Genomic DNA, 41,198 nt, shown 5'->3' on the forward strand with positions numbered 1-41,198 from the left:
ACCGCTGTGGCTTCCCGCCGATGATCGCCATCATGAGCGGCAGCCCGTGGCGCGCTGCGCGCACGACCGAATCAGGGCTTCCACCCACGCCGATCCAGGTGGGGATGCCACCTTCGCTTAGCCGCGGGTGGAGCGTCTGTCCGGTGAGGGCAGGCCGCGTGGATCCGGACCACGTCGTCGGGCCTCCCCGGCGCAACTGCAGAAACAGCTCGAGTTTTTCCTCGAAGAGGTGCTCATATTCGGCGATCTCGTACCCGAACAACGGGAACGACTCGGTCGCGGAGGCGCGGCCGAGAACGAGCTGGGCTCGCCCATTCGATGCGGCGTCGAGCGTGGAGAACTCGTGAAAGAGCCGAACGGGGTCGTTGGTGCTCAGGACCGTGACCGCTGTACCCAGGCGGATTCGATCGGTCACGCCGGACATGGCCGCGAGGAGCACGGCAGATGCCGAATCGACCTGACCCTCCCGGTAGTGCTCGCCCACGCTGAAGATGTCCAGTCCGACATCTTCCGCCAGCTGAACTTCCTCGATGAGCAGACGGACGGTCTCCGCATCGCTCAGCATGCCATCGCCGTCGCTGGCCACATCGCCGAAGGAATTCAGCCCCAGCTCGAAGTGCCGTCCTGTCATGGGTCCACCGCTCTCTGTGATTGACGTGTCAATTATGGGACACTGTAGTTGACGTGTCAAACAAAGGAGGGGTCATGACGATTCCCGCGAGTGTTCCATCGGGTCGCAAGTCTCCGACGAAGGCGGAGCTCCAGGTCTGGAGGGCGTTCATCGAAACTTCGGAGCAGGTACGAAACGCTGTCGCTGCCAGGCTGCAGGAGGACTCGGGGTTGTCGACGGGCGACTACACGGTGCTCCTGGCGTTGTCGGAGCACCCGGAACAGCGGATCCGATCGTCCCAGCTCGCCACCGACATCGCATGGGAGCGCAGTCGGCTGTCGCATCATCTCGGACGGATGGAGCGGCGTGGCTTGATCCACCGCGATGCGGTCGCCGGGGACAGCCGAGGGGCGGAGGTGGTGCTCACCGCCGCGGGTGCTCAACTATTCCGGGCGGGGTCGCCGCCACACCTCCACGCGGTCCAAGACGTGTTTGTTCGCGCACTCTCCCCGTCACAGCTCGCTGCCGTCGACGACGCGATGCGGTCGTTGAGCGCCCACCTCGAAAGGTGACGCCATAACGGCCGCATCGCGACGACGATGAGACGGACGGATTCGGGCTAGGCGGAGGCGCCGCCGGATCGGACGGTCTCCAGAGCCTTCGACCACGACACGAGCTGGTCGAGCATGGTGTCGACCTGGGGCAACAGGTAGTCGTTCGGTTTGAAGACGGAGTAGTTCTCGAACTCGGTGGAGAGGGAGAGCGCGACCTGGCCGCGAACGGTCGCCATCTGCAGCTCCGCCGCGATGAGCCGCAGGTGCTCGACCGCCCGAGCTCCACCGACGCTGCCGTAGCTGACGAACGCGGCTGCCTTGTTGTTCCACTCGTTGTAGAGATAGTCCAGCGCGTTCTTCAGGACGCCGGAGGTGGAGTGGTTGTACTCAGGCGTCACGAAGACGAAGCCGTCGAACTCCGAGATCTTCGCAGACCAGGCCTTGGTGTGGTCGTTCTGGTACGCCTGGTAGGCAGCGGGGGTCGGCTCGTCGAGGTGAGGGAGCGGATAGTCGGCAAGGTCGACCAGCTCGAACGCAGCGTCGGAACGGCGCAAGGCGATCTCCGCGACCCACTTCGCGACGGCCTCACCATTACGGCCCGGGCGGGTGCTCCCGAGGATGATTGCGATCTTCGTCATGCTTGTTCTCCTTGAAGGGATGTGCGGGTGGCGCTCACCCGTCCTGCTAGACAATCACCCCGACCCGGCAAGTAGTCCCAATTGACGCCGCGCACTTTGAAGTACGTAACGCACTTTCACGTTCCTCTCGCGCTATTACACACGTCGAAAAAAGTGCCTCATTTCCTCCGGAATATTCGCATTGCATCGGCATCTTGCTTTCCCGTGAACGCAGTGCGACAGCGCGCAGCGTGACCGCCCCGACGCAACGGGGCGATGACAACGAAAGTAGACAGCATGACTCTCCGCACCCGTCCCGCCCTCGCCGGCCTGATCGGCCTGACCGCAATCCTGGGCCTCGCTGCTTGCACGAGCCCCACTGCACCATCCACTAGCACTACGTCGCCGCCGTCGGCCGCTTCGCCAGTCGAGACCATCAAGATGCCGGTGGGTTCGGTCCCCGAGGGCATCGCCGTCGACGAAGCCACCGGTACGGCCTACGTCACCTCGTTCTCCGACGGAACCGTGTACACGGTCGATCTCCTCGACGGCACCTACGACGAACTGAGCCCGGCCACCGGTGGCGCATCCGTCGGTATCCTCCGTACCGATGCGGACCAGCTGTTCGTCGCAGGCGGCACCGCTGGCACCATCCGCGTGCTCGACGCCAAGTCCGGCAAGGTACTCGCCGTGTACACCGTCCCGGATGTCGAGGCTGGCGCGCTGGTCAACGATTTCACCATCCTCCACGGCGTCCTGTACGCCACCGACTCCTCACGACCGGTGCTCTACCGGCTGCCGCTCGGCACGAACAGCGAGCTCCCGCCAGCCGATGCGATCGAGATGCTCCCGCTCAGTGGCATCACGTTTGGTCAGGGCTTCAACAACAACGGCATCACCACAACCCCTGACGGGGCGGAGCTCATCGTCGTGCAGACCAACACCGGAACGTTGTTCCGCGTCGACGAAACCACGGGCAGTGCAACGCCGATCGCTCTGGACGGCTTGGACAACGTCGAATGGGGAGACGGGCTTCTCCGTGAAGGCAACACTCTCTACGTCGTCCGGAACATGGTGAACACTCTCACCGTCCTCGACCTCGACGACGCTGGAACGAGCGCCAAGCTGGCGGAGAACATCACCACCGACGACTTCGACAGCCCCACCACGGTTGCACGATACGACGGTCGCTTCTACCTCCCGAACGCCCGCTTCACCCTCAAGGACAGCACGGACGCCGACTTCATCATCAGCTCCATTCCTGCCAAGGGCTGACACAGCCTCTCGTCCTCCTGGAGAGAGGTCTCTCGCGTGATTCTCGTGAGAGACCCCTCTGCGTCACACTGTCTGGCGGGCCTGGCCGACAATCTCGAATACGTGTCCAGCAATAGCTAGTAGTAGAGCTAGAGGAGATGTGAGAGACGACCCAGACGGGTTGATGCGGGCGGATGCTCAGGGACGCTGTGGCTTACGGGCATCGTTTGACCTCGAGAGGCGCGGCTCCGATAGCCAGACGACGGCAGGCCTTCCACCCGTTGCTGACGTCGAGCCCGACGGACGCGTTCGCCAGCGCCAAGGGGCTGCCGATTCCGGAACGGATGAGCGATGAGTTCGAAGATCCCGACGACGAGCGAGCGGTGGATTTTCTCCACACGTTCATCGACGGCCTTACTCTTCAGGCCAGCATGTTCCCCGATCGACTCGATCCACAGGACGTCTCGATTGGACTCGACCGGTTTCTCTCTGCCTTGCTCGCCGACCCAGCTGAGACCTGAGATCGTCGTCAGGTCGGGGACCTCGGACTCGCTGCCCGGGCGGCGCGAACCTCCTTGGCCCTTGAGCAGTCTTGGTGATGCGTTGACTAGTCGAGACCGCCATCGTTATCGGTGCACAGTTACGGCACCGAGGTGCGTTAGGGGCGGCATCCAGTGAGCATGATCGCGGTGTGGCGGTCCTCTGAGATCGCTACAGAGCAGGACGGCCCAAGTTCCAGGCAGATGCGAGAGGAACCTGGTCAGGGCGCTGAACCGGAGGGGAGCTGTTGACCGACAGCGATCCGGTTCCCGTCCGGGTCGCAGAACACGAACCCACGGAGCCCGTAATCGGCGTCGCGCAGGCCCTTGACGATCCTGACGTGCGCAGCATCCATGACCTTGTAGAGGCTCTCGGCATCACCGACGAGCACATGCGCGACGTTGTAGGTGGCCGGCTGGTGGTGTCTGACGAGGCTGAGGTGTAGCTCGGCCGCACCGTTTCGGAGGATGACGAAGCCCATGGGCAGCCCGTTGGTGAAAGTCACCTGGAGACCCAGAAATTCGCGGTAGAACGCTACTGAACGATCGACGTTTGTGACGGCGATCGTGGGAGCTATCCGTCCGATCTGCGCGGGGAGCGGCTTGGCGTTTGACATCGCGGTCTCCGACAAGAGCGACGACCCCGGCGCGCTGCGGAGCGCCGCTCAGGAGTTGCAGTCGGCGCTGAGCGGGCACCTTGGACAGCCCTCCGGCTCCCAGGCCGGCGACCTGCACTGGGAACTGGCGAACGGCGGCAGGATCTGGCTCAAGAAGGTGCTGCTCATCGTCGAAGGGCAGCGGTTCGCCGACGTGGAGCGGGGTGAGGAGCGGCTGGGCATCGACCCCGGCCGCACGCCGGGCGCTGGCGACGACACTGACTGATCCCGTCTGATCGACTGCGGCGTCATGACGACCCGTCCGCCGTCCTGATGAACACGCTCGCGATCGCGGTGAGGAGGATGAGCGCCGCGGCGATGACGAGGCTGAGTTGCAGCCCGGCGACGAAGCCCGTCGAGTCGGTGAGGAGCGCCCCGAAGACCGCGATGGCGACCGCACCGCCGAGTTGACGGAAGGTGTTGAAGACCGCACTCGCGGTGCCGGCACGCGATGCCGGACGCTCGCGAGGACCACGGAGGTCACCGGCGGCATCGCCACGGAACCTCCCGCGGCGGTGAAGCACGCGAAGACACCCACCCAGATCGGCGACCCCAAGTGCGCGGTGGCGACGGTGCCGACGAGCCCGACCACCATGAGGAGCAACCCCGCCACGATCGGGACGCGCACCCCGAACCGGTTGGCGATGGTGCCACTGACGATGTTGCCGACGACGGCGAAGAGGGCCGACGGGAGGAACACCAGGCCCGCGAGCAGCGGCGGCAGCTGGAGCTGCTGCTGGAGGAACAGACTCAGGACGAACACCGTCCCGAAGTTGCTCACCATGAACGCGAATCCGACGGCGAGGGCGATGCGCATACCGCTCGATCGGAACAGAGCCAACGGCATCATCGGGTGCGCGCTCCTGGCCTGGATAACGAGGAAGCCGACGATGCCGACCAGCGCGACGCCGAGGCTTGCGACCACGACGGGACTGCCGAACCCGTCCGCCCCGCCCTCGATGAGTCCGAACACCAGCGCCGTCGACGCGATGAGCCAGACGAACTGTCCGGCCCAGTCGAACGGCTCGGGCCGTGACGGGGATGATGCGACCGTCCGGAGCAGGAGGAGCATCATGATGCAGACGGGCAGGTTGATCGCGAACACCAGTCGCCAGTCGAGCGTCGTCAACGCGCCACCGAGGACCGGCCCGAGTGCGGTGGCGACCGCGCCGCCGACCGCCCAGACACCCAGGGCGCGAGCGCGCTCGCGACCTCCGGGGAACGCCTCACGGATGAGCGCCATGGACGCCGGCAGCATCAACGCCGCACCGGCACCCTGCAGGGCTCGAGCGGTGATGAGGACACCGATCGACGGGGCCACCGCACACGCGATCGACGTGACGAGGAAGACGGCGACGCCGACGCCGAACGCCGGCTTCGCGCCAAACCGCTCCGAGAGATTGCCGGCGAGGAGCAGGAGGGCCGCGAACAGCACGGTGTAGGCGTCGATCACCCATTGCAGCGATGCCGTCGTTCCACCGAGGTCTCGCGCGATGCTGGTGAGCGCGATGGTGACGATGAGGATGTCGAGGGTGATCAGGAAGAACCCGAGTGCAGCCAGCAGCAGCGTCAGGCGTTGTCGCGGCTTCCGGCCTTCACGGTCGGCGAGGCCATCGTCCGAGGTCGGTGATGACACGCGGTGTGCTGCCGCGTTCCCGTGGTCGATCTGCATCCCTCGATCACACACCACCGGCGGCGAAGCAGGGATACTCCGCCAGGGCACGTCTCAGGGCGGCGCGAGCACGGGAGACGCTCCGCGCCTGCCCGGACGGCCTCCACGAGGTCGAGGATGGGTGTCCTGCGGGAACACCCCAGCGCCGGAGGCCGCGTCATATCGTTGTCGGCATGGACAATCGAGACGAGGTGCGCGAGTTCCTGACGACCCGTCGGGACCGACTCACGCCAGAGCAGGTGGAGCTGCCTGGCGGAACGAACCGACGCGTACCGGGGCTGCGTCGCACCGAGGTCGCGATGCTCGCCGGAGTGAGCGTCGAGTACTACTCGCGTCTCGAGCGCGGGAACCTCTCGGGGGTGTCGGAGGCGGTGCTCGACGCGATCGGCTCCGCGCTGCGGTTGGACGACGCGGAGCGCTCCCACCTCGTGGACCTCGCTCGGGCGGCGAACGAATCGCCGATCCGGGCACGCCGACGGTCTGCGCCGGCCGGCGTGCGGCCCGGTATGCAACTCGCCCTCGACTCCATCACCGCAGGCCCGGCGTTCGTCCGGAACGGCCGCATGGACGTCCTTGCGGAGAACGCGCTCTTCCGCGCGCTGTACGCCGACCTCTACGCGCTCCCGGAGCGCCCGGTGAACCTGGCTCGGTTCGTGTTCCTGCACCGCGACCTCGCGGAGGCGTTCTACCCGAGCTGGTCGACCTCGGCCGACATCAACGTCGCGATCCTCCGCACCGAGGCAGGGCGCAACCCGCACGATCGGGCACTGCAGGACCTGGTGGGTGAGTTGTCCACGCGCAGCGAGGAGTTCCGCGTCCGTTGGGGCGCGCACAACGTCCGCCATCACACGTCCGGCGAGAAGGTGTTCCATCACCCGGTCGTCGGCGAGCTCCGCATGATCTACGAGGCGATGGAGCCGATGGACCAGCCCGGCCTGAACTTCTTGATCTACAGCGCCGAACCCGGCTCACCGAGCGAGGAGTCACTCAAACTCCTCGCCAGCTGGGCGGCCACCTCCGAACACCCCTCGCCCCACCACTGAAGCAAGGAGCACCGACCATGGAGTACACCCGCCTCGGAGCGACCGGCCTCCGCGTCAGCCGCCTCGCACTCGGTTGCATGACCTACGGCGATCCGAACCGCGGACTCCACCGTTGGACCCTGGACGAAGCGGCGTCCGCGCCGTTCTTCCGGCAGGCGGTCGAGCTGGGGATCACGTTCTGGGACACTGCGAACGTCTACCAACAGGGCAGCGGTGAGGAGTACGTCGGACGCGCGATCAAACGGTTCAGTCGCCGTGAGGACATCGTCCTCGCGACGAAGGTCTCGGGGAGGATGCATGACGGGCCCGGGGGATCGGGACTCTCCCGAACGGCCATCCTCGAACAGGTCGACGCCTCGTTGCGACGACTCGGGACCGACCACATCGACGTGTATTACGTCCACCGCTTCGACGAGGAGACCCCGGTCGAGGAGACGATGCAGGCGCTCGACGACATCGTCCGCGCGGGGAAGGTGCGCTACCTCGGCGCCTCCTCCATGTACGCCTGGCAGTTCGCGAAGCTGCAGACGGCCGCAGCGGTCAACGGGCTGACGCCCTTCGTCGCGATGGAGAACCAGTACAACCTGCTGAAACGCGAAGAGGAACGGGAGATGATCCCGATGTGCGCGGACACCGGAGTCGGCCTCACGCCCTACTCGCCGAACGGCAAAGGACGACTCGCCCGGCCGCGCGGCGCAGCCACGGACCGCTCGAACATCGACGAGGTGGCGAAGGCGTTCGACACGGACGCCGACGGCCCGATCATCGACGCCGTCGAGGAGATCGCGGTCGAGCGAGGGATCCCGATGGCGCAGGTCGCACTGGCCTGGGTCCTGCGGAACCCGACGGTCGCAGCTCCCATCATCGGTGCAACCAAACCGGCGCACCTCACGGATGCCGCCGCCGCGCTGGACGTGCAGCTGACGGATGACGAGGTCGCCAGGCTCGAATCCCCCTACGTGACGCAAGCGCCCTTCTGGTGGTGAGCGCCGTTCGGCCCGGGCGCCGGTGAGGGGGGGGATCAGCTGATCCCGTCTGGTCGACTGCGGCGGTGCCGCTCAGAGCGTCGTGATCCGCAGGGTGCTCGCGTACCCGTCGACAAGCGCAACCGACTGCTTCCAGTAGGCGTCCTCGATCGCGGCGTCGACCTTCGCCTCCACGCTGCCGTGTCCGTCAGGCAGCAGGAGCAGGACGGTGCCTCGGCGGGTGCTGGCAACGGCTTGGGCACCCGGACTCGACTGGACGACACTGTCGATCAGCCGACTCACGAGATCGTTCGCGTGCGCCACGCCGTAGGCGTCTTTGACCACGGTCAGATCGACGATCTCGATGGAGTGGACCACGGAACCCGGGTGGTCACGATGGAGTGCCCAGAGCCGACGGACCGTCGTGAAGCAACCGGGTCCTCCGCTCGCCCGCCGGCTGGAGAGCTCTTCGATTCGCAGGAACACCAGGACCAACGTGGTGACGACGACGAACACCAGGTTGATCACCGTCGTGATCTCGGTGTTGAAATACCGCTCGAACACACCGCCACGGGGACCCTGGAGACCGAAGACGACGGCCCGCGCACCGCTGTAGGACGCGTGAAGTGCGTGCACGATGGTCATCGCCCAGCTCACTCGGAACGACCCGAAGAGACCCCTCCGCGATTCGACAGCGGTCAGCACGGCGAAGAGGCTCAGGCTCAGCAGTTTCGGGACGACCCCCGCCCAGTTCGGACCTCGGGACTCGGGCAGGAACGTCAGGATCATGACGATCAGCACCACCGTGACGACCAGCCAGAACCGGATCCGTCGGCCGTTGAACGCCTGGCAGCCCAGCCAGACGAATCCGACAGCGCCGACCATGGCGCCGTTCCCCAACGCCACGACCAGGGACGGATGCCCCAGCCCCGTCGCGGCGAGGTAGGAAGCGGTGCACAGGACGGCGAGCATCGAGGCGGTGAGCCAGAGGTTGATGTACCGCCCGGAGAGCGACCGACGGCTGTCGACGACGAACAACAGTGCGCACGACCCGGCGACCAGCACGGATACGGCGAGCAGCACGAGGGTCTCGGAATTCATCGGTCCTCCGCATCGTCGCGCCTACCGTTTCGCCAGCACTCTAGTCCTCCCGCAGCCTTCGCCGTCGAGGCCGGAGGGGCATCGCTCGCACGCTCACGGCAAGACAGCCGCGGGAACGGTCGATGGCCGCCGGCCGTCCGTCGACGACCGATGTCTACACTCGTCGCATGGGCTTCTTCCGACGCAAATCCCAGCAGCCACCGATGTCACCCGCCGCGAGCGAGCCGGAGCCCGCCAAGGCTGACGACCTCGACGACCTCGATGAGCGTGGATGGGACGCCGTCACGCAGGCGGTGTCGCAGCACTACCCGGGTGCCCGCGAGTTCCATGTCGCCTACTCGCCCGGACTGCACTTCGGGTCCGCCCTGCAGGGGTGTTCGGCGTTGCCGGGCCCCGACCATTGGTTCTACGTCACCTACGGGCTCACCGAACTGTGGGGCAAGGATTCCGACGATCCGACGACGAGCGGCTTCGGGTACGAGCTCACGATGCGCGTGCGCCGGTCGCCATCGGACGAGACGCCGCCCCAGTGGCCGTACCGCGCGCTGATCGTCCTCGCGCAGTACGTGCGGAGTGGGCCGCAGGAGCTGTGGCTGGGGGACCGGATCCGGCTCGCCAACGGCGTGACCGATGATCCCGACGGCGCCCTCACGACCCTTGCGGTCACCGCCGACCCGGTGGTGGCTCCCGTCGAGACGCCGAACGGCCGGGTCGCCTTCTGGCAGGCGGTCGCGCTGACCGACACCGATGTCGAGGAGGCGAAGCGGTCGACGACGGACGAGGTGCTGCAGCGTCTGGCGCTCGGCGACCCGCTCTTGATCATCGATCAGGAGCGCCGCTGAGTCGTCGGGCCATCTGCCTCAGCCGCGGTCGCTCGCCAACAGGCCGAAGACGACCGTGTCGGTCCACTCGCCCTTGCTCCACCAGTTCTGCCGGAGGTGGGCCTCGTGCCGCATGCCGACCCGCTCCGCGAGTCGCGCCGACGCCGTGTTCCGGCCATCCAGCTGAGCGGCGACCCGGTGCATCCCGGGCGTGCTGAACGCGAGGTCGAGGACCGCACGGACGGCCTCGCTCGCGAACCCCTTGCCGCCGTGCGCCGGGTCGAGGACCCAGCCGATCTCGGCGACGCCCCGCTCGTGGTCGGTGTACCAGAGCAGGACCTCGCCCACCGGCGCACCTTCGTGCTCGACGATGAGTGCGAGCGCACGCGCCGGGCTGTCCAGGCCGGTGCGCTGAAGCCGCTCGGCACTCTTCGTCCGTGCGACCTCCTCCGTCCACGGCTCATCGAGGAGGTAGGTGGCGACGTCCGGTCGCGAATAGACCGAGAGCAACCAGGCCACGTCCGACGGTTCGTGCAGGCGGAGGATGAGTCGGTCGGTGGACAGCGGGAACGTCGTGGGAAGGGAGGTGCTCACGTCGATCAACGATACGAGATCACGACCCGGACCGCGCCGCGGACCTTCCGGACCGCGCGCGGGTGCGGCAACATGGATGGCGCCGACTCGCAGACCGCCTGAGGGGACCTCGTTCATGACCGCACCGCACCGCAGCCGACTCGCCCTCGTCTGGGGCTCCGCCCTCCTCGTCGCCGGCCTCCTCGCGGGATGCTCTGCACCGTCCAGCGAGGATCGCGACTCCGCGACGCCGTCGTCGACCCCCACCGTTACTGCGACCGCCGACGTTGCGGATGGGCCCGCCGACTACACGGCGTTCTGCGCGGCCAACCGGGCGGCGGCGACCGCGAAGTCGGGCACCGTCGGCGAGGACCTCGAGGCCGTGCAGGCGCAGGTCACGACCATCCGCGACCTCCTGCCCCTGGACGGTGTGAGCGCCGAGGTCGCAGCCGGTGCCGAAGTCTTCGCGACGTCCGCTGAGGAGACCGCCGCGATCCTCGCCGAGTTCCCGGCCGACAGCCTCGTCTCCGACGTCGGGCTCGACCCGAGGTTCACCGAGTCGCAGGCCGTGCAGAGCGCCGCGACCGACCCGAACTATCAGGCGTTCATCGCCTGGACCATCCAGACCTGCGGATTCGACACCGAGTGACCGCTCTGCCGGCCGTCACCGCGTCTGGGCGATGATCGCCTCGGCGACCGTCTGCGCGCCGTCGCCGGAGCTGACGGCGTAGAACGTCTCACCGACGGTGAGGTAGAGCGGCGACCGCGGACCGTCCATGCGGCGCGCGACGAGTGCCGACTCGCCGTCGACCGCGCCCTCGAGGGTGACCGGCTCGAGCGCCGCCGCCATGTCGGGCTGGGCTGCCAGCTCGTCGATGATCGTCGCGCCGTCGCGCACGACCAGGATGTCGGTGTACCCGAAGCCCTCTGCGAAGAGTTCGCAGCTGAACGCACCGACGCGGGCGCTCGCCGCATCCTCCAGGTCGCCGATCGGCTGGGCCCGTGGGTCGATGACGGTGTAGGTGGTGGTGGCCTCGCCGTACTGCAGTGCGGAGACGATCCCGGCCTCGTCCAGCCCGCCGTCGCAGGTCGCGTCGCCTTCGCGTGGCGCGAGCGCGGGCCAGGCGAGCTGAGCCTCGGAGGCGGGCTCCACCGTCGTGAAGGTGGTCTCCGCCGCCGTGGCGAGGTTGTCGAGGACCTCGCCCGACGGCGTGCCCTCGAACCGGCTGCCTGTGGAGGTCAGTCCGGAGGCGGTGATCGACAGCTCGACCCAGGCCGAGCCGACGGGCGCCGACACGCGCCATCCGGTTTCGCCCGACGAGGTGGTCGCCTCGACACCGGCGATCGTCCTCGTGTCCTCGGACGGTGTGTCGCCGGCGTAGGGCGGTGCCCAGTCGTCGGCAGCGCCCGGCAGGATCTCGATCGAGAGGTAGGCCCAGTCGCCCGCTCCGTCGCCGATCATCTGCTGTCCGGCACCCACCCGCCAGGAGCAGGCGAGGCCACCGGCCGCCGTCAGGACGGCCAGATCCACGGCGTCTGACGGTTGCACGGCCTCGACGACGTCCGCCGGTTCAGCGGCGAGGACGCCGGCGACCGTGTCGAGCGACGCGAGGTCGCTGCACGCGAGAAGATCGGCCGACGCCGGGGCGCTCGGTGCGTTGGAGGTCGGCGACGCGTTCGGTGTCGCGGACGACGCGCACGCCGACACTGACAGCACCACCATCACGGCGAGTCCCGCACTGATCCCGACCGACCGCATCCCCGCACCCCTGATCCCCATGCGCCGAGACTATCGGTGGCGCGCGTCGATCGCTTCCGAGGGAGGATGGAACCGGCGTCGTGCCGATGCCATCACCGAACCGAGGAGTTCCCCTGTGACCACGACCCGTCGCGCCCTGATCCTGATCGACGTCCAGCAGGAGTATTTCGCCGGTCCGCTCGCGATCCAGTACCCGCCGCGCGAGGAGTCGATCCTGCGGATCGCGACCGCCATCGACGCGGCGACGACGGCCGGGGTGCCCGTCGTGGTCGTCCAGCACTCATCCGGCAGCGGTGCACCGGTCTTCGACCCGGAAACGAGCGCCTTCGAGCTGCACCCCGAGGTCGTCCGCCGCGCGCAGCCGTCCTGGAAGGGCGTCGTGAAGCAGTACGGTTCGGTCTTCGCCGGGACGGACCTCGAAGCGTGGCTGCGCGAGCAGGGCGTGAACACCGTCACGCTCGTCGGGTACATGACGAACAACTGCGTCATCGCGTCCGCGGCGGGCGCCGAGGAACTCGGTATCGAGGTGGAAGTGCTCTCCGACGCGACCGGGGCCATCAACCTCGAGAACGCGGCCGGGTCCGTCGACGCGAAGACGGTGCACACGACGCTCATGGCGCTGCTCGACTCGAACTTCGGCGCGGTCGCGACGACGGGGGCGTGGATGCGGGCCCTCGCCGACCGGACACCGCTGCCGAAGGACGACCTGGTGTCCTCCGCCACGCGCACCGCCGAGCGCGACTAGCCTCCCGCCACCGATCAGTCGGTGACGGCGACGTCCCGGAGGTCGAGGTGCTCGCTGACGAAGTCGGTGGGGAAACCGGTGACGCCGTCGCGCACGACGGTGAGGGTGATCCCGGTGTAGAGCCAGTCTGCGGCGTGGTCCTTCGAGACCAGCGCTGCGGCTTCGCGGAGTCGTTCGTCGGCGACCTCGGGGTCGGTCGCAGCCCTGGCCTCGGCGACCAACGACTGCACCGTCGGGTTGTCGTAGCCGAAGTAATAGTCCGGGTCCGCCCAGTGCCGGATGTCGCGTGCCTCGACGTGGTTCACGAGACTGAGGTCGTAGTCGTGGTTCGTGTAGACGTCGTTCAACCACGTGGGGAACTCGACGCTGTCGACCGTGAGGGTGACGCCGATGGCCTTGAACTGCGACACCAGGACGTTGGTGGCGGCGGTGCCGTAGTGGTTCGGGACGGTGAGCGTGAGCGCGAGGTCCTCCTGGCCGGCCTGGGCGAGGAGCGCCTTCGCCGCCTCCGGGTCGTAGGTCACGACGTCGCTGAGGTCCTCGTAGCCGGGGTCGAGCTCCGGGATCGGTCCGTACTGCAGGGCCGCGGCGCCGCCGACCGCCTCGACGATCGCAGCGTGGTCGATGGCCGTGCGGAGCGCCTGCCGGACGAGGGGGTCGTCGAGCGGTGCGCGCTGGTTGTTGAAGGCGAGGGTGTACTTGTCGGTCGTCTTCCCCTCGACGATCGTCAGGCCGTCGGTACGAGCGACCTGGTCCCGCAGGTTCGCATCGAGACCGATCTGCACGTCGACCTCGCCGGCGAGGGTCGCGTTGACGGCCGAGGACGCATCGGGGATGTAGCTGAAGACGACCTCCTTCACCTTCGGAGCGTCACCCCAGTAGTCGTCGTTCCGTTCGACGGTGATGCTGTCGCCCTGCTTCCACGACGTGAGCGTGAACGGGCCGGTGCCGTTCGCCGTCGTCGACAGGTCGTTGTCGGCCCCGGCCTGGAGGACGAGCCCCGCACGACCCGTCAGCGCCCACAGCAGGTCGGAGTCGGGGGAGCTGAGCTGCAGGCGGACGGTGCGGTCGTCGACCGCCGTCACGCTCTGGAGCTGTTCCAGGTCGAGGTGGTCGACGAACGCCGCGTTCTGCTGCACCTGCGTGAGCGAGTCGACCACATCGGCGGCGGTCAGTGGAGCGCCGTCGTGGAAGGTCACGCCGTCGCGGAGGACGAAGGTGTAGGTGAGCCCGTCGGTGCTGACCTCGTGGCGCTCGGCGAGGGTGTCGACGATCTCGTTGTCCGGTGTGCGCGAGACCAGCCCCTGGTAGACGTTGTCGATGAGGACCTGCTCGAGTGCGACGCCGGAGGTCGTCCGGATGTTCAGGTCCGACGGCTCGAGGACGAGACCCACGCGGAGCGTCGCGTCGGTGTCCGCGGTGGGTGTCGTGGCTGGGCCCGCGCAGCCGGTGAGGACGAGCAGGGAACCGGTGGCCGCGATCACGGCGGTGAGCAGGTGACGACGCAGTCGGTGACGGGGCATGGAGAACATTCTCGCGGATCCCGGCACCGGCCCGGTCCGGCGCCGATCGGAACAGCCCGAGCCTGGTCAGTCCGAGGCGTCGTCCGACAGCGAGCCGCTGATGACGGCGAGCGTCGCCGACTGGGCGCGCTGCGCACGATCGCCCCGTCGGCCCACGAGCAGCCCGACCACGGATTCCGTCACGAGCATGATGGCGGCCCGGGAGGTGTGCACGAGTTCGTCCCTGAAGGTCGCGTCGATGGGAGCGACGACGAGCGCGACATCGGCGAGTTCGGCGACGGCCGAGCGCGGGAAGGAGGTGATCGCGAGGACGGTCGCGCCACTCGCTCGAGCTGCCGCGGCCACGTCGACGGAAGCGCGGTTCGCGCCCGAGCCCGACAGGACCAGACACGCCGCGCCCGGGCCGAGGTGGGTGGCGGCGATCTGCTGCCCGAGCGTGTCGGGCAGGTACTCCGCCGGCCGGCCGGCCGAGATGAGCCGCATCGCCAGATCGGAACCGAGCGGTGAGGAGAGGCCGTTCGCCGCGATGAGCAGCCTCGGCGCCTCGTCGAGCACGCCGACGAACCGTTCGAGCGTCTCCTCCGTCATCGCCGACGTCGTCTGGCCGAGGCGACCGGCGAAGTGGTCGACGGCCCCGCGGAGGGTGCCGAGCATCGTGTCGTCGCCATCGTCGCGGGCGGTCGGTGTCCCGAGCGCGACCTCGCGGGTGAGGGCGACACGCAGCTGCGGGTAGCCCTCGTACCCGAGCGACTGCGCGGTGCGGATGACGGTGGCGCGGCCGACACCGGCGAGGTCGGCGACCTCTTGGGCGGTGCGCTCGATGCTCGCCTCGATGTCCTCGGCCACCGTCTCGGCCACCCGGCGTTCGCTCGGCTGGAGCGACGGCGCGAGCATCGCGATCCTGGCCGTCGGCGGGGCGTCAGCGGACCCTGTCCACATTGCGGCTCCTCGTCGTGCGGGCGGGAAGGGCGGTACGGGTGGTGCGGGCGATGCCGGGGCCCCGGGTGATCCGGCGTCGGATGGCACCCGAGATCGCGTCCATCGTCATGGTCACGACGACCACCACGATCAGCAGCATCCCGACTGTATCCCACTGGCGATAGTTGGTGTAGTTCGCCAGCATGCTGCCGATCCCGCCCGCTCCGACGAGCCCGAGGACCGCCGAGGTGCGGATGTTGATCTCGAACCGGTAGAGCGCGAGCGACAGCAGTGCCGGGGCGGCGGCGGGCCAGAGCGCCCAGCGCGTCACCTCGGCGGTACCGCCACCGGCCGCGCGGACGGCCTCCGAGGCGCCCTCCTGCACGGACTCGATCGTCTCGTAGACCCACTTCCCCTGGGTGCCGATGCCGGCGATCCCGAGGGCCAGCGCACCCGTGAACGGGGTGAGCCCGGTGATCGTGAGCAGGATGAGGGCGATGATCACCTCCGGGACCGCGCGGATGACGGCGAAGACCCCGCGCAACGGCAGCCGCAGCCAGACCGGACCGACCGACCCTGCGGCGAGCATGCCGAGCGGGATCGAGACGAGGACGCAGAGGATGGCCCCGATCCAGGCCATCGAGATCGACCGCCACATCTCGGTGAGGGCCCGCGGCAGCTTCTCCCAGTTCGGGCTCTCGAACATGAGCCCGCCGAAGTGCACGAGCTGCGCCGGGACGGTGCCGAGGTCGCGCCAGTCGATCGGCAGGCCGGCGGTCGCGGCGATGACGACGATCCCGACGGCGACGGCCGCGATGGTCGGGACGAGTCGCGAGGGACGGCGGGGGAGCAAGCTGGTCGGATCGTTCGCGGTCATACGAGTCGCCTCCGCAGCAGGTTGGACGCGACCTCGATGAGCACGACGACGACGAGGATCTCGAGGACGATCACCGAGACGTCGTCGTAGGCGTAGAACGCCCGCCGTTCGTCGAGCAGCCGACCGATGCCGCCGGCGCCGACGATGCCGAGGATGGCGGAGATGCGGACGTTGAGCTCCAGGGTGTACAGCCACTGGTTCGCGAACAGCGGCCAGACCTGCGGGAGGACGGTGACGCGGTTGATCTGCGTCTGCGTCCCACCGGCGGCCTTGCCGGCCTCGATGTACGGGTGGTCGGCGGAGTCGATCGCCTCCGAGACGAGTTTGACGATGATGCCGAGGTCGAAGAGGAAGAGCGTCAGGAGGCCGGGCAGCGCACCGACGCCGACCATGGCGACGAGGATGGTCGCGTAGACGAGGTCGGGCACCGCTCGGACGACGTTGACGATCGCGCGCAGGATGCGACGCGACAGGCCGTTCGGGTTCGTCGGGGCAGCCGCCCACAGCGTCAGCGGGACGGACAGCAACGCAGCGGCCACCGCACCCACGAGCGCCATCTGGAGCGTCTCGAGCATCGGTTGCACCGTCCGCGGCAGGAAGGCGAAGTCGGGTTGGAAGAGCTGGAGGAGCAGACCGGATCCGTTGTCCCAGTGGGAGATGAGCGCGCCGAAGTCGAGCTGCACGCCGCCGATCGCCGGCAGGCAGGTGGCGATCGTGAAGGCGGCCACGGCCCCGATGATGAGCGCGGTCCGCAGCCGGGTGCTCGGCCTGGGCGGCAGCTGCCAGTCGGTCCCGGGCGGCAGCTTCACGTCGGTCCTGGTCGCCGTCATCGGTCCAGCCGATCGTCGGGCTGGATGGGGCGACCGTAGATCCGCTCGAAGTCCGCCTCGGTCGCGTCGGCTGCGGAGCCGTCGTAGACGAGTTCGCCGTCGCGGAGCCCGATCATGCGGGTCGTGTAGGTGCGAGCGAGGTCCATGAGGTGGATGTTCACGAGCACCGTGAGACCCATCTCGGTGTTCACCCGGCGCAGGTCGTTCATCACCGTGTGCGCGGTCGGCGGGTCGAGGCTCGCGACGGGCTCGTCAGCGAGCATGACGCTCGGCTGCTGCGTGAGGGCGCGGGCGATCGCGACCCGCTGCTTCTGCCCGCCGGAGAGCTGCGCCGCGCGGGTCCAGACCTTGTCGAGCATGCCGACCGACTGGAGCGAGCGCAGGGCGAGCTCCCGGTCGGTGGCGGTGGTCAGGCCGAGGACGTTCCGGTACGTCGGGGTGCTGGCGAACCTGCCCACGAGCACGTTGCGGTACACGCTCGTCCGGTCGGCCAGGTTGAAGCCCTGGAAGATCATGCCGACGTGCCCGCGCAGCCGACGGAGCTGCCTGCCGCGCAGACCGGTGACGATGTGCGGCCCGACGGCGACGGTCCCGCTCGTCGCCGGCACGAGGCCGTTGATCGTGCGGATGAGCGTCGACTTGCCGGAGCCGGAGAGGCCCACGACGGAGACCATCTCCCCGGGGGCGATGTCGAGTGAGACGTTGCGGAGCGCCTTCGTGCCGTTCGGGTAGGTGACCGAGACGTCGTCGAGACGGATGGACCACGACGCGGAGGCCGCGAGCTGGGCTCGGGCCTCCGCGCGATGCTGATCAGTGTTCATGCGCCGGATTCCTGGAGAGGGTCGATCGGTTGGAGCGGGTCAGTTCGAGAACTGGTCGAGGATCTCGCCGTAGCGGGTGATCTCGTCCGGTGCGGTCTTGTCGGTCCAGCCGGACAGGCCGACAAGGTCGAACATGACCTTTTTCGCCGCATCGGAGGAGTCCGCGTAGCCCGCCATGAGCTTGGTGAGCTGCTTCGTGAGGTCGGCCGGGAGCGACTTCGAGACCGCGACGCCGCCGTTGGGGATCATCTCGGTGTAGGCGAACGCGACGACCTTGTCGGCGACGTCGGGCGCCTCCTTGAGGACGGTCGTGCGCGCGTCCCAGTAGCCGAACGAGACCTCGGCGTCGCCGTTGTAGACGGAGAGGACCGCGTTGTTGTTGCCCTCGACCGGCACCTGGGTGATGTCGGCGTCCGTGTCGATGCCGGCGTCACGCATGGCGACCACGGGGTACTGGTAGCCGGCGGGCGAGGTCGCGGCCTGCAGGGCGACCTTGGTGCCCTTCGAGATCTTGTCGAGGGCCTTCAGCGCGGCCGGCCCGGAGCCGGTCGCAGCGTCGGCGCCGGGCTCGATGCCGTTGCAGTACGAGAGCGGGGTGTCGCTCGCCGCGTAGGTGACCATGACCGGAGCCTCGGCGCAGTACTTGTCGGGGTTGTTCGTGTAGGCGACCGACGCGTACGAGGTCGCGCCGAAGCGGACGTCGCGCAGGACGAGGTTCGCGTCGTAGCGCTCGGTCGCGTTGTAGAGCGAGCCGGCGTCGGTGATGATGACCTGCGCCTGGTCGCTGCCGAGGGCCTCGACGGTCGCGGCGTAGTCGGTCGCGACGACCCCGTTGACCTCGATGCCGAGGTTCTCCGACAGGTAGCTGGTGAGCGGGTCGAGTGCTTCGGCGAGGTCCTCGCCCTCCACCGACGGCACGAGCGAGATGGTGATGGAGTCGGGCCAGGACGCCGTGCCCGTGGCCGACGGCGACGAGGCGGCGGGGCTGCAGCCGGCGAGGGCGAGGGCGGCGACGGCCGCGACGCCGGTGAGGAGCAGGGTCTTGCGCATGTTCGGGATGCCTTTCGAGGGTGGAGGGTGATCAGGAGGCGGACGGAGCGGGAGTGGAAGTCTGGGAGGCGTCGGGGAAGCGCGATGCTGCTGCGGCCCAGGCGATGATCTGGTCGTACAGATCGGCGAGCGAGCGCCCACGCATCGTGGCGGTGGCCGTCGAGCGCTCGAAGGTCGCGCCGACGAGGGCGGTGTCGGCGCCCAGCTCGGCGGCGGGAGCGAGGTCGTTCTCGACGATGTCGCCGACGGCGAGGACGGGGCCGGCGGCGAGTGCGTCGCGGATGAGCGGGACGAGGCCTGCCGGCTTCCCGACGGTGAAGTGCACGGCGTCGAACGCCTCGGCGACGCCCCAGGTCTGGAGGAGCGCCGTGATGCCGTCACCGGGGGCGTTCGTGGCCAGGATGAGTCGGGCGTGGGTGCCCAGCGTCTCGAGGAACGCGGGCAGGCCCTCGGGGGAGTCGACCGCCGCTTCACTCGAGCCGAGCAGCGCGCGGGAGTCGTCGTAGGACGCGCCGATGACGTCGGCACCGACGCCGGCTTCGCGGGCGATCCGGGTCACGGCGTCGTACCCGTCGCGGGCATCGGTCTCGCCGGTCGCGAACGCGGCGAGGGCAGCCTCGGCGCGCATCGCGAACTCGGAATCGCCGGTGCGCTCGGCGATGGCGCGGGCGAAGGCCGTGATCGGCCCGTCACCGAGGGCGAGGGTGCCGTCGAAATCGAAGAGGATGGTGGGGGCCACAGGCGCTCCTTCTGAGCGTGTCGTTCACACGGCCGCTCCTGCGGACGCTCCGTCCATCATGGACGGCCAGTGTGGACGCAATCACCATGGCGGGTGAACGGCGGGTGAATTCACCGACGCACGAGCCGCCTATGCTGTGGTGCTGTGATGATGACGGAGCTCGCGCGACGAGCAGAGACCGAACCCTCGACTGTGCTCGAGGAGCACTCCTGGTTGGGTGCGGCGATCGACGAGGACACGGCGGCAGGCCGGTTCGCCTCGTGGGGTGCGTCGACCGTCATCGACGAGCACACGGGCGGGCCCGTGATCCCTCGTGTGCTGTTCGAGGCACTCCATGCGCGCGCCGGCCTCGCCGCGGCCTGGCCCGTCGGGAACGCCGGGCTCCTCCACGTCTACGGCTATCTGCTCTCGTCGGTCCCGACGCCGTACGGGTTGAAGCGTGACCGCTGGCTGGACGGGAGGCTCGCGCGCGCGTTCGGGCTCCCCGACGACGAGTTCGTCCCGTGGGCTCGTGCGTCGTCCCTGCTGTCGCGGGTGACGGCGGCCGCGCAGGACCTGCTCGCACGACCGGTACGGACGGCCGAGGGCCCGTCCGGTCGGATGCGTCTGGCGCTCGGCGACCCGACGGACACCGACGCCGTCGCGCTCGTGTACGGCATCGACGAGCGCCTGATCACGACCTTCCCGGTCGCCTCCGGAGCAGCGGTGCTGGAGGAGTGGGACGCCGACCCCGACCGTCCCCGGTGGAACGCGGCTGTCGAAGGCTGACGCGGATCAGGCGTCGGAGGATCCTCGGCGGGCGTCCCGGCGACGCCCTGATCGCACGCCGGATCGGCGGAGGCGCCCGGCGACGAGACCGGCCAGCTCCATGGCGAGGACGTAGCTCACGACGCGGACCGCGAGCAGCACGATGACGAGCACCGGCGAGACGAGGTCGGGCGAGATCACCGCGAAGGACAGCGCCCAGATCGCGACGCCGCCGGCCGCGGCCGCAATCCAGGTCGTCACGCGGGCGGGGTGACGGCGGCGGGCGAGCACCAGGTCGATCGCGGCTGCCGGAACGACGAGCGCGACGATGATCGCCGGGCCGAGGGCCGTGACGGGCAGTGCGAGGAGCCCGGTGACGGCTGCGGTGAGCACCGTCGCACCGGGGACGCCCGTCCAGCGCCTGGCGAGCATCGGCATCACCATCGTGACGGCGGCGATCGCGGCGTAGAGCACCGGGTTGAGCACCGCGGCGGTCGACGTCAGCGGGCTGACGAGGACGAGGATGACGGCACCGACGGCGCCGAAGGCCGCACAGCGCAGCAGGGTCGTGGTGGTCGCGGATCTCATGGCCTCAACAGGGTAGTGGTGGTGGAAGTACGACGGGCGGGCCGAGCCCGAAGGCTCGACCCGCCCGATCGGTCAGGTCCGGGTCAGCGCCCGGTGACGAGGCGGCGTCGGATGACGAGCCCGGTACCGAGCAACAGCAGGATCGCCGCTCCGACCGCCAGTGGTGCGACGGTCGTTCCGGTCGAGGCGAGCACCGGACCAGGCGTGCTCACGGTGGCCGTGGACGGGTCGGAGGTGAACGATTCGCCGCCCGGCGTCGTGCCGGTCCCGAATGCGGTGTTGCGGATCGAGCCCGCGTTCAGGTCAGCCTGGGTGACCGTGTACGTCGCGGTGCAGACGAGCTGGAGCCCGGGGGCGAGGAGCGCCGTGCCGGTCGGGCAGGTGATCGCGGAGAGCGTGCCCGTGCCGGTGAAGTCACCTTCCTGGACCGCGACGTCACGCAGCGTGACGTTGCCGGTGTTCGTCACCTGGAACGAGTAGGTGATGACCTGTCCTGCGGTCGTGGCCCGCTCGACGTCTGCCGTCTTGACCACCGAGAGACCGGGGACGGGCGGCGACGGGATCGTGACCTCGGACGGCGGCGAGACCGGCGGCACACCGTTCACGCTGTTCGGCGGCGTCGCCGTCGCGGTCGCCGAGTTCGTGATCAGCCCCGCGTCGACGTCGGCTTGCACGACCGTGTAGGTGGCCTCGCAGGTGATCGTCGCGCCCGGTGCCAACGCAGCGGCTTCGGGCGGGCAGACGACGTCGGACAGCTCGCCGGCGCCGGAGAACTCCCCTTCCACCACCGTCGGGTTCGTCAGCGTGACGTTCCCGGTGTTGGTGAGGAGGAAGGAGTAGGTGACGACCTGGCCGACGGCGAGGCCGTCCTGGGCCACCGTATCGGCCGACTTCACGACCGTGATGGCGGGTGTCGCCGGGAACGCGACGGTGGTCTCCGACGGCGGCGAGACCGGGGGAGTGCCACCGTTCGGCGGGGTGCCGGTCGCGGTCGCGCTGTTCGTGACCGATCCCGCGTCGACGTCGGCCTGGGTCACCGTGTAGGTGGCCTCGCAGGTGACGGTCGCAGCTGGGGCGAGCGAGCCTGCCGCGGGCGGGCAGACCACGTCGGAGAGCTCACCGGTGCCGGTGAAGTCGCCCTCGATGATCGAGACGTCGGCGAGGGTGACGTTGCCGGTGTTGGTGACCAGGAACGAGTAGGTGACGTCCTCGCCGGCGTTCGCGACCGTGGTCGGGGTCGCGGACTTCGCCACCGTGATGGCTGGCGCTGCCGGGAACTCGACGGTGGTCTCCGACGGCGGTGAGACCGGGGGAGTGCCGCCCGCCGGCGGGGTGCCGGTCGCGGTCGCCGAGTTGGTCACCGAGCCGGCGTCGACGTCGGCCTGCGTGACCGTGTAGCTCGCTTCGCAGGTGACGGTCGCCGCCGGGGCGAGCGAGCCCGCTGCGGCCGGGCACACCACGTCGGAGAGCTCGCCGGTGCCGGAGAACTCGCCCTCGATGATCGAGACGTCGGTCAGGGTGACGTTGCCGGTGTTGGTGACGAGGAACGAGTAGGTGACGTCCTCGCCGGCGCCCGCGACCGTCGTCGGCGTCGCCGACTTCACGACGGTGAGCGCCGGGGCCTGGGCCACGCCCGGAATGGTGACCTCGGACGGCGGTGAGACCGGCGGCTGGCCCTGGGGCGGTGTCCCGGTCGCGGTGGCCGAGTTGGAGACGCTACCGGCATCGATGTCGGCCTGCGTCATCGTGTAGGTGGCCTCACAGGTGACGGTCGCCGTAGGCGCGAGCGAGGCGGCTCCCGCCGGGCAGACGACATCGGAGAGGTCACCGGTCCCGGTGAACGCGCCCTCGTCGACCTGGACGTCGGTGAGCGGGACGTTGCCGGTGTTGGTGACGAGGAAGGAGTAGGTGATCTCGTCGCCGACGGCGTACTCCGCAGCAGCGGGGGACGCGGACTTCACGACGGTGATCGCGGGGGCCTGCGGCACGAACTCGACCGTGGCGTCGGCCGGCGGGTTGAGGCCCACGCTCGTGATGTTGTCGGGACCGTTCGTGAAGGTCCCGGCGACGGGCGAGGTGACCTCGACGGTGACGGCGCAGGAGGTCATCCCCTGGCTGAGGTTCCCGGTGACGTCGATCGACGAGCCGCCCTCGGGCGCGGTGACGACACCCGACGGGCAGGTGGTCGAGGCGTCGCCGTCGGCGATCGTCAGGCCGGCGGGCAGCGCGTCCGTGAAGGACCAGCCGTTCTTCGCCGCGAGCTCATCGGTGTTCGTGATCGTGAGGGTCAGCGTGGACGTCTCACCGGCGACGACGCTCGCCGGGCTGAACGACTTGTCCAATTGCGGGGAGACGTCGAGCACCTGGATGTTGTCGAAGGCGTGGTCGTTGCCGGCCGTGCCGCCGCCGGTCAGGTTGCGGGCGACGATGCCGACGGTCGCCCCGGGGAGCAGGACCGCTCCCGGCGAGACGTAGGTGCCGACGCGGACGTTCTCGGCCCCTGCCGCACCGGTGGCCGGTGCCGTGACGGACCGGGAGCCGGCTGCGGTACAACCGTTGATGGCCCCGACGGAGTGCGCACCGCCCTGGTCGTCGGTGAGGAAGAACTCGAGGACGGGCTGCTGCGACGCGTTGCAGGAAACCGCCGCGAGATCCACCGAGGTCGTGAGGTACCGGCCGGCGCTCGTGAGCGCGATCGGATCGACGGTCGCGAACTCGACCGCGTTCGGCGGGTTCATCGTGAGGTTCTGCTGCGAGGTCCAGGCGCTCACGGAGTGGTTGGCCGTGTCGCCGGCGCCGAGGGCCCAGGCGAGCTGCCGCGTGCGCCCTTCACCGGACGCCGACGCCGCGAGGCACTGCGGCTCCGCGGACGAGGCGAAGCTCGTGATGTTGCCGTTGCACTGGGTGTGGTCGCGCCAGGAGGCGTCCGCGGTGTACCGCGTGCCGTCGGCTCCGACGTAGTCCTCGATGTACGTCGGCGACGTCACGCCGTTCTCGAAGTCCTCGGTGTAGACGACCGAGCCCGTCTGCGGCGTTCCCGGCGTCCCCGGCAGCGCCTGCGCGCTCGAGCCGACCCCGACGAGCGACAGCGCCGACAGGACGGTCACCCCGATGATCCCCATGGTCGCGCGACCGGCGGACGGTGCCCCCCACCGGTTCCGCCACCGTGCGCGGTGACCCCTTCGACCCGTGTGCTGCTGCATGTGTGTTGCCTCCCCGTGAAGCGGCGGTGCGCCCGCCGAAAACCTGGCCCCAGCTGTGGGGCCGAGGATCAGTAGAGCGGCAACCCCGACGCGGTCCGGGCGGATCGGCCAAAGACCACCCCGCATCCTGCCCCGGGTGTTCCCCGACAGGTGACGGTCACTTAGGGTTGACCCGTGCACATCGGTCGGAATAGGTACTTTCCCTCCCTCGGGGCGGGGTTCCTCCACCCCACGGACGTCGCCCCGGCCACCCGTCTCCTCACCACGGCCATCCAGGAGGAGGACTGGGACACGGTCGTCTCGGTGATCGAGTACGAGTGGGGGATCCTCATGGCGCTCGACCTCGCGACGCTCGACCGCGCGCTGCAGGCACTCCCGGCGCGCGTGCTCTCGAACCACCCCATCGTCTTCGCCGTCCGCGAGATCCGGCTCAACATCCGCGGGGAGACCGACGCACTCGACCAGTCGGTGGGGCAGTTCCAGCTCCCGACCCATCCCGACGACATCCGTGACCGCGCCCGCTCCGAGCTTGCGCGCATCAGCCTGAGCGCATCGACGGCGTTCATGATCGCCTACCGCGTGCACGGCCGGCACCAGCGCGCGTTGCACTACGCGCGGATCACCGAGGAGCTCGCTCGCCGGGCCCGCGTGCACCGCCCGACCGAGTTCGCGCCCCGCGTCCCCACCGCCCTGCTGCAGGTGGGGATCACGACACTGCTCGTGGGAGACCTCCATGAGGCGAGCCTCGTCCTCCGCGAGGCGTACGAGCTCCGGCACGAGTCCTGGGACGGCCGGAACGACGGGGACGCCTCCGGCAAGCTCGCCCTGCTCTACGCCGTGCGCGGCGAGATCGTGGAGGCGGACCGCTGGCTCGAGCGCCACGACGACGGGGGCGGCGCGCACGGGTGGATGGTGCCGCTGGTCCAACTGTCGGGTGCCATCGCCCGGGCCTTGATCGCCATCGCCCGCGTCGACCGGGCAGCGGCTGAGGCGGCGCTCGCGACGCTGGAGCTCCAGGTCAACCGCGAGCGGTCCTGGGCCCCGTTCATCACCTACGCGCAAGCGCAGCACGCACTCCTCTGGGGCGATCGACGGGCGGCGCTGCAGCTCATCGAACGCACCCGCGTGTTCGCCGGTCGCAGCCTGCGTCATGCCGGGTCGGAGCGACTCCTCGACGCCGTGGAAGCGTCACTCCTCCTCGCCCTCGACCGGCCGACGGAGGCCAGCGTCCTCCTCGACGGCCGTGACCGCAATGCCCACACCGCGGCGGTCGCCTCGCGGCTCGCGCTCCTGAGCGACCGCAAACCCCTCGCCCGGGAGCTCGCCACCGCCGGGCTCGCCGAGGAGCACATCGACGCCGGTGCGCAGACGGAGCTGCTCATCACCTCCGCGCTCGCCGACGACTCGGACGAGGACGGTCGGCGGCATCTCCTGCAGGCGATCGCGACGACGGCGCGGACGGGGATGCTCACACCGTTCGTGGTCGCGCCGCGCAGGCCGCTTCGACAGCTCCTCGGCACGATGTCGCCCAGCGAGACCCATGCGCGGATCGAGCGGACGCTCGCCTCGAGTCCCGAGCCGACGCCGGAGACCGTGCAGCTCGTGGAGCTCACCGCCACCGAGCGCCGGATCCTCCAGCTCTCCGCGGAGGGCCGGACCCGACAGGACATCGCGCAGGCGCTGTACGTGTCCGCGAACACGGTGAAGTTCCACTTCCGGAACGTCTACCGCAAGCTCGGCGTCGACTCCCGCGAGGACGCGCTCGCCACCGCGCGACGGTTGGGGTTGCTCCCGACCGAGCGGTGAACGTGCCGGGTCGCCACGTCGCCGGAGTCTTCATCGGATAGGACATCGCCTCGCGGTTCGCAAGCCCCCATCCGCTCGCGGCACTCCCTCCGAAGCTGGTCTGAGTGGCCGCGACCTGCGGCCCGGGAGAGGAACGCCATGTCGGAGATCACCGCACACCACGGCCTGCTGAAGGAGACGAAGCTGCACGTCGACGACACCGGCGGCACCGGACGCCCGGTCGTCCTCATCCACGGGTGGCCGCTGTCGGGCGAGTCGTGGAAGGAACAGGTCCCGGCCTTCGAGGCCGCCGGCTACCGTGTCATCACCTACGATCGCCGCGGCTTCGGTCGCAGCGACAAGCCGCTGACCGGTTACGGCTACGACCGGCTCACCGACGACCTGCAGGCCGTCATCGAAGCCCTCGACCTGCGCGACGTGACGCTCGTCGGGTTCTCGATGGGTGGCGGCGAGGTCGCCCGGTACTTCACCCGCCACGGTTCGGAGCGCATCCACAGTGCGGTGTTCGCCTCCGCAGTGCCGCCCTACCTGCTGCAGACCCCCGGCAACCCGGACGGTCCGCTCCCCGTCTCCGAGGCCGCGAAGATGACCGCAGGTCTCACGGCGGACCAGGACGCGTTCTACGACCAGTTCACGACCGACTTCTTCTCGGTCGACGGCGAGCTGAAGGTCACGGAGGAGCAGCGTCAGGAAGCCCTCGCGCTCGCGCACCAGGCGTTCAAGCCCGCCGCGCTCGAGGCGATGGCGTCGTTCGCGAACACCGACTTCCGCGACGACTTGCCGAACGTCACGGTCCCGACGCTCGTCATCCACGGCGACAGCGATGCGACCGTCCCCTTCGAGGGCTCCGGTGCACGGACGCACGCGGCGATCCCGACGTCGACGCTGTATGTCGTCAAGGGTGCGCCGCACGGCGTCAACGTCAGCCACGCGGAGGAATGGAACGAGGCCGTCCTGGAGTTCCTCGCGAAGTAGGTCCGGCGACTGCACGCGGTGACGCGCGGCGCATTCCGTGCCGCGCGTCACCGCGTTTCCGGGTCAGCGGGACGCCGACACGCCGCCTGCCGTGGGGAGGGCCAGCGACCAGGCCTCGGCTCGCACGGCCGCGTCGTGCCGCACGGCGTACCGCTCGCCGTCGGCCGGATACGCCCGGAACGTCCGGGCGGGGTGCCCGGTGTGGTGGATCTCGACGATGGACGCGTCGATGAGGATCCGGACCTCGTCACCCTCGGCCAGCTCGCCCCGCCAGATCACCTGCATCTCCGAGCCCTCCAGCTCGAGGGAGGCCGTGCCTGCGCCCGTGAGTCGCACCTCCGCCTGATCAGGGAGTTCCGCCGCGTCGACGACCTCGGCCCGGAGTCCCGTCAGTTCCCGCGCGGGGATCAGCTCGACCTCGTCACCGTGGACCACGAGTTCGCGCGGGAACGTCAGCATGCCCGACCAGCCCTGCTCGTCGGTGTCCGCCTGCGTCCGGCCGTGCACGCCATCTGGTGCGATCTCCTGGGCCCAGCCCCAGAGCAGCACCCGCTCCGACTGTCCGTCCGAGCCGTCGGACTGCACGGCCTGCGGCGCGTAGAAGCTCGACCCCTCGTCGATGATGCCGGTCCGCCGGGCGCTGAACACGGGCCGCCCGGTGGCCTCGTCGAGCTCCATCGAGCCGAGGACCCAGGCCACCCCGCGGTGCGGCTGGCCGTCGAGCCACAGCGACACCAGCAGCACCCAGTCGCCACCGACGCGCACAAGCTGCGGGCACTCCCACCCCTCGCACGGAGCGAGCTCCGAGACGACCGGCGCATCGGCCGTCAGCAGGTACCCCTCCTCGGTCCAAGCGTCGAGGTCGTCGACACCGTAGAGGAGGAGCGCCCCACCGACGTCGGAACGGCCGGCACCCTGGATCGCCCAGCGGCGCCCACCCAGCTCGAAGACGAACGGGTCGCGCACCATCGTCACGCGCTCGTCCGCGGGGAGCCCGGCAGCGATGATGCGTTCGCCGCTCCAGTCCTGCGCATCCGCCGAACCGTGGACGACGACGACCTCCGAGAACCCGTGTCGATCACGCGCGCCCGAGTAGACGACGGCCGGCCGGCCCTGGTCGACGACCCCGACGCCACTCCAACAGCCGAAGCCGTCGGTGGTGCCCGGCCGGGGCGCCAGGGCCACCGGGTGCTCCTCCCAGGCGAGCAGGTCCGGCGAGCTCACGTGACCCCAGTGGATGTCCTCGTGCCGGGCCGACCCCGGGTTGTACTGGAAGAAGACGTGCCAGCGACCGTCGACGAACATGATGCCGTTGGGGTCGTTCAACCACCCGGCCTCGGGTCGTGGGTGCAGCAGTGGGAAGCCGCGGTCGAGGACGTGCGTTGCGTGGAGGCCGGTCATGGCTTCCTTTCGGTTCGAGATCAGTCGGATCGAGGGGAGGGCGGTGGTGCTGGTCACTTGCTGACGCCGGCGGTGAGCCCTTCGCGCAGCGGCTTCTGGCCGAAGACGAAGACCAGCGCAGCCGGGATCATGGACAGGACGACACCGGCGAGGACGGTCGCGACCGACCCGGTGCCGAGGTTGCCCTGCAGGGTCACGAGCCCGAGCGGGAGGGTGAAGTTCTGCTCGCTGATCGTGAGGATCAACGGTCGGAAGAACTCGTTCCAGTGGTAGTTGAACGCGAGGATGCCGACGATCGCGAGGCCCGGGGCGGCGAGCGGCAGGTAGATGCGGAAGAAGATCTTCCACGGTCCCGCCCCGTCGATCTGCGCCGCCTCGGCGAGCTCCGGCGGCAACCCCATGAAGTACTGCCGCATGAGGAACGTGCCGAACGCCGTCGGGATCATCGGGATGATGAGCGCGAGGAGCGTGTCGGAGAGTCCCATGCCGCGGATGAGCATGAACACGGGGACGATCGTCACCTGCATCGGCACCATCATCGTGGCGAGGATGAGGCCGAACAGGATGCGCTTGCCGCCGAAGTCGAAGCGCGCGAACACGTAGCCGGCCATGGCCGCACTGAGCATCTGCCCGGCCGCGATGAGGAGCGTCACGAGCGCGCTGTTCCACGTGTACAGCAGGATCGGGATCTTCTGGAAGACGTCGATGAACGCTCCTGGGCCGAACTCGGTCTGCCCGGTGGCGACGTTCGCCGGGGTGAGGGCCGTGATGAGCGTCCACACCACCGGAGCGAGGGTGAGGAAGGCGGCGATGACGAGGACGAGGAACTTCCCGGCCGAGGCGAGTCGGCGGCGTGTTGAGTCGGGGGTGACTGCTGCGATGGACATCTGGGACCTCATCCGTAGAAGACGAAACGCTTGCTCAGCCGGAACTGTGCGGCGGTGACGAGCATGATCAGGAGCGTCAGCACGATGCCGATCGCTGCGGCGAGACCGAAGTCGAGCTGCTGGAACGCGGACTCGTAGATCACCATCACCGCGGTTCGGGTGTCGTCTCCCGGCCCACCTCGCGTGAGGACGTACGGCTGATCGAAGATCTGCAGGGCGCTGATGATGGCCATGACGGACGCGACGAGCATGGTGGGACTCACGAGGGGCAGGGTGACGTTCCGGAACTGGCTCCAGCCGTACGCGCCGTCGAGCGACGACGCCTCGTAGACCTCGCGTGGGATCGCGGCGAGTCCGCCGATGAAGAGCAGGAAGGTGAAGCCGAAGTTCTGCCACACGTAGACGAGGAGGACGACGATCTTCGCCCCGAACCCGGTCGTCAACCAGCCGATGTTCCCGACGCCGAAGAGTCCGAGGAACTCGTTGACGAGACCGAACTCCTGGTTGAACAGGTACGACATCACGAGCGAGACGGACGCGGCCGACAGCACCAACGGGAAGAACAGTGCGGAGCGGAAGAAGGTGCGCAGCCATTCCGGCATCCGCGACTGCACGAGGATCGCGAGCAGGAGGGCGACGGCGAGCTGCAGCGTCACCGCCACCACGACGAAGCCGACCGTGTTCAGGAAGGACACGCGCACCGTGGGGTTGGCCGCGAGGTCGACGAAGTTGCCGACGCCGACGAACTCGGGTGCCGAGATGATGTCCCACCGGAAGAAGGCGAGGACGAACGACCCGATGATCGGGATGAAGCTGAAGAGTCCGAGGCCGATGAGCGTCGGGGCGAGGAACACCCAGACGAGCAGTCGGCTGCCGCGAGGGGCACGCTTGCGCCGTCCGGTCTTGGCCTCGGGCGGGACGACCAGTGCCCGGGTCGCCGTCGGTGACTGCAGTGCCATCATCGTCCCTTCAGCGCGAGCTCGAGGTCCCGCTGCATCGTCTCGAGGCCGCGGCGGACGCCGTTCGGGCCGTTCGTGATCGTGCCGACCACGTTCTTGATGAGGGCCGACTCCACGGCCGCCTGCTGGGGCGGCGCGGGCATCGGGCCGGTCGTCGGGAACCGGTCGAGGGTGTCGTAGAAGACCTCCCAGTGCTTCGGTCCGATGTCACCGCCGTACAGCTCGGCGTTGAGAGAACGTCGGGGCAGCGACGAGTCGGGCTGGCTGTGCGCGATCGACATGCCCTCGACGGAGATGCAGTACTTCATCCACTCCCACGCCTCGTCCTTGCGTTCGGAGGTCTGCATCATCGCGTAGCCGCCGGCTCCGAACTGGTGGCGCTGTCCGCGCATCTTCGGGAAGTAGGTGACGTCGTACTCGTCATTGCCGAGGCCGGCGTCGTTGAGTCCCTTGACCCAGAACCCGCCGGCCGGCGTCATGCCGACCGAGCCGCGGGAGAAGAGCGAGACGAGCTCGTTGCCGCCGCCCTGCGCGGGGTTCGCGGCGATGCCCTCGGAGACCATGCGCTGCAGGACCTCGAAGCTCTCGACGGTGCGGTCGCTGAGCGCGTCGGCGTTCTCCCACAGGTACCCACCACCACGAGGGGTCTCGTTCGGGTAGAACTTCGACCACATCCAGTCGCCGCCGGGTGCTTTCTCCTCGGTGAGGAAGCTCGTGTCGTTGATGTACAACCAGGGCACGACGCCGCCCCAGAGTCGGTTGTTCCAGAAGTACGGCAGGAACGATCCGGGGGCGCTGGCCTGCATGGTGCGGCCGACGGTGAAGAAGTCGTCGACCGACCAGTCGTCGCGCGGACGCTCGAGGCCGGCCCGCTCGAACGCGGAGGTGTTGTAGTACATGTTCGCCGCGTTGAAGTTGTCGGGCAGTTGGAACAGGTTGCCCTTGTACATGAACGACTCGATGAGCGAGGGGTTCACGTCGTCGAAGTACTCCTGCAGCTCGGCGGCGTCGCGCTGCACGTACTCGTCGATCGGGTGGGCGAGGCGCTCGGCGAACAGCTGGGTGCCCTCCGTGGCGACCGACACGATGTCCGGCGGGGTGCCGGCCGCGACCATCGTGAGGATCTTGGCGAAGAAGTTGCCCCAGTCCTGGCCCTGGATCGCGATGATCCGGACGGGGATGTCGGGGTGCAGCTTCTGGAAGCCGTCCACGAGCGACTGCCGGGCGGCGGCGTCCTGGGCGGTGCCGAAGAGGGCGACGGTGAGGGCGTCGTCACCTCGGCCGGGGATGTCTCCGCCGGTGAGGCGCGGCCAGGAGATGGCCGTGCCCGCCAGACCGAGACCGAGCAGGGCGAGTGCCGCCCTGCGACTCAGATCAACCACGTTGTTGCTCCTGCGAAATCGGGGCCGACCGTTCGCAGGGCGCGGACGATGAGCCGTGAATGAAGGTGCTGAACGGATTCAGCAAACGAAACATAACACAGCTCCGCGCGATATGCTGAACTGATTCAGCAAACCGCACGAGGGAGTGTCATGTCCACGCAACGCCGCCGCACGACCCTCGCGGACGTCGCGGAGCGCGCGGGCATGTCCAAGGCCGCGGTGAGCATGATCATGAACGACCGCCCCGGATCCCGGCTGTCCGCGGACGCCGTCGAGCGGGTCCGCGCCGCCGCGGCGGAGCTCGACTACCGGCCGAACCCCGCGGCCCAGGTGCTGCGCCGCGGGAAGACCAGGACGATCGGGTTCATCTCCGACGAGGTCACGCTCACCCGGCACGCCTCGGGGCTCATCGGCGGTGCGCTCGAGGTGTCGAAGGCCCACGACCACACGATGCTCATCGCGGAGACCGAGGGGATCGAGGGCGGTCTCGCCCGCGCCTTCGAGACGATGATCGACCACCGGGTCGACGGCATCCTCATCGGCCTCCTCGGCGCCCGCCTCATCGACCTCCCCGCCACCTCGACCGGTGTCCCCGTCGTCGTGCTCAACGGAGCGTCCTCCTCAGGACACGCGAACGTCCTGCCCGATGAGCGCGCGGCCGGGTACGCGGTCGCGAAACGGCTCGTCGACGCGGGTCACCGACGGATCGGCGTGGTCGGCGACCTGCCGCAGGACGTCATCAGCGACCCACGACAGAGTGCGACGGTGGCGCTGCGCTTCGCGGGCATCGCCGCGGCCTTCGCGGAGGCCGGGATCGAACCTGCTCGGGTCGACATCGTCGAGTGGCAACCGGAACCCGGTTACGAGGCGACGGCCACGCTCCTCGAGCGCCATCCGGACGTCACGGCGATCCTCGCCGCGAACGACGGCGTCGCCTTCGGTGCTTACCAGGTGCTGCTCGAACAGGGGCGTCGGATCCCGCAGGACGTCTCCGTCGTCTCCTTCGACGACGAGATCCTCGCCGGCTACCTGCGCCCGGGCCTCACCACCGCGCGGCTGCCCTACCAGGAGATCGGCGCGCTCGGAGCCTCGATGCTCCTCGGCCAGCACGCCCTCGGGCACGAGCTGGTCACCATGCCGATCATCGAGCGGGACTCGCTCATCGCCGCGGTGTCGACCGACGCCGGTTGACGCCACCCGACCCTCGGATCCAGCAGAGAGAGATGCCATGCACGCAGCCCCCACGACCGACGTCCTCATCGCCGGCGAGACCCTCATCGACATCGTCCGGCGGCTCGACGGGACGCAGGCGGAGAGCCCCGGCGGCAGCCCGGCGAACGTCGGGATCACCCTCGGCCGGCTGGGCCGCGCTCCGGCCCTGGTGACCCATGTGGGCGACGACGAGCGAGGCGCGGCGATCCGCTCCTGGCTCGACGCGTCCGCGGTGGCCCTCGTGTCGGCTCCGACCGGTCGGACGTCCACGGCGCAGGCGACCCTCGACGCCGAGGGTGCGGCCACCTACGAGTTCGACCTCTCGCTCGATCTGGAGGCCTCGGGTGCGCCGGACGCCGCCGTCGTCCACACCGGCTCGATCGCCTCGGTCCTCGAGCCGAGTGCCGACCGCCTGCGCGAGCTGGTCGAGGCGCGTCGTTCCTCGGCACTCATCACCTACGACCCGAACATCCGGCCATCGCTCATCGACGACGCAGCTCGCGTGCGTCAGTCGGCCCTCGACTGCATCGCACGCGCCCACGTCGTGAAGGCGAGTGACGAGGACGTCGCGTTCCTCCTGCCCGGTGTGGCGCCGGTGGACGCCGCTCGGGAGTGGGTCGCGGCCGGGCCGGGACTCGTGGTCGTGACGATGGGTGGTGACGGGGCGGTCGCGGTCAGAGACGGTTCCGTGCTCGAGATCGAGACGCCGCGGGTGCAGGTGGCCGACACCGTCGGTGCCGGCGACACGTTCATGGGTGCGCTGATCGACGGACTGCTGACCGCCGGTATCGCTGGGCCCGGAGCCGAGGAGCGACTTCGTGAGGTGTCCGACGAGGTGCTGCAGCAGCTGCTCGACCGCGCCGCACGGGCCGCGAGCATCACGGTGTCGCGGCCCGGGGCGAACCCGCCCACCTCGGCGGAACTCGACGCCTGAGGCCCTCGGAGCCTGAGCGTCAGGATAGCTGGGGCGCCGGGTCTTCCGTCCCGGCGAACCGCTCCGACGACACCACCTGCTGAGCCGCCCGACGGAGGGCGAGGATCAGCGGTTCGGTGAGCACGGTGCCGAGCACGATGTACTGCACCGCGAGCTCGGGGGAGTCCGCCGGGATGCCGTCGATCTCGGCTTCGGCGATGCTGCGCGCTGCGTCGACATAGCGGTCGAGCACCGCGGGTGGCACGGTGAAGCCGGCTCGTTCCAGGGTGTCCAAGGCCCCGGCCAGGCCGGCGAGGAGTCCGGGATCGCACTGCGCCTCGATGCCGCCGAGTCGTTCGTAGAGCTCCAGTGCGCGGGTCGTGTCGACCGGACCGCTCGGGCGCGGGGTGACGGCGGTGTGGGCGACGCCGAGGAGGTCGTAGGGGCCCGCCGGCGGTGAGTCGAGCGCGGCGACGACGTTGCGGGTCTCCGCGATGCTCACGCCGGCGGTGAGTAGCGCGCGGATCACGCGGAGCCGGGACACGTGTGCGTCGCCGTAGCTCGCCTGGGTCGCCGAGGTGCGCTCGCCCTCCGGGAGGAGTTGCTCGCGGAGGTAGTACTTGATGGTCGCCACCGGCACCTCGGACACCGCCGCGAGTTCCGAGATCCTCATCCTGTCCCCCTCGTCTGGATAGTGCTACTATCCAACTTGGATAGCGTCACTATCGAACAGGAGCAGTCTATGTCACGCGTCGTCGTCGGCCGAATCACTCATCGTCACGAGGGTGAGCTCGTCGTGTTCCACATCGGGATGACCATCAACCAGTGGTGGCGGGTGGACAAGTGGCTCCCGATCTTCGGTGACATGCCGCGCATGCTGCAGGAGCTCATGTCCGACCCGGAGTCCGGGCTCCTCGGTTCGCACATCCTGATCGGTTCCAGCGGCCCGTACCTCGTCCAGTACTGGTCGTCGATCGACAAGCTCTACGCCTACGCGTCAGCGCCGGCCTCCGCCCATCGGCCTGCCTGGTCTCGGTTCAACAAGCGCGCCCGGTCCGCGCCGAAGGCCGTCGGCGTCTGGCACGAGACGTTCCTCGTCGATCGCGCCGAGAGCATCTACGTCTCGACCCCGTCCATGGGGCTGCCCGCGGCGACCGAGGCGGTGCCCGTCGGGTCGCGGCAGCAGCACGCGCGACAGCGGTTCGCCGACGGCCGGACCGGTGCGTCGGAGGCGTCGGCCTGACCGCTCGTGTGTTGAGATGGGCGGGTGGACCTCCAGAAGCAACCTGCCGCCGCGGCGTCGCATCCCACCCGCAACCGTCTCGGCGTCGTCGCGCTGATCCTGGGCATGCTGCTCGTCGGTCCGGTGATGATCGCGATCGGCGTCGGCCTCCGGCTGGCGGACGACCAGTTGCTGGAGACGGGGACGCGCACCACCGGCACGATCACGGAGGTGCAGGACGGTGTCGAGGCCTCCGACCTGGACTTCCGGGTCGACTACCGGTCCACCGACGACGTCGTGCACTCGGTGTGGGAGTCCTGGGACATCAGCGACCGGCCGTCCGTCGGCGACGAGGTCGTGATCGTGTACCGGGCGACAGACCCGGGGGCGGCGGTCGTCGAGGGCTATGGGGGCGAGGGCGAGTGGATGACGGGCCTCGGAGCGGTCCTCACCGTCATCCTCGGGGGGTCAGGCGTCATGATGCTGGTGATGGCCGCCCGTGGCAGGTCGGAGCGTGCACAGGCGCGCCGTGCGGCGATCCAGGCTTCCGCCGGTCAGCGGTAGCGCGGCGGAACGGCGAACGGCGCAGAGACGAGGGCGGCACCCTGCGGCACTTCGCCCTCGCCGCGCCGGATCGGACCGCGCAGGGCGAGGGTGATCCGCAGGCCGTCGGCGGGATCGTGCGCGGTGTCCGGCTGCTCGAAGTTCAGCGTCGGAGGGTCCTCCGAGGTGCTGTAACTCAACAGGATCATCGAGCTCGACCCCGAAGCCCGCAGCCGCGGTCTCGAGAGGCGCACCGAGGATTCGCGCACGGTCAGGACCTCATCGCGGTGCAGGATGCGTCCGGGGCCGTTCAGCTCGTTCCCGCCCGCGCGGACCGCGACCTGTGGGCCGGCGAAGCCGACGATCGCGTGGTTCATGTCGTCGGGAGCGGCGATGAGTCCGGCGGCGTCACGGAGCTCGACGACCTGCAGGCGCCAGCGGATGCGGCGGTCGACGTCGGTGCTCGTCCAGACGTCTCGCACGCTACCTCGGCCGCGGTCGAGTGGTTGCCGCACGAGGTCGGCGAACCGGACGAGCCGGGGCGGGCCCGGGTCGGCCGGTGGTCGTGACGCGACGTCGACGAGGACGAGATGAGCGGGGGTGGCAGCCGGTTCGGGTCCAGCTGCTCCGCGCATCTCGTCCTCGTCGGGTCGGGTCGGGCAGGTCGTTCAGATCGGTGGATCAGGCCTTGTCGTCGACGAGGATGTAGCCCTCTTCGCCGTGGACCACGGTGTCGATGCCGGCGATCTCGTCCTCGTTCTTCACGCGGAACCCGATCGTCTTCTCGATCGCGAAGCCGATGATGAAGGCGAGCACGAAGGAGTAGATGAGGACGGCGAACGCGGCGATCGCCTGGACGAGCAGCTGCGAAGCGTCACCACCCATGAAGAGGCCGGTGCCGTTGGCGAAGAAGCCGAGGTACAGGGTGCCGATGAGACCACCGACGAGGTGGATGCCCACGACGTCGAGCGAGTCGTCGAAGCCGAGCTTGAACTTCAGGTCGATCGCGAGCGCACAGACCGCGCCGGCGACGACACCGAGGACGATGGCCCAGATCGGGTGCAGCGAACCGCACGCCGGGGTGATGGCGACGAGACCGGCGACGGCACCCGACGCGGCACCGACGGAGGTCGGCTTGCCGTCCTTGATCTTCTCGACGACGAGCCAGGCGAGCAGGGCTGCTGCCGGGGCCGCGATGGTGTTGACGAACACGAGTGCCGCGGTGCCGTCGGCCGCCAGTTCCGAACCGGCGTTGAACCCGAACCAGCCGAACCAGAGGAGACCGGCGCCGAGGAGGACGAACGGCGGGTTGTGGGGGACGTAGGCGCCCTTCTTGAATCCGACACGACGACCGAGGACGAGCGCGAGGGCGAGCGCTGCCGCACCGGCGTTGATGTGGACCGCGGTACCACCGGCGAAGTCGATGACGCCGACGCCGAAGACGTCCTGCAGGCCGTGCGTGATCCAACCGCCGTAGGCGAAGCTGCCGTCGTCGGCGAGGCCGAAGTTGAACACCCAGCTCGCGACCGGGAAGTAGACGACGGTCGCCCAGATGCCGGCGAAGATCATCCAGGAGCCGAACTTCGCGCGGTCGGCGATGGCGCCGGAGACGAGGGCGACGGTGATGATCGCGAAGGTGGCCTGGAAGGCGACGAAGGCGAGTGGCGGGTAGGCCGCTCCCTCAGGCGTCTCGAGGGCGGCGGTCAGGCCGATGTTGCCGGTGTCGATCGCCCAGGGGGCGACGGTGCCTTCGGAGCCGGGGAACGCGATCGCGTACCCGTAGAGCACCCAGAGGACGCCGATGAGGCCGAGTGCGCCGAAGCTCATCATCATCATGCTGATGACGCTCTTCGCCTTGACCAGGCCGCCGTAGAAGAACGCGAGCCCTGGTGTCATGAGCAGCACGAGTGCCGCTGATATCAGGATGAACGCTGTGTTTCCTTGATCCATTCGAGGTGCCTCTCCGCAGGGACGCGGCTGGAGCGCGTCGGGTGCGCCCAGCGTGACACCGGCGTGTTTCCGATGGCCTGTGCGCGTGTTTCCGGCACGTTGCGGAATCGGCCGCTGCGTAAACAGCACATGACGGATCGCTCGACGTACAGTGGGGGACGAACGGAAGGGAGCCCCGATGTCGACATCGAGCACACCCGAGGACGGCCCGCAGGTCGTCCGCAACGACGAGCGTCACGAGTACGAGATCCGGGTGGGGGAGCGCGTCGCCGGGATCGCCGGGTACCGGGAGGAACCGGGTCGCATCCTCTTCACCCACACCGAGATCGATCCCGACTTCGGCGGGCAGGGGCTCGGCAGCGTCCTCGCCGCCGCGGCGCTCGACGATGCGGTCGAGCGAGGACTGACGATCGTGCCGTACTGCCCCTTCATCCAGGCCTACCTCCGTAAGCACCCGGACTTCAGTGGCGAGGTGTCCTGGCCCGAGTGACCGGTCGTCACCCGGTGCGTGGCAGCCGGAGCAGGACGGCCTCGCACCGGTAGCCCTGCGAGCTCGCCATGTCCCCGCGGAACCAGAGGAGCGAGACGGCCGAGGGGTCGCCGGGTGCGACGATCGGCCGCAGGTTGTCGACGTCGGAGTCCTCTGTGACGGGCGTCCAGGCCCAGGTCGCCCCGTCGTCGTCGGTGTGACCGTGAAAGATCTCGTGGTGGGCGAGCGGTTGGTCGTCTCGGGGATCGATCGGCGTCGAGACGTAGAGTGAGTCGAGGTCGTCCGGGTCGATCGCCACGAGTCCGGTGTAGTCCTGCTCGTGCGGGAGGAGGCCGGGGCCGGCGAGGGCGAGTGGGTGTACCTGCCAGGAGCCGCCGGGCGTGAGGCGGGCGAAGAGGAACCGGTGGTCCAGGACGGGCCGGAGTCGTTCGGTCGCCTCGTCCGGATGCGCTGGTCCGTCGTCGGCGCGGGCGGAGACGACGGCGGCCACGGTGCCGTCGGGGGCTCGTCGCACGTCGACGGTCCAGCAGTGGGAGAGTCGGTCGCCGGCCCAGCTGGCGCCGTCGGGCATTCGTGAGCCGGCGGCGACGAGGGTGGTGAGCTCGACCTGCGAGGGTGCGTCGCCACGCAACGGATGCGGGTCGACGACGGCGCCGTCGGTTCGGTGGAGCCCGTCGGGGTCGAGGAAGCCGTGGTAGACGCTGTTGTCGTAGTCGCGCGGGTGGTGGTCGGTGGTGATGAGGTCGATGCGCCCGGGGGAGGAGACGTAGCGCGTGTAGCCGTTGACGTAGCCGACCTTCGGCCGCGTGAACAGCTTGCCGGCGTAGTTCCAGGTGTCGCCGTCGTCGTCCGACACGAGCGCGCACTGGTCGTCGTTGACGGCGCGGGCGAAGCAGTACAGGCGGCCGTCGAGTTCGTGGACGTTCGAGTAGGTCACGCCGAGTCCGCCGGTGTGCGCGCTCCAGTCGAACGTGTGCTCGGGCCCCCAGCGGCGTGGGTCGTGTGGTTCGCTGATGCGCCAGCGGGTGAGGTCGTCGGTCTTGTGGCGGGTGTACATCGCGAGCCAGCGCCCGTCGCGCCGCCGCCACAGTGCCGGGACATCGTGGTCGTCGGACTCGTGGCGTTCGTGCAGGACGACGATGTCGGCGGTGCCGGTGCTGAGGTCGACGACGGTGACCTCGACGTTGCCGCCGCGCTGCTCGCCGTCGACGCCGCCCGTCGACGCGATCGAGCCGACGACGAGGAGGTTCGAGGTCGGATCGACGAGTGCGCGCTCGTCCTGGAACCAGCACCAGGCGGCGTTGTCGTTGACGACGCTCGGCGTGGTGGAGGTGTCGTTTCGGCGCAGCATTGCGACCTTCCGGGTGGGGTTCCGGACGAGGCTACCGGTGCGAGCGCCCGCTCGGCAAGCGCTTTCCCTGAGGTGGTGCGGCTCGGAGCGCGCTCTAGCCGGCAGAGGGGTCGGGCGCACCCCGGGGGTCTCCTCCGGTCACCGAGGTGTCACGACTCAGCTGCCCTTCGACAGGCTCAGGGACCGAATCGTTCCCGGTGAGCGTCTCCCGCTCGCCGAGGTGTCACGACCCAGGTGCCCTTCGACAGGCTCAGGGACCCAGGCGTTCCCGGTGGACCTTCTCCGGTCACTGAGCCTGTCGAAGTGCCCACGAGGACTCCTCGTCGTTCCGGGCACATCTCTCCCGCTCACTGAGCTTGTCGAAGTGCCCACGAGGACGCCTCATCGTTCCGGGCACACCTTTCCCGGTCACTGAGCTTGTCGAAGTGCCCACGAGGACGCCTCATCGTTCCGGGCGCATCTCTCCCGCCCACTGAGCTTGTCGAAGTGCCCACGAGGAACCCTTCGATCTGCGTACGCCGAGGCAAGTCAGAACGGTGCGGGATCCGGTTCTGTGCGGTGGTGTTTGCCGTCGGGTGTCGTCCAGTCGAGGACGCCGCCCGGTTTGTGGTCGAGGTTCCACCCGGGGAGGTGCTTCATCCGGTGGTGATGTCGACACAGGCAGGCGAGATTGCCGACATCTGTTGCGCCGCCGTCCTGCCAGGCGACCGAATGGTCGAGGTCACACGCTTGGGCTCGCCTGCCGCAGCCTGGCGCCCGACAGGTGCCGTCCCGAAGTCGCACCGCCCGTTGGAGGTCAGCGGGAACCCGGTACTGATTCCGCCCGACCGACAAGACCGCGCCGGTTTCCGGCTGGACGAGGATCCTGGTGAAGCTCGGTGCATTGACCGCGAGCCGGGCGGCGGTCTCGGGATCGATCGGACCGTAGCCGTCGAGCATGCCGTGTGCGTCGGAGACGCCGGCCATGCTGAGCGCCGGGACCGTGATCTGCACCGTGGGCTTGATATGCTCCTGGACCTCGATCGGGTGTGGGAGCACCGGGCTCGACATCACATCTTCCGGAGTCACGCCAGTGAGTGCGAGCGCCGCCAGGGCATCTGCCTGCAGCTGGGCGCACGTGCGGGTGTCACCGGCGTTACGTGACTCCGCCGCGGCCGCCTCGATCCGCTCGGCGATGCCCTGCGCGATGGGCGCGGTGGTGAACAGGTGCACCCAGGCCATGCCATCGGCGGCCGGTTCGAACTCGACCCGGCGGTCGGCCTCGGAGCGGACCGCTCGGGCGGTGATCGATTCGGGGTGGAGGCGCTCGCGCAGGACACGGGCGTGTTGCCGGAGGTACGAGACGGTCGCACTCTCGGCGACCGGCAGCACCTGCTCGAGGAACACCGCCCGCCCAGCAGCAGGGACGTCGCAGAGCTGGTCGGTGATCACCTGCGCATGCCGCGCCGAGATGCGGCCGGCCTCTAGTGAGGCGAGCACGGCGGGTGCGTCGTTCACGAGGCGCTCGGCGTCGTTGGTCGCCCGCTGGATCGTCCGCTCCGGTATTCGGGTCGCCATCGCGAGAGCCGCGCAGGTCGACCGGCGAGAGAGCGCCCGGCGCTCGGCCGGCGGGAAGATGGCCGGGACGGAAGCGTCTGCGAACGCGTCGGCGTAAGCGGCGGAGCGGGCGAGGAGGCGCGCCTTGCGTGCGTCGAGGACGGCCTGCTGCCGGTGGATCTCAGTCCACTCGTCCGAGAACTCCGCGAGGTGCGCGGCGTAGTCATCGCCGACGCGGGTCGCGGTTGGGGTGGTCTCGGTCATGGAACAAGTCCACCATGGACCACTGACATTCCAGATGGTGAGTCGGAGCGGCTGTGGGAGATTCTCGTGTGCCCTTCGACAGGCTCAGGGACCGGTGGAGGA

42 protein-coding genes and 1 pseudogene (1 of these 43 running past the window's edge) are annotated in these 41,198 nt (G+C 69.2%); 17 read left to right on the forward strand and 26 right to left on the reverse strand.

What is annotated here, in order from left to right:
- Positions 1-631: the 5' portion of an LLM class flavin-dependent oxidoreductase gene (locus tag ITJ66_RS16990; RefSeq protein WP_194645400.1), read on the reverse strand. Its footprint begins 419 nt before the window's first position; the window shows 631 of its 1,050 coding nt (coding positions 1-631); the start codon lies at positions 629-631; its stop codon lies beyond the left edge, outside the window.
- Between the two features lie 74 nt (positions 632-705).
- Between ITJ66_RS16990 and ITJ66_RS16995 the strand changes: the two genes are divergently transcribed.
- A complete protein-coding gene (locus tag ITJ66_RS16995) occupies positions 706-1,182 on the forward strand; it encodes a MarR family winged helix-turn-helix transcriptional regulator (RefSeq protein WP_194645401.1) in 477 nt (158 codons plus the stop codon).
- A gap of 47 nt (positions 1,183-1,229) precedes the next feature.
- Here the strand turns inward: ITJ66_RS16995 and ITJ66_RS17000 are convergent, their stop codons facing one another.
- Complete coding sequence (locus ITJ66_RS17000) at positions 1,230-1,802, reverse strand: NADPH-dependent FMN reductase (protein ID WP_194645402.1); 573 nt, start codon at positions 1,800-1,802, stop codon at positions 1,230-1,232.
- A gap of 276 nt (positions 1,803-2,078) precedes the next feature.
- On the opposite strand from ITJ66_RS17000, the gene ITJ66_RS17005 reads away from it, so the two are divergent.
- Both ITJ66_RS17005 and ITJ66_RS17010 read left to right on the forward strand, forming a co-directional pair.
- Positions 2,079-3,056, forward strand: coding sequence for a superoxide dismutase (locus tag ITJ66_RS17005; protein ID WP_194645403.1), 978 nt, complete (start codon positions 2,079-2,081; stop codon positions 3,054-3,056).
- 206 nt (positions 3,057-3,262) lie between these two features.
- The gene (locus ITJ66_RS17010; RefSeq protein ID WP_194645404.1) at positions 3,263-3,556 is read left to right on the forward strand and encodes a TetR family transcriptional regulator C-terminal domain-containing protein; all 294 of its coding nucleotides are present in this window, start codon (positions 3,263-3,265) and stop codon (positions 3,554-3,556) included.
- Positions 3,557-3,795: 239 nt separating this feature from the next.
- On the opposite strand, the gene ITJ66_RS17015 is transcribed toward ITJ66_RS17010, so the two are convergent.
- Entirely contained in the window at positions 3,796-4,191 is a 396-nt protein-coding gene (locus tag ITJ66_RS17015; RefSeq protein WP_194645405.1) for a glyoxalase superfamily protein, read from the reverse strand.
- Here ITJ66_RS17015 and ITJ66_RS17020 point away from each other — a divergent pair.
- A complete protein-coding gene (locus ITJ66_RS17020) occupies positions 4,178-4,456 on the forward strand; it encodes a DUF6301 family protein (protein ID WP_228501970.1) in 279 nt (92 codons plus the stop codon). The genes ITJ66_RS17015 and ITJ66_RS17020 overlap by 14 nt on opposite strands.
- 22 nt (positions 4,457-4,478) lie before the next feature.
- On the opposite strand, the gene ITJ66_RS19890 is transcribed toward ITJ66_RS17020, so the two are convergent.
- Both ITJ66_RS19890 and ITJ66_RS20255 read right to left on the reverse strand, forming a co-directional pair.
- Positions 4,479-4,754: a hypothetical protein gene (locus tag ITJ66_RS19890; protein WP_228501971.1), complete on the reverse strand. Its 276-nt coding sequence runs from the start codon at positions 4,752-4,754 to the stop codon at positions 4,479-4,481.
- A pseudogene (locus ITJ66_RS20255) lies at positions 4,745-5,902 on the reverse strand (MFS transporter); the annotation flags it as partial. The gene ITJ66_RS19890 and the pseudogene ITJ66_RS20255, both read right to left, overlap by 10 nt.
- A 173-nt stretch (positions 5,903-6,075) precedes the next feature.
- Between ITJ66_RS20255 and ITJ66_RS17030 the strand changes: the two are divergent.
- Together ITJ66_RS17030 and ITJ66_RS17035 are read left to right on the forward strand one after the other, a co-directional pair.
- A complete protein-coding gene (locus tag ITJ66_RS17030) occupies positions 6,076-6,945 on the forward strand; it encodes a helix-turn-helix transcriptional regulator (protein ID WP_228501973.1) in 870 nt (289 codons plus the stop codon).
- A gap of 17 nt (positions 6,946-6,962) precedes the next feature.
- Positions 6,963-7,931, forward strand: a complete 969-nt coding sequence (locus ITJ66_RS17035; RefSeq protein ID WP_192018407.1) for an aldo/keto reductase — start codon at positions 6,963-6,965, stop codon at positions 7,929-7,931.
- Positions 7,932-8,003: 72 nt separating this feature from the next.
- On the opposite strand, the gene ITJ66_RS17040 is transcribed toward ITJ66_RS17035, so the two are convergent.
- Positions 8,004-9,011 (reverse strand): hypothetical protein, encoded by a 1,008-nt coding sequence (locus tag ITJ66_RS17040; protein WP_194645407.1) that lies wholly within the window; start codon positions 9,009-9,011, stop codon positions 8,004-8,006.
- A 167-nt stretch (positions 9,012-9,178) separates the two neighbouring features.
- Here ITJ66_RS17040 and ITJ66_RS17045 point away from each other — a divergent pair, with 167 nt between their 5' ends.
- Complete coding sequence (locus ITJ66_RS17045) at positions 9,179-9,853, forward strand: suppressor of fused domain protein (RefSeq protein WP_194645408.1); 675 nt, start codon at positions 9,179-9,181, stop codon at positions 9,851-9,853.
- An 18-nt stretch (positions 9,854-9,871) separates the two neighbouring features.
- Here ITJ66_RS17045 and ITJ66_RS17050 read toward each other — a convergent pair whose 3' ends face one another.
- Complete coding sequence (locus ITJ66_RS17050) at positions 9,872-10,426, reverse strand: GNAT family N-acetyltransferase (protein WP_370582697.1); 555 nt, start codon at positions 10,424-10,426, stop codon at positions 9,872-9,874.
- A 115-nt stretch (positions 10,427-10,541) separates the two neighbouring features.
- On the opposite strand from ITJ66_RS17050, the gene ITJ66_RS17055 reads away from it, so the two are divergent.
- A complete protein-coding gene (locus ITJ66_RS17055) occupies positions 10,542-11,054 on the forward strand; it encodes a hypothetical protein (RefSeq protein WP_191941579.1) in 513 nt (170 codons plus the stop codon).
- A 15-nt stretch (positions 11,055-11,069) separates the two neighbouring features.
- On the opposite strand, the gene ITJ66_RS17060 is transcribed toward ITJ66_RS17055, so the two are convergent.
- A complete protein-coding gene (locus tag ITJ66_RS17060) occupies positions 11,070-12,185 on the reverse strand; it encodes a hypothetical protein (RefSeq protein WP_194645410.1) in 1,116 nt (371 codons plus the stop codon).
- A gap of 94 nt (positions 12,186-12,279) precedes the next feature.
- Between ITJ66_RS17060 and ITJ66_RS17065 the strand changes: the two genes are divergently transcribed.
- On the forward strand, positions 12,280-12,909 hold the full coding sequence (locus ITJ66_RS17065; protein ID WP_194645411.1) for an isochorismatase family protein: 630 nt from the start codon (positions 12,280-12,282) through the stop codon (positions 12,907-12,909).
- A 14-nt stretch (positions 12,910-12,923) separates the two neighbouring features.
- Here ITJ66_RS17065 and ITJ66_RS17070 read toward each other — a convergent pair whose 3' ends face one another.
- The 7 genes from ITJ66_RS17070 to ITJ66_RS17100 form a co-directional block, all read right to left on the reverse strand.
- On the reverse strand, positions 12,924-14,432 hold the full coding sequence (locus ITJ66_RS17070; RefSeq protein ID WP_194645412.1) for an ABC transporter substrate-binding protein: 1,509 nt from the start codon (positions 14,430-14,432) through the stop codon (positions 12,924-12,926).
- A gap of 66 nt (positions 14,433-14,498) precedes the next feature.
- A complete protein-coding gene (locus ITJ66_RS17075; protein ID WP_191941575.1) occupies positions 14,499-15,371 on the reverse strand; it encodes a MurR/RpiR family transcriptional regulator in 873 nt (290 codons plus the stop codon).
- The gene (gene phnE / locus ITJ66_RS17080; RefSeq protein WP_194645413.1) at positions 15,352-16,227 is read right to left on the reverse strand and encodes a phosphonate ABC transporter, permease protein PhnE; all 876 of its coding nucleotides are present in this window, start codon (positions 16,225-16,227) and stop codon (positions 15,352-15,354) included. Before phnE (ITJ66_RS17080) ends, ITJ66_RS17075 begins: the two co-directional genes overlap by 20 nt.
- Positions 16,224-17,057 carry a phosphonate ABC transporter, permease protein PhnE gene (gene phnE, locus ITJ66_RS17085; RefSeq protein ID WP_192018415.1) on the reverse strand — a complete coding sequence of 278 codons (834 nt, stop codon included), beginning with the start codon at positions 17,055-17,057 and terminating at the stop codon, positions 16,224-16,226. The genes phnE (ITJ66_RS17080) and phnE (ITJ66_RS17085) overlap by 4 nt, the downstream gene beginning before the upstream one ends.
- Positions 17,054-17,878, reverse strand: coding sequence for a phosphonate ABC transporter ATP-binding protein (phnC, locus tag ITJ66_RS17090; protein ID WP_194645414.1), 825 nt, complete (start codon positions 17,876-17,878; stop codon positions 17,054-17,056). Before phnC ends, phnE (ITJ66_RS17085) begins: the two co-directional genes overlap by 4 nt.
- Positions 17,879-17,917: 39 nt before the next feature.
- Positions 17,918-18,928 carry a phosphate/phosphite/phosphonate ABC transporter substrate-binding protein gene (phnD, locus tag ITJ66_RS17095; RefSeq protein WP_137243514.1) on the reverse strand — a complete coding sequence of 337 codons (1,011 nt, stop codon included), beginning with the start codon at positions 18,926-18,928 and terminating at the stop codon, positions 17,918-17,920.
- Between the two features lie 31 nt (positions 18,929-18,959).
- Entirely contained in the window at positions 18,960-19,667 is a 708-nt protein-coding gene (locus ITJ66_RS17100; protein ID WP_228501974.1) for an HAD family hydrolase, read from the reverse strand.
- A 147-nt stretch (positions 19,668-19,814) separates the two neighbouring features.
- Between ITJ66_RS17100 and ITJ66_RS17105 the strand changes: the two genes are divergently transcribed.
- The gene (locus ITJ66_RS17105) at positions 19,815-20,435 is read left to right on the forward strand and encodes an amino acid deaminase (RefSeq protein ID WP_194645415.1); all 621 of its coding nucleotides are present in this window, start codon (positions 19,815-19,817) and stop codon (positions 20,433-20,435) included.
- A 6-nt stretch (positions 20,436-20,441) separates the two neighbouring features.
- Here ITJ66_RS17105 and ITJ66_RS17110 read toward each other — a convergent pair whose 3' ends face one another.
- Both ITJ66_RS17110 and ITJ66_RS17115 read right to left on the reverse strand, forming a co-directional pair.
- Positions 20,442-21,002 (reverse strand): hypothetical protein, encoded by a 561-nt coding sequence (locus ITJ66_RS17110; RefSeq protein WP_191941571.1) that lies wholly within the window; start codon positions 21,000-21,002, stop codon positions 20,442-20,444.
- 83 nt (positions 21,003-21,085) lie between these two features.
- Entirely contained in the window at positions 21,086-24,205 is a 3,120-nt protein-coding gene (locus ITJ66_RS17115) for a DUF11 domain-containing protein (protein WP_194645416.1), read from the reverse strand.
- Between the two features lie 174 nt (positions 24,206-24,379).
- On the opposite strand from ITJ66_RS17115, the gene ITJ66_RS20260 reads away from it, so the two are divergent.
- Positions 24,380-26,011: a LuxR C-terminal-related transcriptional regulator gene (locus tag ITJ66_RS20260; protein WP_194645417.1), complete on the forward strand. Its 1,632-nt coding sequence runs from the start codon at positions 24,380-24,382 to the stop codon at positions 26,009-26,011.
- Positions 26,012-26,149: 138 nt separating this feature from the next.
- On the forward strand, positions 26,150-26,986 hold the full coding sequence (locus tag ITJ66_RS17125; protein WP_191941568.1) for an alpha/beta fold hydrolase: 837 nt from the start codon (positions 26,150-26,152) through the stop codon (positions 26,984-26,986).
- Between the two features lie 63 nt (positions 26,987-27,049).
- Here ITJ66_RS17125 and ITJ66_RS17130 read toward each other — a convergent pair whose 3' ends face one another.
- Genes ITJ66_RS17130 through ITJ66_RS17145 form a run of 4 tightly spaced genes read right to left on the reverse strand, consistent with a single transcriptional unit; the run spans position 27,050 to position 31,615 of the window.
- Positions 27,050-28,387, reverse strand: coding sequence for a glycoside hydrolase family 32 protein (locus ITJ66_RS17130; RefSeq protein WP_194645418.1), 1,338 nt, complete (start codon positions 28,385-28,387; stop codon positions 27,050-27,052).
- Positions 28,388-28,440: 53 nt separating this feature from the next.
- Entirely contained in the window at positions 28,441-29,274 is an 834-nt protein-coding gene (locus ITJ66_RS17135; RefSeq protein ID WP_192018423.1) for a carbohydrate ABC transporter permease, read from the reverse strand.
- An 8-nt stretch (positions 29,275-29,282) separates the two neighbouring features.
- Entirely contained in the window at positions 29,283-30,233 is a 951-nt protein-coding gene (locus tag ITJ66_RS17140; protein WP_370582698.1) for a carbohydrate ABC transporter permease, read from the reverse strand.
- A complete protein-coding gene (locus ITJ66_RS17145; RefSeq protein WP_138944888.1) occupies positions 30,233-31,615 on the reverse strand; it encodes an extracellular solute-binding protein in 1,383 nt (460 codons plus the stop codon). Before ITJ66_RS17145 ends, ITJ66_RS17140 begins: the two co-directional genes overlap by 1 nt.
- Before the next feature lie 150 nt (positions 31,616-31,765).
- Here ITJ66_RS17145 and ITJ66_RS17150 point away from each other — a divergent pair, with 150 nt between their 5' ends.
- Both ITJ66_RS17150 and ITJ66_RS17155 read left to right on the forward strand, forming a co-directional pair.
- Positions 31,766-32,806 (forward strand): LacI family DNA-binding transcriptional regulator, encoded by a 1,041-nt coding sequence (locus ITJ66_RS17150; RefSeq protein ID WP_137243506.1) that lies wholly within the window; start codon positions 31,766-31,768, stop codon positions 32,804-32,806.
- A gap of 37 nt (positions 32,807-32,843) precedes the next feature.
- Positions 32,844-33,761: a carbohydrate kinase gene (locus ITJ66_RS17155; protein ID WP_194645420.1), complete on the forward strand. Its 918-nt coding sequence runs from the start codon at positions 32,844-32,846 to the stop codon at positions 33,759-33,761.
- 19 nt (positions 33,762-33,780) lie between these two features.
- Here the strand turns inward: ITJ66_RS17155 and ITJ66_RS17160 are convergent, their stop codons facing one another.
- Positions 33,781-34,413 (reverse strand): MerR family transcriptional regulator, encoded by a 633-nt coding sequence (locus ITJ66_RS17160; RefSeq protein ID WP_137243504.1) that lies wholly within the window; start codon positions 34,411-34,413, stop codon positions 33,781-33,783.
- A gap of 69 nt (positions 34,414-34,482) precedes the next feature.
- On the opposite strand from ITJ66_RS17160, the gene ITJ66_RS17165 reads away from it, so the two are divergent.
- The gene (locus ITJ66_RS17165) at positions 34,483-34,983 is read left to right on the forward strand and encodes a DUF4188 domain-containing protein (protein WP_191941564.1); all 501 of its coding nucleotides are present in this window, start codon (positions 34,483-34,485) and stop codon (positions 34,981-34,983) included.
- A 24-nt stretch (positions 34,984-35,007) separates the two neighbouring features.
- Positions 35,008-35,526 (forward strand): DUF3592 domain-containing protein, encoded by a 519-nt coding sequence (locus tag ITJ66_RS17170; RefSeq protein WP_192018425.1) that lies wholly within the window; start codon positions 35,008-35,010, stop codon positions 35,524-35,526.
- Here the strand turns inward: ITJ66_RS17170 and ITJ66_RS17175 are convergent.
- On the reverse strand, positions 35,517-36,140 hold the full coding sequence (locus tag ITJ66_RS17175; protein ID WP_137243502.1) for a hypothetical protein: 624 nt from the start codon (positions 36,138-36,140) through the stop codon (positions 35,517-35,519). The genes ITJ66_RS17170 and ITJ66_RS17175 overlap by 10 nt on opposite strands.
- A 46-nt stretch (positions 36,141-36,186) precedes the next feature.
- Entirely contained in the window at positions 36,187-37,455 is a 1,269-nt protein-coding gene (locus tag ITJ66_RS17180; protein WP_137243501.1) for an ammonium transporter, read from the reverse strand.
- 178 nt (positions 37,456-37,633) lie between these two features.
- On the opposite strand from ITJ66_RS17180, the gene ITJ66_RS17185 reads away from it, so the two are divergent.
- On the forward strand, positions 37,634-37,945 hold the full coding sequence (locus ITJ66_RS17185) for a GNAT family N-acetyltransferase (RefSeq protein ID WP_137243500.1): 312 nt from the start codon (positions 37,634-37,636) through the stop codon (positions 37,943-37,945).
- Between the two features lie 7 nt (positions 37,946-37,952).
- Here the strand turns inward: ITJ66_RS17185 and ITJ66_RS17190 are convergent, their stop codons facing one another.
- Both ITJ66_RS17190 and ITJ66_RS17195 read right to left on the reverse strand, forming a co-directional pair.
- The gene (locus ITJ66_RS17190; RefSeq protein WP_194645421.1) at positions 37,953-39,296 is read right to left on the reverse strand and encodes a BNR-4 repeat-containing protein; all 1,344 of its coding nucleotides are present in this window, start codon (positions 39,294-39,296) and stop codon (positions 37,953-37,955) included.
- A 528-nt stretch (positions 39,297-39,824) separates the two neighbouring features.
- Entirely contained in the window at positions 39,825-41,096 is a 1,272-nt protein-coding gene (locus ITJ66_RS17195) for an HNH endonuclease signature motif containing protein (protein ID WP_194645422.1), read from the reverse strand.
- Positions 41,097-41,198: the final 102 nt, after the last annotated feature.

Source organism: Plantibacter sp. VKM Ac-2885 (genome assembly GCF_015351205.1).
Classification (GTDB): Bacteria; Actinomycetota; Actinomycetes; order Actinomycetales; family Microbacteriaceae; genus Plantibacter; species Plantibacter auratus.

Excerpts from the sequence above, each read along its gene's own strand:
- ITJ66_RS16995 (WP_194645401.1), top strand. The coding sequence starts at position 706 with ATGACGATTCCCGCGAGTGTTCCATCGGGTCGCAAGTCTCCGACGAAG.
- ITJ66_RS17000 (WP_194645402.1), bottom strand. The coding sequence starts at position 1,802 with ATGACGAAGATCGCAATCATCCTCGGGAGCACCCGCCCGGGCCGTAAT.
- ITJ66_RS17005 (WP_194645403.1), top strand. The coding sequence starts at position 2,079 with ATGACTCTCCGCACCCGTCCCGCCCTCGCCGGCCTGATCGGCCTGACC.
- ITJ66_RS17015 (WP_194645405.1), bottom strand. The coding sequence starts at position 4,191 with ATGTCAAACGCCAAGCCGCTCCCCGCGCAGATCGGACGGATAGCTCCC.
- ITJ66_RS17030 (WP_228501973.1), top strand. The coding sequence starts at position 6,076 with ATGGACAATCGAGACGAGGTGCGCGAGTTCCTGACGACCCGTCGGGAC.
- ITJ66_RS17035 (WP_192018407.1), top strand. The coding sequence starts at position 6,963 with ATGGAGTACACCCGCCTCGGAGCGACCGGCCTCCGCGTCAGCCGCCTC.
- ITJ66_RS17040 (WP_194645407.1), bottom strand. The coding sequence starts at position 9,011 with ATGAATTCCGAGACCCTCGTGCTGCTCGCCGTATCCGTGCTGGTCGCC.
- ITJ66_RS17045 (WP_194645408.1), top strand. The coding sequence starts at position 9,179 with ATGGGCTTCTTCCGACGCAAATCCCAGCAGCCACCGATGTCACCCGCC.
- ITJ66_RS17055 (WP_191941579.1), top strand. The coding sequence starts at position 10,542 with ATGACCGCACCGCACCGCAGCCGACTCGCCCTCGTCTGGGGCTCCGCC.
- ITJ66_RS17060 (WP_194645410.1), bottom strand. The coding sequence starts at position 12,185 with ATGGGGATCAGGGGTGCGGGGATGCGGTCGGTCGGGATCAGTGCGGGA.
- ITJ66_RS17070 (WP_194645412.1), bottom strand. The coding sequence starts at position 14,432 with ATGCCCCGTCACCGACTGCGTCGTCACCTGCTCACCGCCGTGATCGCG.
- ITJ66_RS17075 (WP_191941575.1), bottom strand. The coding sequence starts at position 15,371 with ATGTGGACAGGGTCCGCTGACGCCCCGCCGACGGCCAGGATCGCGATG.
- phnE (WP_194645413.1), bottom strand. The coding sequence starts at position 16,227 with ATGACCGCGAACGATCCGACCAGCTTGCTCCCCCGCCGTCCCTCGCGA.
- phnE (WP_192018415.1), bottom strand. The coding sequence starts at position 17,057 with ATGACGGCGACCAGGACCGACGTGAAGCTGCCGCCCGGGACCGACTGG.
- phnC (WP_194645414.1), bottom strand. The coding sequence starts at position 17,878 with ATGAACACTGATCAGCATCGCGCGGAGGCCCGAGCCCAGCTCGCGGCC.
- phnD (WP_137243514.1), bottom strand. The coding sequence starts at position 18,928 with ATGCGCAAGACCCTGCTCCTCACCGGCGTCGCGGCCGTCGCCGCCCTC.
- ITJ66_RS17105 (WP_194645415.1), top strand. The coding sequence starts at position 19,815 with ATGATGACGGAGCTCGCGCGACGAGCAGAGACCGAACCCTCGACTGTG.
- ITJ66_RS17110 (WP_191941571.1), bottom strand. The coding sequence starts at position 21,002 with ATGAGATCCGCGACCACCACGACCCTGCTGCGCTGTGCGGCCTTCGGC.
- ITJ66_RS17115 (WP_194645416.1), bottom strand. The coding sequence starts at position 24,205 with ATGCAGCAGCACACGGGTCGAAGGGGTCACCGCGCACGGTGGCGGAAC.
- ITJ66_RS17125 (WP_191941568.1), top strand. The coding sequence starts at position 26,150 with ATGTCGGAGATCACCGCACACCACGGCCTGCTGAAGGAGACGAAGCTG.
- ITJ66_RS17130 (WP_194645418.1), bottom strand. The coding sequence starts at position 28,387 with ATGACCGGCCTCCACGCAACGCACGTCCTCGACCGCGGCTTCCCACTG.
- ITJ66_RS17135 (WP_192018423.1), bottom strand. The coding sequence starts at position 29,274 with ATGTCCATCGCAGCAGTCACCCCCGACTCAACACGCCGCCGACTCGCC.
- ITJ66_RS17140 (WP_370582698.1), bottom strand. The coding sequence starts at position 30,233 with ATGGCACTGCAGTCACCGACGGCGACCCGGGCACTGGTCGTCCCGCCC.
- ITJ66_RS17150 (WP_137243506.1), top strand. The coding sequence starts at position 31,766 with ATGTCCACGCAACGCCGCCGCACGACCCTCGCGGACGTCGCGGAGCGC.
- ITJ66_RS17155 (WP_194645420.1), top strand. The coding sequence starts at position 32,844 with ATGCACGCAGCCCCCACGACCGACGTCCTCATCGCCGGCGAGACCCTC.
- ITJ66_RS17160 (WP_137243504.1), bottom strand. The coding sequence starts at position 34,413 with ATGAGGATCTCGGAACTCGCGGCGGTGTCCGAGGTGCCGGTGGCGACC.
- ITJ66_RS17165 (WP_191941564.1), top strand. The coding sequence starts at position 34,483 with ATGTCACGCGTCGTCGTCGGCCGAATCACTCATCGTCACGAGGGTGAG.
- ITJ66_RS17175 (WP_137243502.1), bottom strand. The coding sequence starts at position 36,140 with ATGCGCGGAGCAGCTGGACCCGAACCGGCTGCCACCCCCGCTCATCTC.
- ITJ66_RS17180 (WP_137243501.1), bottom strand. The coding sequence starts at position 37,455 with ATGGATCAAGGAAACACAGCGTTCATCCTGATATCAGCGGCACTCGTG.
- ITJ66_RS17185 (WP_137243500.1), top strand. The coding sequence starts at position 37,634 with ATGTCGACATCGAGCACACCCGAGGACGGCCCGCAGGTCGTCCGCAAC.
- ITJ66_RS17190 (WP_194645421.1), bottom strand. The coding sequence starts at position 39,296 with ATGCTGCGCCGAAACGACACCTCCACCACGCCGAGCGTCGTCAACGAC.
- ITJ66_RS17195 (WP_194645422.1), bottom strand. The coding sequence starts at position 41,096 with ATGACCGAGACCACCCCAACCGCGACCCGCGTCGGCGATGACTACGCC.